This is a genomic window from Kribbella sp. NPDC004875 (genome assembly GCF_042873375.1).
Classification (GTDB): Bacteria; Actinomycetota; Actinomycetes; order Propionibacteriales; family Kribbellaceae; genus Kribbella.
Genome location: NZ_JBIALI010000005.1, coordinates 711,558 through 767,656, shown reverse-complemented (window position 1 = coordinate 767,656; position 56,099 = coordinate 711,558). Strand labels below are relative to the sequence as shown.

Genomic DNA, 56,099 nt, shown 5'->3' with positions numbered 1-56,099 from the left:
GACCCGGGGCGACCACCGGAGCGGCCTCCGGCGCCGCGGTCCCCTCGACCGGTTCCCCGGAGATCCGGAACGGGCGGAAGGCGCGGGTCGACAGCCGGCCAAGCCCCTCCTCCAGATCGATCGTCGAATCCGCGTCGTAGTAGTCCCCGCGCCCTTCGCGGGCGATGCACTGCAGGTCCGTCCGCGCTTTGCCCTGCACCCGGAACCCGACGACATCGATCTTCAGGTCGATGCCCTGCTTGGCGATCTCCTTGGCCACCACGCACGGATCCGGCGAACACGTGGCCTCTCCGTCCGACACCAGCACGATCGTTCGCTGGCCACTGGGACCGAGGTCCTTCGCGGCCTGCTGCAACGCGTACCCGATCGGGGTCTCACCGAAGGGCTTGTACTTCGAGATCGCCGACAGCAGCTGCGGCCGGTTACCGGTGCCGATCGGGACGGTCAGCTGGGTGTCGGTGCAGGCGCCCGGCTGGCTGCGCTTGAACACGGTCGCGCCGTAGACCCGCAGACCGACCTGCGCGTTCTCCGGGAGCTTGCCCACCACCTGGGTGAGCGCCGTCCGGGCCGCGACGATCTTGGTCTTGCCGTCGCCGGCCGGTTCCTTCATCGAGCCGGACGAGTCCAGCACCATGACCAGCTTCCCGGTGCCTGCCGGGTCGGGGTCGGCCGCCGCGGTCCCGGTCGTGAGTCCGGACAGGACGCCGACCAGTGTGATGGCGAGGAGTGCCCACACCGCGGGGCGGCGGTGGCTGTGCAGAGCCGTCATCGTTCCTCCAGTAAGATTCGCTGCCGCAAACACTCTCAGTTTGCAATCGCAAATGTCAACTCGGCGTCACGCTGAGGCTGGACTGGAATTTCACGTTCGCAACTGCGAAGATGATTTGCATCGGTCGCGAATGATCGATGGTCGGAGGGAGCACCGCGATGGACCAGACAGCACACAACCTGCAACAGCAGATCGAGCTGTACGGCGAGACACTGGGCGACGTCGGCCGCCGCGTCGCGCCGCCACTGGGGCTGACCCAGAGCGCCCTCGCGCAGGTGATCGGCCTGTCGGCACCGATGCTGTCCCAGCTGATGAGCGCGCAACGGGTGAAGATCGGGAACCCGGCCGTGGTGGCCCGGTTACGCGCGGTCTCGCAGCTCGCCGACCTGGCCATCGCCGGCGAGATCGAGCCTGCGGACATCCCGGCCGAGTTGGACCGGATCCGCGCCGTCACGGGCGCGGTCACCGGCGCCATCACGGTCGCGGTCACCGACGCCACCACGACCCGGCTCCGCCGCGCATCGGGCAACCCGGCGGAGCCCGCCACGACATCCCCGGCACCGCCGATGCCGTTCGCCAACCCGATCGGCCTGACCACGGACGCACCCAACGCCGCCTGGCCGACAGGCGTCCACCAGGATCCCGCCGCCCCGCTCCCCGCGCGAGTCGTCGTACGACAGCTCCAGGACCTGCTCCGCGACATCGCCTCTGCCGATGAGATCCAGCGAGCCGCCGCGGCCGCTGCCACCGAGTCCCCGGCCATCGCCGACTTCCTCCTGGCCTACGGCACCGGCAGAACCGCAGATGCCCTGTCCCACTACGAACAGCACCACACCTGATATCGGACCGGGGACTCCTGCTGGTCGTTTCAGGTGCATTGGGCTCCCCAGTCCCTTCGGGTACGGCGGGCGACGCGCTCACGGGTGAGACGCGTCACGCCCGGATGTTGCCTGGGGCATCGAGTGAGCGGTGATATAGCACAAGCCGAGTGGACATTCGGCGCCGTCTCACGGTTTGTCGGCGAAGGAATTCACGGTCGCGGGGTGGTGTTGTTGCCGCGTGCGGGCCGATCGGCCTGCGGGTTTGAGTGTGTGAGGAGAACTGTGGTGCGCGGGTTCGGCGCTGTGCGGCGGGTTGTGGGGATTGTCGGGGCGATCGGCCTGCTGGGGGCGATGGTTGCTTGTGGCAGCGATGACGGGAAGGCCGCGGACGGGCCGGATCTGGGGCTGATCAAGGCGGGCACGCTGCGGATCGGGACGCTGACCGACGCGCCGCCGAACGTGTACGTGAAGGACGGCAAGTTCACCGGATTCGACAACGACCTGATCACCGCGGTCGCGGCGAAGCTGAACCTGAAGCCGGAGTTCGTCGGCACGGACTTCTCGGCGCTGCTCTCGCAGGTGAACGGCGGCCAGTTCGACCTGGGCAGCTCGTCGATCACGGTCACCGAGGCGCGGAAGAAGACGGTTGCATTCAGCAACGGGTACGACTTCGGGTACCTCGGTCTGAACACGACGAAGGACTCGGGCATCACGACGTTCGACCAGCTGTCCGGCAAGCGGGTCGTGGTCGTGCAGGGCACCGTCCAGGACGACTACGCGACCCAGAAGAACCTGAACCCGGTGCGGGTACCGAACTACAACGCCGCGCTCGGTCAGCTGAAGGCCGGTACGGCGGACGCGTGGGTGTCGCCGGCCGAGATCGGCGAGAAGATGGCGAAGGAGCAGGGCGGCGGCACGGTGATCCTGGCCGCGAAGGAGCTGAGTGACGCGCCGATGGCGTTCGCGGTGGCGAAGAGCAACGACAAGCTCCGCGAGGCTGTGAACAAGGCGCTCGACGAGGTCATCGCGGACGGCACCTGGACCAAGCTGGTGGAGCAGTACTACCCGGGTCGCGCCGTACCCGCGAACTTCAAGCCGGGCAGTGGGTCGGCGAAGTTCGCGACGCCCAAAGCCTGATGGACATCTGGTCCACTCTGAGTGACACCTTCCTCGACTGGGGGTCGATGAAGGAAGTCCTGCCCGAGATGCTGAAGGTCGGGCTGGTCAACACTCTGATCCTGGCGGCCGCCTCGGTCGTGCTGGGCACTGTGCTCGGCATGATCGTGGCGGTCCTCGCCCTGTCCGCGAAGCCGTGGCTGCGGTGGCCGGCGAAGATCTACACCGACATCTTCCGCGGTCTGCCCGCGATCCTGACCATCCTGCTGATCGGTCAGGGCCTGTCCCCGATCACCCGGCACTGGTGGGGCCCGAACCCGTACCCGCTCGGCATTCTCGCGCTGTCCCTGATCGCCGCGGCGTACATCGGCGAGATCTTTCGTTCCGGGATCCAGAGTGTGGAGAAAGGGCAGCTCGAGGCCGCCCGCGCGCTCGGGTTCAGCTACACCAGCGGCATGCGGCTGGTGGTGATCCCGCAAGGGGTACGGCGGGTGCTGCCCGCGCTCGTGAACCAGTTCATCGCGCTCGTGAAGGAGTCCAGCCTGGTCTACTTCCTCGGCCTGCTGGCGAGCCAGCGCGAACTGTTCCGGATCGGCCAGGACGCGGCCGCGACGAACGGCAACCTCTCCCCCTTGCTGCTCGCCGGCATCTTCTACCTCGTGATCACCGTCCCGCTGACACACCTCGTGAACCACTTCGACAAGCGGCTCCGCGAAGGACGCCCCGCCGAGACCGACGACGTGGAACTGGAGGAACTCGCGCATGCCAACCGCTGAGACCATGCAAACCGTCGAGGCAGCCAGTCTCGAAGTCGCCGGAGTCGAGCTCGCCTTCGGCACCAACACGGTCCTGCGCGGCGTGGACCTCGCCGTACCGGCCGGGCAGACCGCGTGCGTGATCGGTCCGTCGGGTTCCGGCAAGTCGACGTTGCTGCGTGCGATCAACCGGCTACTCGAACCGGATGCCGGCGACGTGAAGCTCGGTGGCGAGTCGGTACTGCGGGGCGATCCGGACGTACTGCGGCGGCGGATCGGGATGGTGTTCCAGCACTTCAACCTGTTCCCGCACAAGAGCGTGCTCGACAACATCACGCTCCCGCTGCGCAAGATCAAGAAGCTCGACCCCGACGCCGCGCAGACCGCGGCGCGCGCGCAGCTCGAGCTGGTCGGCCTTGCCCACAAGGCTTCGGCGCGGCCCGGGAACCTGTCCGGCGGCCAGCAGCAGCGGGTCGCGATCGCCCGCGCGTTGGCGATGAAGCCCGAGGTGATGCTGTTCGACGAGGCGACGTCGGCGCTCGATCCCGAGCTGGTCAAGGGCGTGCTGGCGCTGATGGCGGACCTCGCGCAGGCCGGGATGACGATGGTCGTGGTGACGCACGAGATGGGGTTCGCGCGGGAGGTCGCGGACCAGGTCGCGTTCATGGATCAGGGAGTGGTGGTCGAGTCCGGCGTACCCGAGCGGATCTTCGGCGCCGCCGAGTCGCCGCGGTTACGTCAATTCCTGTCACAAGTGCTCTAGCGTGGGCCTTGTGAGGATGTGAGCCACCCACCGCCCTGGGGGGAAGATGGACGTTCGCTTGACGCGTGCGGGGAACCGGGCTGTCGGCCTGGCGTTGATGGTGCTGGTGAGCGCGGTGCTCGGAACCGTCGTGGTGACGACCGCGCGGTCACCGGCCAAGCCCGCCGTGCCCTCGCCCGCCGCGGCGGCCCCGGCGGTCGGTGCACCGCACGTGACCGCGGCACCCACCAAGACACCGCTGCCGATGAAGTACGTCGTACTGACCTTCGACGACGGTCCGGATGCCGAGTACACCCCGAAGGTGCTCGACGTACTGGCGAAGTTCGACGCGAAGGCGACGTTCTTCGAGGTCGGGAAGAACGTCGTGAAGCATCCCGAGCTGACCAAGCGGATCCACGAGGCCGGCCACAGCGTGCAGAACCACACCTGGGACCACGCAGACCTGCGCAAGCTCGGTGCGGCCGCGTTCCAGAAGGAGGTCACGTCGACGGACCAGGCGATCCGGGCCCAGACCGGCAGTACGCCGACCTGCCTGCGCCCGCCGTACGGCGGGGTGAGCGCGACCGTCCGGCAACGCGCGAAGGCGATGGGCAAGGACCTGGTGGTCTGGACCGTCGACTCCCGGGACTGGACCAAGCCCGGTACGGCGGCGGTCGTGCAGCGCGTGCTCAAGAACGTCCACAGCGGATCGGTGATCCTGATGCACGACGGCGGCGGCAACCGCACGCAGACAGTCGCCGCACTGCCCGCGATCCTCAAGGCCCTGAAGGCGCAGGGCTACGGCTTCCGCACCCTCACCTGCTAGATCACCCGCTAGGTCAGTGCGCCGACCAGCGGTACGACGTCGGCGATCGACGCGACGATGCGGGTCGGACGGTACGGGAACCGCTCGACCTCGTGCTCACCGGTGGAGCCGGACAGCACGAGCACGCTCCGCAGACCCGCTTCGAGACCGCTGATGATGTCGGTGTCCATGCGGTCTCCGATCATCACCGTGGTCTCGGAGTGCGCCTCGATGCGGTTCAGCGCGCTGCGCATCATCAGCGGGTTGGGCTTGCCGATGAAGTACGGCGCGACGCCGGTCGCGCGCGTGATCAGCGCCGCCACCGAACCGGTCGCCGGCAGCGGACCCTCCTGCGAGGGGCCGGTCGGGTCCGGGTTGGTCGCGATGAACCGCGCCCCGTCGGTGATCAGCCGGATCGCCTTGGTGATCGCCTCGAACGAGTACGTCCGGGTCTCGCCGAGGACGACGTAGTCCGGGTCGCGCTCGGTCAGCACGTAGCCGATCTCGTGCAGCGCCGTGGTCAGGCCCGCCTCGCCGATCACGTACGCCGACCCGCCCGGCCGCTGATCGTCCAGGAACTGCGCGGTGGCGAGCGCGCTGGTCCAGATCGACTGCTCCGGGATGTCGATGCCCGCGGCCAGCAGCCGGGCCCGGAGATCGCGCGGGGTGAAGATCGAGTTGTTGGTCAGGACCAGGAACTTCTTGCCCGATACCTGTAGTGCGGCGATGAACTCGTCGGCTCCGGGGATGGCGCGCTCCTCGTGCACCAGGACGCCGTCCATGTCCGTCAACCAGCTTTCCACCGGTTTGTGCTCGGTCACCGGCTCATCGTAGTCGGACCGCCGGAACTGCCGGTGGGCGGCGCAGGAGTTACCGGCTCCCGGCCTGTTCGGCGAGAGCGCGGAGCTTCTCGACCATCGCGTTCGGGTCGTCGGCGGCGTACACGGCCGAACCGGCCACGAACACGTCGGCGCCGGCCTCGGCGCACCGCTCGATCGTCTCGGCCGACACCCCGCCGTCGATCTCGATCCACAGGTCCAGACCGTGCTTGTCGAGCAACTCCCGGGTACGCCGGATCTTCGGGACGCACACGTCGAGGAACTTCTGCCCGCCGAAACCCGGCTCGACGGTCATGATCAGGACCATGTCGAGCTCGGACAGCATGTCCTCGTAGGGCTCGATCGGGGTCGCGGGCTTGAGCGCCATCGCGGCCCGGGCGCCCTTGGCCCGGATCTCCCGGGCGGTCCGGATCGGTGCCTTGCAGGCCTCGACATGGAACGTGATGCTCGACGCGCCGGCCTCGACGTACCCCGGCGCCCAGCGGTCCGGATCCTCGATCATCAGGTGACAGTCGAGCGGCGTGTCGGTCGCCTTCGCCAGCGACTCGACCACCGGCATCCCGAGGGTCAGGTTCGGCACGAAGTGGTTGTCCATCACGTCGACGTGCAGCCAGTCAGCGTTCGACACGGCCGTCGCCTCGTCGGCCAGCCGCGCGAAGTCGGCGGACAGGATGCTCGGCGCGATCTGTTTCCCCATGGCGCCAATCTATCGAGCCAGCACCCAACCGCCGTCAGGTGGTCAGCTCGGCAGCGAGCACGTCGCGCAGCGGGGTCGCGCGGCGGCCGAGCAGCGTCGGCAGTGCGGGGTCGACGACCGCGAACTCGCCACGCCGGGCGGCCGCGAAGATCCCCAGCGTCAGGTCGGCGACAAACTCCGGCATCCCAGCCGAGAGGGCCATCCGCTTCCACTCCTCGTCCGGCACCGTGACCCGGGTGATCTTCCGGCCGGTCACCTCTGTGGCGATCGCGGCGACGTCGGCGTAATCGAGCGATTCCGGACCGGTCAGCGCCGGCGTGATCCCGTCCAGCCGACCCGGCTCGGTCAGCGCGACGACCGCCGCGTCCACCAGATCCTGGTGCGCCGTCCAAGAGAACGGCCCGTCCGCAGGCAGGACCAGCTCCCCCGACTCCAGTGCGGCGCGCAGCATGAACACCGTCGTACTCGCGTAGAACCCGTTCCGCAGCGCCGTGAACGGTACGCCGGAATTCACCAGGTCCTGCTCCGTCGCAGCGTGACCGCGGGTGGCGATGAAGAGCGAGTCGAGATTCGCCGCCTGGTGGCTGGTGTAGAGGATGCGCTCGGCGCCGGCGGTCTTGGCCGCGTCGATCGCGACCTGATGCGGCGCCGGGTCGGCCGGGCCGGAGACGATCAGCACCTGGCGCGCGCCCTCGAAGGCGTTCGCGAGCGAGTCGGGGTCGTCGAAGTCTCCCCGGCGTACCCGAAGGCCGCGTGCGTCCAGGTCGGCGGCCCTCTCGGGGTCGCGGACGCTGACGCCGAGCTGCTCGGCGGGGACACGACTCGCGAGGCCCTCCACGACAGCGCGCCCGAACCGGCCGGTCGCTCCGGTGACGACAATCATCTGCAGCTCCTTGTTATCGGTGAATACAGATTTACGTTATCACTGGAAACAGATCGCGCCAACCGCTACCGTTACCCGCGTGGAGCAGCCTCAGCCGGACGAAGACACCCCCGAGGCCGGCAGCGCGCGGGACCGGATGCGGGGCCACATCGTCGAGGTCGCCGCGGGGCTGCTCGCGGCGGGTGGGCGGGACGCGGTCTCGACGCGATCGGTCGCGGCCGCCGCCGGGACGCAGGCGCCGACGATCTACCGGCTGTTCGGCGACAAGGACGGCCTGCTCGCGGCGGTCCTCGAGTACGGCTTCGCGACGTATCTCGCCGACAAGCCGCCGCTGGATCCGACGTCCGACCCGGTCGCGGATCTGCGGTCGGGATGGGAGCTGCACATCGGGTTCGGCCTGGCGAATCCCGAGCTCTTCCTGTTGATGTACGCAGGGACCACGCCCGGCCACCGACCGGCCGCTGCCGAGGCCGGGTTCGAGATCCTGCGCACCCGGATCCGGAACATCGCGGCCGCCGGACGACTCCAGGTCGACGAGTCCCTCGCCACCGAACTGGTCCACGCCGCCGGCACCGGCGCCGTACTCACCCTGCTCGCGACCCCGGAAGAGCGGCGGGATCCCCGCTTGGCGGAGGCGATGTTCGACGCGGTCGTCGCGGCGATCGCCACGCCCGCCCAGACCCCGAAGACACGAGACGCCGGGCCTACCTCAGCCGCTAATGCGTTGCAGGCGCAGTTGCCCGAGCTGCGGATGTTGACCGACGGTGAGCGTCACGTACTCGGCGAGTGGCTCAACCGCATCACCCACTGAGCGGCTTCCGCGACCGACTCGACAACCTCGGGCCCGCGAGGGAGCTCGGGACGCCGGATCACCACGACCGGCAGCGACAGCTCACTGGCCGCCGCGAGCTTGGCGGCCGTCGCGGGGCCACCGCTGTCCTTCGTCACCAGTACGTCGATCTGATGACGCCGCAACAGCGCGAGCTCGTGTTCCACCGCGAACGGCCCCCGGGCAAGGACAAGAGTGCACCAAGTCGGAAGGGGCTGAGGCGCGTCCACACAGCGAGCCAACGTCCACAACCCGGTGTCAGCGAAATCGGCGAGCCCTTGACGACCGATGGTGAGGAAGACCCGCGACCCGAGCGCCGGAAGCAACTCAGCCGCAGCTGATGCGGTGTCGACCCAACGCCAGTCGTCCCCCACCGACGCATTCCACCCAGCGCGCCGAAGTACCACCAGGGGTACGCCGGTCCGCGCAGCGGCGGCCGCCGCGTTGGCAGTCATCTGCGCAGCGAACGGATGCGTAGCGTCGACGACAGCGTCGACAGGATGGACACGCAGCCAAGCGATCAGACCGTCGACTCCCCCGAAGCCACCGACCCGCACGTCACCGACGGGATGCACCGCGGCCGCGGTCCGACCGGCCAGCGAGGAAAGCACCTCGATGCCCTCGGCGACCAGGAGCTTCGCCAGCTCGCGAGCCTCCCCCGTCCCACCGAGCAACAAGACCCTCATCGACGACGGGCGACCGAATAGAGGTGGCTGTCCCGGAACGCCGTCGCACCGAGCACCTTGCCGACGATGATGACAGCGGTACGGCGGATGTTCGCCGCCCGCACCTGCTCGGCGATGTCGGCGAGTGTGCCGCGGACGATGAGTTCGTTGTCGCGGGACGCGTGCGCCACCACGGCGACCGGGCAGTCGGCACCGTAGTTCGGGACGAGTTCATCCACTACTCGGTCGATCTGCTGCACGGCCAGGTGGAGAACGACGGTCGCCTGTCCGGCGCCGAGCGTCGCGAGGTCTTCGCCAGGTGGCATCGCGCTGGCGCTGCCGCTGATCCGCGTGAGAATGACCGTCTGGCCGACCTCGGGAACGGTCAGCTCGCGACTGAGGGTGGCGGCCGCGGCGGCGTACGCCGGGACTCCGGGAGTCACGTCGTACGGAATCTCGAGGGCGTCGAGGCGGCGCATTTGTTCGGCCATGGCGCTGAAGACCGACGGGTCGCCGGAGTGCAGACGGGCGACGTCGTGACCCGCGGCGTGGGCTGCGCTGAGCTCGGCGATGATCTCGTCGAGGTTGAGGTTGGCCGTGTCGACCTTGCGGGCGCCTGGTGGACAGTGGTCGAGGAGTTCGAGCGGAACGAGCGCACCGGCGTACAGGCAGACCGGCGCGACGGCGATCAGGTCGCGTCCGCGCACGGTGATCAGGTCGGCTGCGCCCGGCCCGGCACCGATGAAGTGCACCGTCACTTGGTCACGCTCCAGATGGTCACAGGCATCGCGGGACGCCACCCGGTCATGGTGCCGACGGCTGACGCACGCTGTACCTCGAGGCGCACCAGGTCGCCGCCAACCGCCTTGTACCACTGGGCGATCAGCACCTCGGTCTCCAAGGTCACGCCGTTCGCGACCAGCCGGCCGCCGGGGCGGAGGGCGCTCCAGCAGGCGTCGAACATGCCCTCGGCGGTCGCTCCCCCACCGATGAAGATCGCATCGGGCCTCTCGAGTCCTGTGAGGACAGCCGGAGCCGAGCCGACGATCGTCGTGACCGGTACGCCGAGGTTCGCGGCGTTGCGGTCCAGGCGCTCGGCCCGGGCGGGATCGCGTTCGACGGCGATGGCCCGGCAGGCCGGGTGATGGCGCGACCACTCGATCGCGATGCTGCCCGCGCCGCCGCCGATGTCCCAGAGGAGTTGCCCAGGCACCGGCGCCAGGCGGGACAACGTGACCGCGCGTACTTCGCGCTTCGTGAGCTGACCGTCATTCTCGTAGGCGTCGTCAGGGAGCCCAGGGACTGTGGACAGAACCGGAGCGCCGGGCGCGCACTGGATGCCGATCACGTTCAGCGGGTCGACGTCGTGGGACCAGTCGGCTGCCGCAGTGCGACGGATGCGTTCGGCGGGTCCGCTGAGCTGCTCCAGGACGGTGAACTCACTGGCCCCGTAGCCGCGCGCAACCAACAACTGAGCGACCTCGGCGGGTGTCTGCGCGCCCCGGCTGAGCACAACGAGCCGCCGTCCGGGCTGGAGGTGCGGATGCAGCCGCTCTACCGGATTGCTCACGAGGCTGAGCACCTGCACCTGGTCCTGCGCCCAACCGAGTCGCGCACAAGCCAGCGACACGCTCGACGGCTGCGGAATGACGCGTACGGCGTCGGCGCCGAGCAGGCGCACGAGCGTCGTGCCGATGCCGTGGAACGTGGGGTCGCCGCTCGCCAGGACGCAGATCCGGCGGTCGTGATGCTCTTTCAGCAACCCTGGCAGGGCCTCCGACAAAGGCGACGGCCAGATGATTCGTGCGGCGCCGGGCGTTGGTGGGACCAGAGCGAGTTGGCGGGCGCTGCCCATCAGGACCTCGGCGGACTGCACCGCCGCCTGGGCCTCGGGCGCCAGCCCGGCCCAGCCGTTCGGACCGACCCCGACAACGACCAGAGGGTCAGCCGGCATTGCCGAGCACCTTGGTGATGGTGATCTCGAGCACGACCCGCTGCGGGTTGGGGCGGGGCTCCTTGTAGCGCTTGGCGTAGCGGCGTTCGGCGTCGCGTACCCGCTCTGGATCGTCGCTGACCAGGGCGCGGCCCTCGATGCTGCTCCAGCGCCGCCCGTCCACCTGCGTGACAGACACAGACGCCTCGCCCAGCCTGCGAATGGCCCGGGCCTTGTACGACGACCCGGAGCAGATCACCCGCACGAGCCCTGCCTCGACGTCCAGGGTGGCACCGACCGGCGTGGCGTGGACGGTCCCGTCGGCACGGACCGTGCTCAGCACGCACAGATGCCGCTCGGTCCAGAACTCGATCAGCTGCTCACTCAACACCCCAGGATCGTAGACAAGCCACCCCGCCCGGTGAGGTGCCGGGCGGGGCGGATGCGCTGGACCCCTCAGACCAGCGCGATCAGGGTCAGCCGATGTCGCGGCGCCGGAACGTCGCGAAGCCGGCGACGGTGAGCGCCGCCGCGATCGCGGTCAGCCAGATGAGCGGAGCGGCGGAGAAGTCACCACCGGGCAGCCGGGGCGTGTGGCCGTACGGGCTGAGGTCGATCATCCACTGCGGCAGGTTGAAGATCTCCCCGAACTGACCGATCAGCAGGAACACGCCGTACAGGACCCAGCCGCCGGTGACGAGCTTCGGGGCCATGCCGAACAAGATGACGACCAGTGCGGTCACGAGCCAGATCGCCGGCAGTTGTACGGCGGCTGCGGCGAGCATGCGCGGTACCTGACGACCCATGTTGCCGAGTGACGCACCGCTCGAGACACCCGAACCCAGTCCGGCGACGAGGATCAGTGCGGCCGTACCTAGTAGTGCCATCAGCACGTGGCTGGCCAGCCACTGCGCCCGTGTGACACCCGTAGCGAGCAGCGGCTCGGCTCGGAGCGCAGTCTCCTCCGAGCGCAACCGCAGCGCGGCCTGGATGCCGAACGCCGACGCGAGCAGACCCACCATGCCCATCTCGGTCGCCAGGAACGCGTCGGTGATGCCCTCGACGCCACCCAGCTTCTGCACCATCTCCTTGGCGCTGTCGCTGCTGACGAACCCGTCCACGTTGCTCGCGATGTTCCCGACCAGCAGACCGAGCAACAGGAACGCGAAACCCCAGCCGTACAAGGAGCCTCGGTGCAACCGCCACGCCAGCGCCAGGGGCGAACGAAGCGATCCCGACGCCCGCGCCGGACCGGGACGCGGTCGCACCAGACCGGCGCCGACGTCACGCCGCCTGATGAGCGCGATCGCGGCCGCGACCAGTACGCCGAGGAACGCCAGCGGCAGCAGCAGTACGACGAACCGGTCCCCCGCGTACGCACGGACCTGCTGCGACCACCCGACTGGCGACAGCCATGACACCCACTGGGTGCTCCCGTCCGCGGATGAGTCACCGATGGCCCGCAGTACGTACGACACGCCCAGCACGACCGCAGTGAGTCCGTTGGCGGCCCGTGCGCTCTCGGTGACCTGTGCAGTCACCGCACCGACGCCTGCGAACGCCAGACCGGCCGCGGCCCACATCAGTCCGAAGGCGAACGAGCCTCTCGTGTCCAGTCCGCTCCCGATCAGGGCCAGCGCGGTCACCAGGCCGAGCACTATGACAGTCCCCGCCGAGACGATCAGTGCGGCCGCCAGAGCGGCGTACCGACCGAGCACTCCGGCGCTCAGCAACTCGAGTCGGCCGTTCTCCTCCTCGGTGCGGGTGTGCCGGACCACGAGGATCCCGGCCAGCAAGCCGACCAGTGCCGCACCGAACGCGGTGAGCTTGAACAGCGAGACCTCCCCGAGCGAGGACTCGTCGAAAATCCGGCCGTACAGCGAGACCAGCGCAGGCGACGCGTTCGACGTCTTCGCCGCCTCGGCCAGCGATTTCGGGTCGGAGTACAGGTCGATGGACGCCTTGGCCGACCCGGCCGCGGAGATCACGAACACGAGGATCCAGATCGGGATCAGGATCCGGTCCCGGCGCAGCGCCAGCCGCACCAGCGTCCCGGTGCCGACGAAGTCAGTCATCGCACAGCCGCCTCTGGTTCTGCCGGTACGTCGTCCTCGTAGTGGCGCAGGAACAGCTCCTCCAGCGTCGGCGGCTGCGCGACCAGGCTCCTGATGCCGCTCGCGGACAGCTGTCGCATCACTGCGTCGAGCTGTGCGGTGTCCACCTCGCACCGCACCCGGTTGCCCTCGACATCGAGATCGTGAACGCCGGGCAGTTGTGCGAGCCCGTTGACCGCACCCGCCAGCTCGGCGTGGATCGACGTACGCGTCAGGTGACGCAGTTCGGACAGCGTGCCGGTCTCGACCACCTTGCCGCGGCGGATGATGCTGACGCGGTCACACAGCGCCTCGACCTCGGAGAGGATGTGGCTGGACAGCAGCACGGTGCGGTCGCGCTGGCGCTCCTCCTCGATGCACTGCCGGAACACCTCCTCCATCAGCGGGTCCAGGCCGGAGGTCGGCTCGTCCAGGATCAGCAGCTCGACGTCCGACGCCAGTGCCGCAACCAGTGCGACCTTCTGCCGGTTGCCCTTGGAGTACGTCCGGCCCTTCTTGGTCGGGTCGAGGTCGAAGCGGCGCAGCAGCTCGTCGCGCTTCTTCTCGTCCAGCCCGCCACGCAGCCGGCCGAGCAGGTCGATCACCTCACCGCCGGTCAGGTTCGGCCACAGGTTCACGTCACCCGGCACGTAGGCCAGCCGCCGGTGCAGCTTGGCCGCGTCGTGCCACGGGTCCCCGCCGAGCAGCGAGACATCGCCGGCGTCACCCCGTAGCAGTCCGAGCAGGACGCGGATGGTGGTGGACTTCCCGGCACCGTTCGGGCCGAGGAAGCCGTGCACCTCACCGGTCGCGACGTCGAGGTCGAGGCCGTCGAGGGCGTGCGTACTTCCGTACGACTTGTGCAGTCCAGAGACCACGATGGCTGATGTCATGATTCATAACGTACACTTCATTCAGAAGATTGTGAATCTTGCTAACACGATTCTCACCTGTCAGGTAACCGGGCGACCCAGAGGAGATGATGGGGCGGTGAGTGCACATCGAGACGACGACGCCGTCAAGCGGTACACCGAGCAGTTCGGCAACCTGCTGGCCGAGACCGGTTGGCCACGGATGGCCGCTCGGGTGTTCGCCGCGATCCTGTCCAGCGTGTCGGGCAGGATGACCGCCGCCGAACTCTCCGATCAGCTGCAGGCCAGCCCCGCCGCCGTGTCCGGCGCGGTGAACTACCTGCTCCAGCTGCGCCTCGCGACCCGCGAACGCGAGCCCGGCAGCCGCCGCGATGTGTACGTCGTCCAGGACGACGCCTGGTACCAGACGATGATGACCGAGGACGTGTCGCTGCGCCGCTGGTCCGAATCACTGTCCAAGGTCCTCGACGCCGCCGGCGAAGGCTCCGACGCCCACCGCCGGATCCGCGTCTCCCTCGGCTTCATCGACTTCATCAGCGAAGAGGTCAAAGGCCTCAGCGAACGCTGGATCAAACGCAAAGCCGAACTGGACGCCGAAATCGACGCAGAACTCAACGCCGACTGACCAAGCCCCGGCCGCGCAGCGACTCCAGCTGCGGCGTACTGCGGCGGCGTACTGCGGCGGCGTACTGCGGGGGCCTTGGACAGGATCGCGTGGGGGGACACAGGTTATTTCGTGTTCAAGGCCACCGCAGGCAGGCGTCGGCCCCGGGTTCTGGCTGTCCACAGATGGAAGATTCGCCCGTCGGCGAGCCTCGCGACGAGTGCATCTTGTCGGTATGAATCCGAAGTTGAGCGTGCTCGCCGGCGCCCGCGGCGGCTGGTTCTGCCGTGCGGACGCGACCGAGTCCGGATACAGCGACAGTGAGCTTCGGCGAAGAATGCGGTCCGGGCAGTGGTCGCGCCTGTCCCGCGACGTGTACGTCGAGGAAACGCCACCGCCTGATGGAGAGGAGCCTTGGGAGAGGGCCAGACGGCTACACCTGATGAAGACCCGCGCGGTGGTCGCGCGGATGGGGCCGGGCGTGATCGTCAGCCACCAGTCCGCTGCCCTGCTGCATGGACTGCCGAGCTGGGGCCTCGATCTCGCGAAGGTGCACGTGACCAAGGCGAGCGGCCGAACCCGATCCGACGCGGTCGCCGCCGTGCATCGCTCGTACTTCGCGCCGGGCGAGATCACCGTGGTGAACGGCATCCCGGTCACCAGTCCCGCCCGCGCGATCGCCGAGACCGCCTGCGCCTCGTCGTACGAGGTCGGCGTCGTACTGGGAGACGCGGCGCTCCACCAGAAGCTCGTCTCGGTGGACGCGCTCATCACCACCGCCGACCGGCACGAGTACTGGCGTGGTTCACCGGCCGCACGTGCCGCGGCGCGATTCGCCGACGGCCTCAGCGAATCGGTCGGCGAGTCACGCCTCCGGGTCCTGATGGCGAACCAAGGTCTACCGCGGCCGGACCTCCAGGTCGAGATCCGTGACCACCACGGCCGATTCGTCGCCCGAGTCGACTTCCTGCTGGGGCCCCGCGGCGTCATCGAGTTCGACGGAGCAGCGAAGTACGGCGCCAACGCGAACGCCATCGTCGCCGAGAAGTGGCGCGAAGACCGCCTCCGCGCCTGCGGATACCAGGTCACCCGCGTGAGCTGGACCGACCTCGACCAACCCCAAACCACCGCGGACCGCATCCTCAACGCGACACCCCCACCCACCCCACGCTGACCCCACCCAAACGAGGGCGCCGCGCCAGGCCGAGGGCGGCGGCGGGGCGAGGGCGAGGGCGGCAGCCGAGCCGGGGGGCAGGGCGGGGCAGGGCGGGGCAGGGCGGGGCGGACCGGGAGCGGCAGGCGGGCCGGGAGCGAGGGCGCGGGCCCGGCCGGGGGGCGAGGGCGGCGGCCCGGTCGGGGGCGAGGGCGGCCGCGGGCGGGGTGAGGCGCGCCGGGGCGGCGGGCGAGGGTGAACCCAACGGGCGGGTGGCTTGAACACGCTATTTCGGGTGGGATGCCACCGGTTCCTGTTCACGGTCCCGGGACCAGGCAGAGGACGACCAGGCAGAGGACGAGGTACTCCGGAGGGGCGGACCGCGGGGCGGCGGGAGCGCGCGGACCGCGCGCGTCGTGGGGCCGCCGCGGCGCGGAAGGTGGTCCAAAGCGGGCCTAGTTGTGACGGGGCTTGGGGGTGAGCCCAAGGACCGGGTGGCTTGAACAGGCTATTTCGGGTGCGGTGGCGCCGGTTCCTGTCCACGGTCCCGGGACCAGGCAAAGGACGAGGTACTCCGGAGGGGCGGACCGCGCGCGTCGTGGGGCCGCCGCGGCGCGGAAGGTGGTCCTTAGGCGAGGCGTAGTTGTGGCGGGGGTTGGGGGTGCGCCCAAGGAGCGGGTGGCTTGAACAGGTTATTTCGGGTGGGATGCCACCGGTTCCTGTTCACGGTCCCGGGACAAGGCAGGGGCCGGCGCTCCGGAGGGCGGAACGCGGGCGGGCCGGGGCTGGGCGCGGGCGGGGGTTGCGCGGGCGGGCGCAGCGCGGGCGGGCGCAGCGCGGGCGGGCGCAGCGCGGGCGGGGCGGGGAGGAGCGGCGTCGGTGCGGGGGTGGCGGCAGTGGAACGGGGTCCCGGGGCGGGGCGTAGTTGTGGCGGGGGTTGGGGGTGAGCCTGGGGGGCGGGGGGTTGAACAGGTTATTTCGGGTGGAGAGGCACCGGGTCCTGGTCACGGGGTTGGGAGTTGGGGGCAGGTGGGGTTAGGGCTCGTGGGTGGTGAAGATGGTGCAGTACAGGGGCGGGGATTCCAGGCCGGGGTAGTAGAGGCGGCCGGCTTCGTCGGTGATTTTGAAGTAGGCGGTGGAGGCGCCTACTTGCGACGGGGACTGCAGGGTCATCGCGACCGTGACGATCTCGCCCGGCTCGGCGTCGGGGACGCGTTCGCGGGCGGGTGAGCGGAGCCAGCCGGGGGTGCCGGCGGCGCCTTGGCGGGTGAGCCAGCGGTCGTGCCAGGAGGCCTCGCCGCTGTTGCGGAGGACCCAGGTCTTCTCGAAGGTCTCCTCCCGGCGTACCTGCGTTCCGTCCGGCACCGTCTCGCCGACCAGCTCGGCGCGGTCGTCGGGGTGGTGGTCGATCGGTACGGATCCGCCGAGCAGGACCGGTTGGACGTGCCGGCGGATGTCGCGTTGCGACATGTCGCGGCCGGCACGGACGGCGGCGTCGAGTTCCATCAGCTGGTTGACCAGCGCCTGGTTCGCGCCGAACGAGTCGTCGTACCACTCGATGAGTTCGCGGCTGGGTTTGGTGTGGCCGCGCTCGACGCGGGACAGGTGGCCCTTGTCCCAGCCCGAGTCGGTGGCGGCGCGGGTCAACGGCACCCCGGCGGCCTCGCGCAGCTCGCGCATGCGAGCTCCGATCACGTACCGAGCCTGGGCTGGGCGCACGGCGCACTCTCCGCTCTCGCCGTCACTTATCTACACAAAATACCAAATATCCGTCATTCGGTTCCGTTGCCCACTGCGACAATCCGGTCACGCTCTGATTGTCTGCACAAAGTAGCTGATTCTCCAAGAGAACAGGCCCTGACCATCGCAGTTCAGAGCGAAAGGCAACCACCATGAGGTCCCTCCTTTCCCGTTCGTTCACGCGTCTGACCGCCACCGCCGCCCTGGGCGTGCTGGCTCTCGGAGGCGCCGCCCTTCCTGCGACCGCCACCACAACCCCCGCCCAGACCCCCGCCCAGACAGCGACTACCGCCTTCAGCCCGCAGTCCCGCGCCGACGACGCGATCGCCTGGTTCGCCAACCGCAACGGCTCCACGGCGTACCAGGGCTACTGCGAGAAGGCCGTCGAGAACGCATACGGCACGACCGGCGTGTACGCGTCCGCCATCGCCAACTGGAACGACGCGGTGAACCGCGGCGCCGCGCACAAGGGTGACCTGAACCCGCCGAAGGGTGCGCTGGTGTTCTGGAACATCAGCGCCTACGGGCACGTCGGCGTCGCCACCGGTGACGGCAACTTCTGGGCCACCAGCGTCAACAGCGCGATCGGCAAGCAGAAGCTGCCGTACTTCAACAACTACCTCGGCTGGGCGCAGCCGAACTTCTGAGGCGCCACAGCGGCGCCCGACCGCCCCGCGGGCGCCGCCCCCAGCCGCCCCCAGCCGCACCGCAGCCGCACCGCAGCTTGTTGCCCACTGCGACAACACGGTCACGGTTTGGTTCCCTGCGAGTACAACTTCACGAAAGGGAACACACCATGCGTACCGCCCTCATGCGCATCACCGCCCGTGTTGCCGTCACCACCCTGCTCGCCGGCGCCGCCGCCCTCGGCACCGGCACTCTCACCGCCGGCGCCGCCACCGGCACCGTCGTCACCGACAGCGCACAAGGTGTCGCCATCCGCTCCGGGAACGCGACCAGCTTCGGCACCGTCGGTACCCAGCCGAACGGCCCCGTCGAAATCGACTGCCAGATCTACGGCGAACCCGTGACCGGGAAATACGGCCGCAGCCTCGTCTGGGACCACATCCCCGGCAAGGGCTTCATCACCGACTCCTACGTCAACACCGGCAGCAGCGGCCTGATCGCCCCGCTCTGCACCAGCAACCCGCGCGCCGACAAGGCCATCGCCTGGTACGCCGCCCGCAACGGATCGACCGCCTTCCAGGGGTACTGCGAGATGGCCGCGGAGAACTCGTACGGAAAGACCGCGATCTGGGCCTCCGCCAAGGCCGACTGGAACGATGCCGTGGCCCGCGGCGTGGCACACCGCGGTGACCTGAATCCGCCGAAAGGCGCACTGGTCTTCTGGGACCTCGCCGCACCGTACGGGCACGTCGGGGTTGCCCGTGGCGACGGGTACTTCTGGGCCACCAGTGTGAACGGGAAGATCGGGCTCGCGAAGCTCCCGTACTTCAACAGCTACCTCGGCTGGGCCTGGCCCAACTTCTGACCTTCCCGAAGACGAGCACCCGGACGCGCGTTCCGCCCCTCACGCGTCCGGGTGCTCGACCCTGTCCAGCCAGTCCGCGACCAGCGAGCGGTACGCCGCGACGCCGCGCCCGGGCAGGAAATGATCCTCCTGGTCCAGTACGGCGAACGTCGCGCGCGGGTAGTCGTCGAGGATCGCCCACGCGTCGGCGTACCCGGCGATCACATCCTGCCGGCCGGTCACGATCAGCGTCGGCCGCTCGAAGCGCACCGACGCGTCTTCACGCAGCCCGTAGCTCGTGACGTTGCCCTGGATCCGGCCGAGGAACGCCAGATCGGCCAGCTCTTCGGCTCTGTCGTAGAACAGGTGCTGGCGATCGCGCTCCGATGACGGGCCGAGGTACTCGTCGGTGGGAAGCGTGCGCCGGGAGCGGTCGATGACGATGCCCGGGGCTCTGAGCAACAACCCGAGGACGCGCGAGGGGTCGCGTTTGACGAGACCGCGGGCGTGCAGGCCGCCGGCCGACGTACCGGCGAGCGCGAAGGGTTCGGCACCGATCAGCGACGTGATCAGGTCGGCGATCGCGGAGACCATGCCGTCCTGGTCGGTGATCGACGGGACGGCGGGAGACTTGCCGGTGCCGGGCGGGTCGACGTAGATCCGTTGCCAGCCCGAACGGTGCTCGAAGATCGGCTCGTGGACGGCGCGGCCCTCACCGCCGTCGCCGCCCCAGCTGGGCAGGAAGAAGATCGGCCGGCCGGTACCGAGGGACTCGTAATACACGCGGCGACCCTAGCCAATGCGGCGGGAGGTCAGCGAGGCCTTCTCTTCGCAGCAGAACCCGGCGGGCGCTCGCCGGACCCGCGCTCGACCAGCGCACACGGAAGCACGATCCGCTGCGGCGGACGGGTATCGGTGCCCGATGCGCGATCGAGCAGCAACCGCGCCGCGCTGCGTCCGAGTTCGGCGATGTCGGAGGCAACGACCGTGACCGGCGTCGGCAGCATGTCGGCCAGCCGGAAGTCGTCGAACCCGACCACCGCGGGCTCCCGGCCGAGCTCACCGAGGGCGCGCAGGACACCTTCGGTCAGGAAGTTGGTGGAGGCGAAGATCGCAGTCGGCGGGTCGGGGCGCAGCATCACCTCGCGGGTCGCCTTCTCGGCGGCTTCCGCGTTGCCCTCGGGCAGCTGGATCACCAGCGACTCGTCGACGTCGAGGCCGGCGCTGCGGTACGCCCGCCGGTACCCGCGCAGCCGCCGGCCCGTCGTGTAGTACGACGGGGCGAGCAGGATCGCGATCCGCTCGTGCCCCTGCGCCAGCAGATGCTCGGTCGCGAGCCGGCCACCGCCCTCGTTGTCGACCATCGCGATGTCCGCGTCGATCCCGGTGGCAGGCCGGTCGAGGAACACCACCGGTACGCCGGCACCCTCGAGGAACGAGTGGTCGCCCTGGTCCGGGACGATCATCAACCCGGCGACCTGGCGGCTCACCAGCTCCTGGATCGCCCGCTTCTCACCCTCGGGATCCTCGTCGACGGAGCCCAGTACGACGGCGTACCCGGACTGCCCGGCGACTTCGAGCGCGGCCTTCGCGATACTCGCGTAGAACGGGTTGGTCAGGTCACCGAGCACCAGGGCGAGGCTGGTCGACTTCTTGCCCGGCCGGAGCGCCCGGGCGACCTCGTTGCGCTGGAACCCGAGCTCGTCGATCGCGGCGCGGACCCGCTGCGCGGTCTCGTCACGGACGCCGTGGCCACCGTTCACCACCCGCGACACCGTGCCCAGCCCGACACCCGCCCGCCGGGCGACATCGATCATCGTCGGCCGGGGGGTCTCAGCCTTGCTTGGAAACGTTTCGGACACGGGGTTGACTTCCTTTTCACGACACGGCATCGTCACCCAACAGTAAAACGTTGGAAACGTTACCGTCCAGGAGGCCGGATGAGTAGTTCTCCTCTAGGCGGATCCACCACCAGAAAGCGCACCCGCGCGCGTGGTGGGATGAGCCGTAATGCCGGCTCCGACGTGAAGGCGGCGTACCTGTTCATCGCGCCCGCGATGATCGGATTCCTCGCCTTCGTGGGTTATCCGCTGATCCGATCGTTCTATCTCGCGCTGACGAAGTACAACGGGTTGACCGACCCGGTCTTCGTTGGCCTGGGCAACTTTCGCCGGCTGTTCACGACCGACCCGGCGTTCTGGCCGGCGCTCCGGGCGACCGGCTACCTGGTGTTGCTGTACGTCCCGTTGTCGTTGATCATCGGTCTCGCGCTGGCGATGTTCTGCAATCAGCGGTTCGCCGGAGTCCGGGTGGTCCGGACGCTGGCGTACCTGCCGGTGGTGCTGCCCGCGGTCGCGACGATCACGTTGTGGAAGTTCATCCTCGACCCGCAGGTCGGGCTGATGAACACGATCCTCGACCGGCTGGGGCTGCCGACCAGTCTGTGGCTGCAGTCCCCGAAGATGGCGATGCCCGCAGTGGTTCTGGTGATGCTGTGGGGCGTCGGCGGCACGATGATCATCTTCCTGGCCGCGCTGCAGTCGGTGCCGACCGAGTTGTACGAGGCCGCCAAGGTCGACGGCGCCGGCCCGTGGTCGGTGTTCTTCCGGATCACGCTGCCGATGATCGGCCCGATCATGCTGCTGCAGGTGATCCTGCAGACCACGGCCGCGCTGCAGACGTTCAACCAGCCGAAGATCCTGACCGGCGGTGGACCCGGGTTCAGTACCAACGTGCTGATGCTCGGGATCTACAACAACGGTTTCCCGACCCTGGGCAAGATCCCGCAGCTCGGGTACGCCTCGGCGCAGGTGTGGGTGCTGTTCATCCTGATCATCGCCGTGATCGCCCTGACCGCGAAGTTCTCCTCACTCTGGACGTACAGTGACAGCACTTCCGACTGAAGCTCCCCCGGTGACGCCCGCATCGACTCCGGCCGTCCCGCCACCGAAGAAGAACCCGCGAGTCGTCGGTACGACGGCGTGGTACGTCGTCGCGCTGTTCATCTGCGCGGTGATGGTCGTCCCGCTGCTGTGGATGATCACGATCGGGCTGAAGAGCCGGACCGCCGTGTTCGACATCCCGCCGAAGCTGCTGCCGCACGAGTGGACGTGGAGCAACTTCGTCAACGGGCCGAAGGCGATCCACTTCCCGAAGCTGTTCCTGAACTCGATGATCATCACCGCGCTCAGCGTGCTCGGCGGGGTGATGACCGCGATGATGGCCGGCTACGCGCTGGCCCGGTTGCGGTTCCCGGGGCGCAAGGTGTGGTTCTACCTGTTCGTCGGCAGCATGCTGCTCCCCGGTGTGGTCGGGCTGATCCCGCTCTTCCAGATGTACAAGAGCATCGGCTGGTACGACACCTGGCTGCCGCTGATCGTGCCTGCCTTCCTCGGCGGGAACCCGTTGTTCATCTTCCTGGCCCGGCAGTACTTCCTGGCCATCCCGTACTCGATCGACGAGGCCGCCAAGATCGACGGCGCCGGGCACCTGCGGATCTTCACCCAGGTGATGCTGCCGCTGACCCGGCCGGCCTGGCTGACGATGGCGATCCTCGCGTTCCAGGCGTCGTGGAACGACTACCTGAACCCGCTGGTCTACCTGTACTCGTCCGGCAAGTGGCCGTTATCGGTGGGTATGGCGGCGTTCGTCTCGCCGTTCGCGGGCAAGACGCCGGACTGGAGCTACTACATGGCCACCAACCTGCTGTACATGCTGCCGCCGCTGATCATCTTCTTCGCCGCGCAGCGCTACTTCATCCAGGGCCTCGGCGCTCTCGGCAGCACGACTCAGAAATAGAAGGAGATTCCTTGTGAAACCGACATTGGGTGTCGCCGCGCTGGCGTGCGCCGGGTTGCTGGCCGCCTCGGCGTGCGGCGGCGGCGCGGACTCCGGCGGCTCGAGCAGCGGTCCGGTCACCGTCACGGTGATGACGTGGGAGTCGGCGGAGACCAACGCCGCGATCAAGAAGGCACTCGCGGACTTCAAGGACGACAACGTCAAAGTCCAGCTGCTCGACACCCCGAGCGGGCAGTACGGCGACAAGCTCGCGTCGCTGACCCAGGCGAAGAAGCTCCCGGACCTGTTCTGGTGCGGTAACGACACCGAGCAGCAGTACACGTCGCAGGGTCTGCTCGTCGACTGGGCCGACAAGATCAAGGAAGGCGACGGCGACTTCAAGGCCGACAAGTTCGTCCCGTCCGCGATCGAGAACTGGAAGACCGCCGACGGCCAGATGGGCGGCCTCCCGTCGCTGATGAACACGTACGGCGTCTGGTACAACGCCGACGCCTTCACCGCGGCCGGCGTACCACTGCCGAAGGCCGGTTGGACCTGGGACGACATGTACTCCGCGGCCGCGAAGCTGGCGAACAAGAACGGCGCGAAGAACGGCCTGGTCGCGGACCAGCTGACGTCGGCCGACGGGCCGTTCACGATGAGCATGTACTCCGTCTCGGCCGGCGGCGCGCCGTTCACCGACAACGTGAACCACCCGACCAAGGCCGAGACCGACGACAAGTACCAGGAGGGTGTGCAGAAGCTGGTCGCGGCGATCAAGAACGGCTCCGTCGCGCCACCCGGGTACGACGCCGCGAACGTGCAGTCGCTGTTCGCGGCCGGCAAGGTGCCGATGACGTTCGGCGGACAGTGGCTGGCCGCCGGGTTCCAGACCGACAAGCCGAAGATCAAGTACGGGTTCGCGCCGTTCCCGCAGGTGCAGACGCCGACCACGCTGTACGACTCGGTCGGGATCTGCACGCCGCAGTACACGAAGGACCAGGACGCGACGTTCAAGGTGCTGTCGTACATCAACACCAAGGTGTGGGACGCCGTACTGCCGGCTTCCCCGGTGGCGCCGCCGGCGTACACCCCGGCGCAGACCAGCTACTTCGACGCGCTCACCAAGGCGCAGCAGCCGACGGTCGTCGACACGGTGAAGGCCGACCTGGGTGCGGAGAAGACGGTCGGAGTCCGCTTCACGACCCAGTGGGCGCAGCAGGTGGGTGACCTGACCACGGCCAACTACCAGCCGATCCTGAGCGGCAAGAAGCCGGTCAGCGAACTCTCGGCCTACACCGACAAGATCAACGGACTGATCAAGCAGGGCGGATAGGCACAACACACCACCGTCCCACCTCTCGCGAGGTGGGACGGTGGTGCGAGCTGCGCGGGGTGACGGCTGCGGTTAGCACCCAAGACCGCGGTGCCACCTCTCGCGAGGTGGGACTGGGTGGGGCGGCTGGTCCTTCAGACCGCCTTCCAGAGTGACAAAGCGAAGCGGGTTTTGCTGTCGGTCCACCAGGCGGCCGGGGTGAAGCCTGCTTTGCCGAGTTCGGCCTCGACGCCGGGGCGGTGGAACTTGGCGGAGATCTCGGTACTGATCTCCTCCCCCTCCTCGAATCCGACCTCGAGGTGGATCTCCGGGATCAGCACCCGCATCGCGCGGGTGGCACGCAGGTGCATCTCGATCCACTCGTTGTCCGCGTCCCAGACCGCGACGTGCTCGAACGCGTCCACGTCGAAATCCGCACCGAGCTGCCGGTTGATGACCCGGAGCACGTTCTTGTCGAACTCGGCGGTGACGCCGGCCGCGTCGTCGTACGCCGCCACCAGCGTCGCGGGATCCTTCACCAGATCGGTGCCGAGCAGCAGCCACTCGCCGGGCTCGAGAACGTCCCGGATCGCGGTGTAGAACGTCTCCCGCTCGGCCGGGATCAGGTTGCCGATCGTGCCGCCGAGGAACGCGACCACCCGCGGCGGATCACCCGGCAACTTGTCCAGGTGTGCGGTGAAGTCCCCGACCACACCGTGTACGTCGAGCTTCGGGTAGTCGGCGTTGATGGCGTCAGCCGCCTCCCGCAGCGCGGACTCCGAGACGTCGAGCGGCACGAACGACGTCAGCGTGCCGTGGTCGCGCAACCCGTCGAGCAGTAGCCGCGTCTTCTCCGACGAACCCGACCCGAGCTCGACCAGCGTGTGCGCGTCGGTGATCGCCGCGATCTCACCGGCCCGCGCCTGCAGGATCTCCCGCTCGGCCCGCGTCGGGTAGTACTCCGGCAGCCGCGTGATCTCCTCGAACAGCTCGCTCCCCCGCGCGTCGTAGAACCACTTCGGCGGCAGCCACTTGGGCGTCGCCGTCAGCCCCGCCCGAACGTCCTCCCGCAACGCCCGTGCCGCATAGTCCGGGGTCAGATGTACGTCGATGAGGGTCACTCTCGTCCTTCCATCGGGGTGATGTGGAGCGTGGTGGCGGTGGCCACGAGCAGGGAACGATCGGGTACTTCGGTCCAGCCGTCGCCCGATGGTTCGGAGGCGACCGTGATGGAGTCGTCGGACCGGCGGACGTGCAGCGAGTGGGTCCAGGTGGTCGCGATCAGTTGCTCGCCGTCGGTCAGCAGGACGTTGAGGCGGGAGCCCGGTGCGGCGGCCTCGACGTCGCGCACCACCGAGCTGACCGCGTCCTGTGCGGAATGGGTGGCGAAACGGGCGGTGATGAGGGCGAACAGCAGCGCGGAGTCGACCGGGGCGTCGAGTTGGAGCAAATCTGCGACCGGAAGCCGTTCGGCCAGTTTCACGGTCGCGTCGGGCCAGCCCGTGATGCGGCCGTTGTGGCTGAAGGCCCAGTTCTCGTGCGTGAACGGCGCGACCGCTGCCTCGGTGTGCGGCATCCGGTCGGTCCCGTTGCGCACCGCGGCGACCACGGCACCGGACCGGATCGAGCCCGCCAGCCCCGGCAGATTGTCATCGGTCCAGATCGGGATGTCGCGCCGGTATCGCACGACGCGACCGTCGACGTACCAGGCCAGGCCGTAGGCGTCGGCGTTGACCGAACCCCCGCCGCGCATGTCGGCGGGCGCCCAGCTCTGCTCGTACAGGGAATGGTCCGGCTCGAGCACCAAGGAGGCGAGCGTGACCGGCGGACCGAGGTACGCCAGGTGGCGGCACATCAGGCGTGCAGCTCCTCAGGACGCGGGTCGCGGGCGCACCGGAAGCCGGCGAAGATCTGCCGGCGGATCGGGTAGTCCCAGTTCCGGAAGGTGCCGCGGGCAACGACCTCGTCGGTGCCGAACGAACCTCCGCGGAGGATCTTGTAGTCCGGACCGAAGAACACCAGCGAGTACTCGTCGTACGGCCACGCACGGAACCCCGGGTACGGCGTGAAGTCGCTCGACGTCCACTCCCAGAGGTCACCGATCAACTGCTCCACGCCCAGCGGCGACGCACCCGCCGGGTACGCCCCTACCGGCGCGGGTCGCAGGTGTCGCTGGCCGAGGTTCGCGTGCTGCGGACCCGGCGACTCGTCACCCCACGGGAACCGCCGCGTCCGCCCCGACGCGGGGTCGAACCGCGCCGCGAACTCCCACTCGGCCTCGGTGGGCAGCCGCTTGCCCGCCCACTTCGCATACGCCTCGGCCTCGTAGAAGCAGACGTGCATCACCGGCTCGTCCATCGGCAGCCGCTCCTGGTGGCCGAACCGCAACCGCCACCACTCCCCGTCGGCCTGCGCCCAGAACCGCGGCGCGACCAGCGACGCCTTGCGGACATGCGCCCATCCGGCCTCGGACCACCACCGCGGATCGTCGTACCCACCGGCGAGCACGAACCGCAGGTAGTCCCCGTTCGTCACCGGCACCGTGTCGATCACGTACGGCGCGACGTGGACGGCGTGCGCCGGTCGCTCGTTGTCCAGCGCCCACGGCTCGATCGACGTACCCATCTCGAACACGCCGCCCGGCACGAACACCTCGGCCGTCGGCAACACGCGACCTGGAGGCGGCGCCGGCGCGTCCAGCACGGGCGCGCCGGCCCGGAGCTGATGGGTGGCGAGCATCGTCTCGTCGTGCTGCTGCTCGTGCTGCGCGATCATGCCGAACGCGAACGCGTCGTCCACCAGCTCACGCCCGGCGTCGAACTTCACGTGATCGAGTACGTCGAGGACCTTGTCCCGCACCTCGGTGACGTACGCGCGGGTTTCGACCGGACCGAGCAACGGGAGCGAAGGCCGGTCCGCGCGCGCGTGCTGGAACGCGTCGTAGAGCTCGTCGATGTCCTGGCGCACCGGGTCGCGCCCGCCGACGTCGCGGACCAGCCAGAGCTCCTCCTGGTTGCCGACGTGCGCGTAGTCCCAGACCAGTGGCGACATCAGCTTCGAGTGCTGCTTGACCAGGTCGTCGGTGTCGACCGCGTCGGTCAGTTGCACGGTCCGTGCCCGGGACCGCTCGAGCTGCTCCGCGACATACGCACGCAAGCCCTCCGGTGACAGTTCGGAGAGTTGGTGATTCATGAGGCTCGCCTTCCTTGGGTGTTGTCGACGATGCGCTGCAGCCGGGTCGCGGCCGCTGCGACAAGTTCGGGATCCGCACCGGTCCGGTCCAGCACCTCGGTCCCGAGGGCCACCACGTCGCGGGCGGCGCGCAGTACCAAGGTGTCCTCGAGCCCTTCGCGGGCCGCGGGGAACCAGCGACCGGCGGCCGGCTCGGCCGCCGCCAGCACCCGGTCGAGCGGGCTGGACATCAGTGCGGTGAGCAGCAGGGTCGGGGCGATCCACCCGTCGCCGGACTGCGCGTCGAGGTAGCGCACCTCGAGGTACCCGCGCGGTCGCACCGGCGGGAAGAGCGTGGACAGGTGGTATTCCAGGTCGTCGTACGTCGGCCTGTCGCCGGGCAGCTGTCCGTCCGCCCAGGCGCCGAAGGTCAGTCCTACCGGCGCGTCCCAGGTGTCGCCGCGACGCAGGCACAGCACCGGCGCCTCCATCGCCATCCGGGCCCAGGCCGCGGCCGGGTCGCCGTCGAGCGGCGGCGGCTCGGTGAACGGGGCGCAGGTCCCGAACGTCGCCTCGGTCCGCGCCGACGCCCAACCGGTGTCCGAACCGGCCCGGCGGCGGGAGTTGGCGAACAGGCCGACCAGAGTGGGGCCGAGATCGTGCAGGGCCCGCCAGCGCAGTGCGGTCTGATCGGATTCGCCGGCGTCGAGGCAGATCTGCAGGCCGGCGGTGCTGCACATCATCCGCGGTCCGTGCGGCCCGAGGCGCCGGAACGCGTGTTCCATCGCCGCGTAGCGCGGAACGGTGAGGATGCGGCGGGGTGTGCGGAAGGGGTCCAGGCCGTAGGCCCCGGGGACCAGGTCCGCGTCCAGAAGAAGAGAGGTGAGCTCGGCGGCATCGGCTGCTGTGTCGTCGATCAACTGCGGGACCGACTCCGAGGCCGGGAGGGAGATCTCGACCTGGCCACCCGGCTCAACGGTGACCAGGGCGCCCCGGCCCAGTGGCAGCTGTGGACTGCCTCTCACCAGGGTCGCCGGGGCGTGCACGCCCAGGGCTTTGCGCAGTCGGCCGGCGTCGAGGGGCCGGTGCGGATCCTCCGCGTGATGCACGGTCCATTCGAGTTCGACGCCGTACAGCCGGGGTGGACCGTGCTTGAAACAGACCATCGCGACGTAACCCTCCGCCTCGGCCCGGGAGCCGATCGGAGTCGTCGCCGGAGAAGCACCTGGCGAGGTCACGTCAGCGAACCTAGCTCCGGGTCGGGGACTGGACAACCGACCAGAGAATTACCGGTCGGTGACGCCTGGGCAGCGAGTCGACTCATGATCGCCATGTTCCCCGGCGCCACCGACAGAATCCGGCCGGATCAGGACAGGTACCGCTGGTTCCGCTCAGAGCGAACTACTGGGCGGACTAGTGGGCGAACTAGTGTCCGTACGCCTCGATCTCGTCCAGGAACATCCCGGTGTTCCGGTCGTTCGTCCGCGCCTTGTCGAAGGTCACCCGCACCCACCGCGCGGACGCCGGCGCGAAGCCGACGTCGTACCAGATGTTCGACGCGCCGTTCACCGAGCCGAGTCGCGCCCGCTGGGTGAAGTTCGTCCCGTCCGTGCTGGTCGAGACCGTGAGCTGATCCGGTCGGTAGTCCGGGTACTCCTCGTAGGCGTGCACGCGGACCTTGCCGACCGCCTGGGCCCGTCCGAGGTCGATGGTCACCACCGGGTGCACGCTGTCACCGACGTTCAGCAGCTCGTACCCGAAGCTCTTCCCGTCACCCCAGTCGTCGCCGAGCACACCATCGGTGGCCTCGGTCTTCGTGGCGTCCGGGAACCGGCTCGACGGCTCGGTCCGTTCGTACGCCTTCCCGCCCGCGAGGTTCTGCTGCGCCAGCTGACTCCCCGCCACCTCGAAGTCGAGCAACTGGTACGGCGTCGCGCCGCCGCTGGAGCTGGTGGCCTCGACCCGGATGTACCTCGCCTTCGCGTTCAGCCCGACGAAGTCGTCCGCACCGTCACCGGTCCCCTGACCCGCCTCGGCCCACTTCGTGCCGTCGTACGAGATCAGCACGCGGTACTTGTTCGCGTACGTGCTCCCCCAGCGCAGCCTTATGCCGTCCACCTGTGCCTGCCGGCCCAGGTCGACTTGCACCCAATTGGTGCCCGTACCGCTCGCCGGCTGCCACGCCGTGGAGCTGTTGTGGTCGACGGCCTTCGCAGCGTCACCACTGGATGCCGAAGCAGCGCGCACCAGATCCTTCGGAGCGACGGGGAGTCCAGCAGCAGCGTCCAGTGCGATCGCGCGGATCCGCTGCATGTAGTTCACGTCCGGCGAGTACTTGTCGCTCCGCTGCACCAGACTGGTCGCCAGGTCGTGTGCGAGACCCGGATTGGTCTTGCCGAGGTGGTTGAGGACCTCCCAGTCCTCCATACCGTCCCGCAGCGACTCGTACCGCGGCGATGCCTCGACGGTGTTGTGCACAGCGTCCGGTCTGACGATGTAGCCGTCGCCCTTCACATCCTGGTTGTCCATCTTGTACTGCCAGTTGCCGTACGCCCAGTGCAGGTACCCCGTCGCGCCGCGCCCGTAGGCGAGCCACATGGTCTGCCGCTGACTCCACTCCGGCTGGTCGATGAACCTGTTCAGGTGGTTGCCGACCGGGATGTTGCAGTTGTAGAACCACAGCGGCTTGCCCTTGGCCCGCTCCGCGTCGAACGGCGCCGGGTTCAGGGTGTACGTGAACAGGTTCGGGATCACGATGTCCTCGGACTGCGCCACGCGCGCGGCCAGGTCGTTCACCACCGCGTCGCCGATCTTCACGTCCGGCCAGTACTGCCGCAGCTTGTTCGCGACGCCGAACCAGCCCGGGTCACCGCCGGCGCCCGGCTCGTCGCCGACGTGCATCCAGAACATGCTCAGCCAGCCCTTGTCGGCCAGGTGCTGCCGCAGTGCCGGATAGAACTGCTTGTACCAGTTCTCCGCCTCCGGGGTGTCCCACCAGACGTAGTCCGGCACCTGCTTGCCGGTCTCCTTCGGCGTCACCTCGACCAGATAGCGCGGGTACTGGCTGTTGTGGTCCCGGTTCTGCGGACCGGCGCCGGTGAAGCCCTCGAGACGGTTCACCACACCCTTGTCCAGGAACCGCTGCACCACCTCGTCGAAGCGGCTGAAGCTGAACGTGTAGTTGCCGTCCGCATCGACCTTGCTGCCGCCGTCGGTGAGCAGGTTCAGCAACGGCAGCTGCAGGTTGTTCTGCCGGTACTTCTTCATGGTGTCGGCCCAGTTGTCGATCAGCTGCCACCAGCCCGGTGAGTACCGGTCGTGCCCGTAGAACAGCTTCACGGTGTCGCCGTCCCCCGGGTCGTACGACGTCAGTCCGAGGAAGTTGGTCCACATCACGTTGGTGAACTCGCTCTTGTTCGCCGGCGGGATCACCACGTTGCGCGCGTTCACCGTGATCGGGACGCTCAGGTTCCCGTTCGTCGTACGAACCGTGGCGCGGCCGCGGTAGACGCCGCCCTTCGCGGTCGCGGGAACATGCACCCGGACCCACAGCGACTGGGTCTGGTTCGCCGGTACGTCGACACTCGGCTGGTTCAGCAACCGGTCCGGGAAGTCACCCGGCGCGGTCCGCGTGGTCGGGTACACCGGCTGGTTGCCGCCGAACACCGAGTTGTGGTTCAGGTACTCGTACCCGACCGGGTTGTAGCTCAGCTCGCTCGCCGGGATCGCGTCCCGCGAACCGGTCAGCGGGCTGAAGTCGATCTTGTTCACGGTGAACGCGGCCGGTCCGCGGAGCACGATCTGCGCCGCTTCGTAGTCGTTCTTGGCCGTGTCGAGCCGGATGTCGTCGCGGGCGTCCGCCGACCGCCCGCTGTCCTTGAAGACCGAGCTGTACGACGTCTCGGTCCACATACCCGGTGTCGCGCCGGCTGCTCGCGCCACAGGCGCCAGTCCGGCCGTCGTCACCATCAGTCCACTCGCCACCACTACTCGTGTCCAGCGCATGCCGACCAGCCTTCGCGGCTCGGCAGAACCCGGCAATCCCGTCGGCGCAGCCCGGATAGACCAATCAGCGGAAACGCGGGCAGGTGGTGCAGGCCGTCACGTTCGGCAGCACGTAGAAGTAGCAGCACGACGTCCGCAGCTTCTGTTCCAGGGAGACCCCGAACGCCGCAGCGGCCTGTTCGGCGTACGGCGCTTGTTCGGGCAACCGGATCGCCGCTCGTACTTCGTCGTCGACGGCACCGAACCGCTGCAAGGACCCGAGCTTCACGCCGGGCTGGTAAGTGTCCAGAAACGCTGTGGTGTGGGCCTTCAGCTGTTGTGCCGCAACCTCCATCGGCACGACCGCATCGGACAGCAACGCGACGTCGGTCGGGTAATGCGCCGTCGGGTGCCGCTTGAACGCCAACGCCGACGGTGAAACGTCCGGCGACATCCCAGTCACCGCAGTGGTGACAGCCGCGACCAGTGTGGGGACCTGGACGTACCACATGAGCGTGAACATGGCCGCGACCTGCACAGGTGCCTCGATGTCGTAGTCCCGCGCATAGTCCGCAGCCGCGGCAGAGCGCCACGCCAGCGTCGGGTCGCCACCGGCCTGCTGTTCCGCGAGCAGGTCCGCGCAGGACACCCAGTCCGGGTCCGGCACCGCAGACGCCGTACGCACGGACATCCAGCTGACCGAGTCGGCCAGCACGTCCGCCAGACGGCTCGCGGTGTACGTCACCCGGCCAGCCTACGGTCAGGTACGACGACCGGCGCCCCGCCAACCTCCACCACGGTTGCCTTCAGGCCGAACACGCCGGCCAGCAGGTCAGCCGTGAGTACGTCGGCCGGACGGCCCGCTGCTGCGATCTTCCCGTCCCCCATGACCACCAGATGATCGGCGTACTGCGCCGCCAGGGTCAGATCATGCAGCACTGCCACAACCGTCCTCCCGGTGACCGCCGCCGCGTGGACCACGTTCATCACATCCACTGCATGCGCCAGGTCGAGGTACGTCGTCGGCTCGTCCAGCAGCAGATGTTGGGTCCCCTGGGCCAGCACCATCGCGATCCACACCCGCTGGCGCTGACCGCCGGACAGCTGGTCAACAGGTCGCTCACGAAGCCCGGTCAGCTCGACGGCTCGCAGTGCCTCCTCGATCGCCGCGTCGTCGGCAGATGTCAGCCGCCCGAACAGACCGCGATGCGGATGGCGTCCCCGCGACACCAGTTCCGCCGCGGTGATCCCTTCCGGTGTCACCGGCCCTTGCGGCAGCACACCGAGCTTCCGGGCCAGCTCACGGGCCGGCAGCTGGTGGATGTCCTTGCCGTCCAGCAGCACTTGCCCACTGCGCGGCGTCAGCAGCCTGCTCATCCCCCGCAGCAGCGTGGACTTGCCGGACCCGTTGGGACCGACGATCGCTGTCAGCTGACCGGACGGCACCTCCAGCGTCAGCCCTTCGACGACAGGTACATCGGCGTCGTAAGCGAGGGTCAGGTTCTCGATATGCACTAGCGTCCCTTCTGCTGACGACCGATGAGGTGAAGCAGGTACGGCGCTCCGCAGGCGGCCGTGACGACGCCGACGGGCAACTCGTACGGACCGACGTGCGCCCAGTGCAACCCGTTCCGAGCCAGCAGATCAGCCAGTACGACGAACAGCGCGCCGAGCATCGCAGTCGTCAGCAACGGCGGCCGCTCCATCCGAGTCAACCGCTGCGCGACCTGTGGGGCCACCAACGCGACGAACGCGATCGGACCGGCGCCCGCGGTCGCCATGGCGGCCAGGACGGTCGCGATCACCAGCAGAGCCAGCCGGATCCGCGCAACGCGAACACCAAGCGACGACGCCAGGTCGTCGCCGAGTACCAGGGCAGACAGATCCCGATTGAACATCAGTGCTACTGGCAACAACAGCACGACAGCTGTCAGCACCGGGATTGCGTCGCTCCAGGCCCGGGCGTTCAGCGAACCGGCCAGCCAGGCGGCTGCTCGACCGGCATCGTTCACGTCGCCGACCACCAACAGCCAGGCCACCAGCGAGTTCGCCGCGGCCGCGATCCCGACGCCGATCAGTACCACCTTGCCCGCGTCGACCACGCCACGTCGGACCGACAGCGCCCCGACAATCAGCGTCGCGATCAACCCACCGAGCACCGCGGCCAACGGGATCCCGGCCTTCGCCGCGAGGCCGGAGATATTGCCGCCGCCGCTGCCCGCGAGCACGATCACCGCGACGGCGCCCGCGGATGCACCGGAGTTCACGCCGACGATGTCCGGACTGGCGAGCGGATTGCGCGAGAGCGTCTGCAGCAGCGCACCGGACACCGCGAACGCGATGCCGACCAGCAGACCGGTCGCGACGCGCGGCAGCCGCAACTCGAGAACGACCAGGCGGGTGCCGCGCCGGCCACCACCGAGCAGTACTTCGACCACGTCCGCGATCGGGAGTTTCGTCGTACCGACGCTCAGGGAGACGATCGCGACGACCAGCGCGAGGGCCGCGCAAACGATGCTGAGGACAACGGTCCGTGATCTCACAGCGCCACCGCCCGGCGGCGTACGACGAGCACGAACAGCGGAGCTCCGACGATCCCGAGGACCACGCCGGCCTGGACCTCGCCGGCACCGCCGACCAGTCGCCCGACGAGATCCGCGAGCACCAACGTGGTGGCGCCGATGACACCGGCAGCCGGGATCAGCCAGGTGTTGCGGGCCCCGAAGATGCGCCGCGCGACGTGACCGGACAGCAGACCGAGGAACCCGATCGGGCCACACGCGGCGACACCGGCCGCGGTCAGCAGGCCGATCGCTGCCAGGCCGACCAGGCGCGCACGCCGGATCGAGAGACCGAGCCCGGCCGCCACGTCGTCGCCGAGGGCAAGCATGTCGAGATCGCGCGCGTTGACCGCGGCCAGCACCAGCCCGACCACCGCGAACGGCAGCACCTGGCCGGCCACATCGAGCCCACGACCCGCGACCGAACCCACTGCCCAGAAGCGATAGCTGTCCAACGTGTCCGCATCCAGCAACACGATCGACGACGTCAACGCACCGAGCAACGCGGCCACCGCGGCGCCCGTCAACGCCAACCCGACCGGCGTCGCCCCACTCCCCCGCGAGGCAAGCTGCTGTACGGCGAACGTCGCGATCAACGCGCCGACGAGCGCGACCCAGACCGTCGAGGCAACCGACTCGACCACACCGAGCTGCAACCCGAGGACCACCGCGAACGCCGCGCCGGAGCTCACCCCGAAGATGCCGGGCTCGGCCAGCGCGTTCCGGGTGTGACCCTGCATCAACGTGCCGGCGATCCCGAGGCACAGACCGATGAGCAGGGCAACGACCGTTCGCGGGAATCGCAGGCTGCGGATGATCACGTCCGGATCGGACCCGGTGTTCGCGGCCAACGCGTGCCACAACGCGCCCGGTCCGAGCCAGCGCGAACCGAACGCGAGGCCGGCCGCGAACGCCAGCACCGCGACGACGACGAGAGCGAGCAGCCAGGTGGTGCGGCGTACCGCACGACGCGCAGTGCGCGGTGCGGCCGGGGCGGTGGAGGACATATGGTTAGGTTTGCCTTACTTGGTGAGGTCGTGAGTCACCCTAACCTGTGCCTGGAGACACCTGTGCGCTTGCCCCGCATCACCGCCCTGCTCGCTGCCGCCGCGCTCGCCTTGACCGCCTGTGGATCGTCGGATTCCGGCGACGGCGAGGACGCCGCGGCCGACTCGACCGCCGGGTTCCCGCGCACCGTCGAGCACGCGATGGGCAAGACCGAGATCAAGACCAAACCGAAGCGCGTGGTCGCGCTCGACGCCAGCTTCGTGGACGCGACGCTGATCCTGGACACCCCGGTCGTCGGCTACACCGACTACCGCAGCATCAACGGAAAACTGCCGGAGTACCTCGGGGACGATGCGACCAAGTACGGCTCCGAGGCGCAGACCGTCGGCACGCTCGCCGAGCCGAACCTGGAGAAGATCGCCGAGCTGAACCCGGACCTGATCGTCACCGCGAAGGTGCGGCACGAGAAGCTCTACGACCAGCTGTCCGCGATCGCGCCGACGATCATGTCCGAGACCACCGGGGCGACCTGGAAGGACAACATCCGGATGGAGGCGAAGGCGCTCGGCGCGGAGGATCTCGCCGAGAAGGAGATCACGGCGTACGAGAAGGCGGCCCAGACCGTCGGCGGCGCGATCAACGCCAAGGCGGGCAACCCGTCGATCTCGGTGGTCCGGTTCGTCGACGGCCCGACGCGGCTCTACCAGAACGCGAGCTTCTCCGGGATCGTGCTGAAGGACGCCGGCCTGAAGCGGCCGAAGTCCCAGGATGTGAACGGCTTCGCGCTGGAGATCAGCCCGGAGCGCATCAAGGACGCCGACGGCGACGCGATCTTCGTCACCGAGTACGCCGACGAGAAGGGACTGAGTGCGAAGACGGCCGCCCAGTTCAAGGCCAACCCGCTGTGGAAGCCGCTGGCCGCGAAGGTGCACGACGTCCCGGACCTGACCTGGATGACCGCGGTCGGCCTTCAGGGCGCGTGGGCGATCCTCACCGACCTTGCCAAGACCTTCGGCGTCCCGGCACCCGTCAAAGGGGCTTAGTTAGGGTGCCGGTATGACGGCGCTCACCCGATGGCATGTCGGTCCGTGGACGACGCGCGGTACGCGCCCCGGCGAGGAGTTCGCGCCGGGGCGGAAGCGGACGCCTGACGAGCTGAACTTCGACATCGTCGGGCTGTCGCGGATCGCCGGGCGGCGGCAGTCGCTGCCCGAGGAGATGCTGATGCGACGCTGCCAGGCCGCGTTGCGTCCGACCGATCCGCGCCTCTGCGGCGTACAGACCCTGGACCCCGAACTGGCCGCTGAGCTCGGCGAGACGGCCGACCGAGCGTTCGACTGGCTCACCGCACGAGCACCTGCGGGCTACCACTTCGTGCGGACCGACGCGGTCGAACTGGTCCCGGCGCTCGACCTCGACGCTGACGTCGTGGCCGTCGAGACGGTGCTCGAACTCGCCGGCCCGAAGATGCCCGCAGGTCGCCTGGCGGCGGCCCACGTACGACGATCCGCCGCCGGTGACTGGTACGCCGGAGACGCGGTCTGCAATTGGTCAGGTCCGCACGCAGACGCCGACGCGGCAGTTGCCGCGGTCCACCAGGCCCGCGCCGAACTGATCGAGCAGCTGCGGACAGCGGGCCGACAAGACCTCGCCGCCACAGCAGACCGCTGGCCGGTCGTGCCGGTGGAAATCGTCCTGGCAGATTCCGCGCAGTAGGCGGGGAATCGGTGGCTCAGGCCGGGCGCGTGGACGTGACCGCCACGTGCTTCTGGAGGAAGCTGAGCTCTGCCTCGACGACCTGGGCGTGCGCTCCAGGAACGGCGCGTAGTGGTTGCCGGGGACCTGGAGGACGGTGGCCTTCGGAGTGGTGGCGGCCGCCTTCAACGTGGGTGCCGCCAACGCTGACTGATCGTCCTCGCAGACGACGTACAGGATCGGGCAGCGCGCGCCGGCGGCGTACTTGTTCGGCCGGTAGAACACCGCCGGGAGGACCGACCGGGCGGCGATCGCCTGCTGCCAGTCCGGGTACCGGTTGTCCGGGTTGAGAGTCGCGTCGCTCAGCTGGGCGTCCGGCGTGTTGAGCAACGCGACTGTCCCAGGCGGCCCCGCGAGATCCACCAACCGCGGCGGCCGGCCGAACACCCCGCCGACCGTGTCGAGGAGCGCCCGCCCGAACAACCGGACCGCCGACCACGGCGTCTGGTAACGCGACGCGTTGCGAGCAACCACCGGCCCGTCGACATTCGCGGACTGCGCGATCGCGGCCGCCAGCCCGAGATTTTCCGCGGCCAGTTGTACGACGTACCCGCCGGCCAGCGAGAACGCCCAGATCGCGACCCGCTCCACCCCCGGAAGCGACTTGGCGTAGGCGATCGCCGCCCGCCAGTCGGCGAGCTGATCCGCGACCCGGGCGACCTGCCGGGGCGCACCGCCGCTCTCGCCGAGATGCCGATGGTCGAACGCCAGCACACTGAACCCCGCCGCGGCGAACTGCTCCGCGAACCGGTCCGTCCCCGGCTCCTTCGTGACTCCGAAGCCGCCGGTCATCACCACGCACCCGCCGTTGGTCCCCGGGTAGTGCCAGGCGGCGCACGCGACGCCCGCACTCGGGAAGCTCACACTCTCGCGCATCCCCAAAGTGAACCACGTGGTTCGCAAACTGTCCAGGTCGTGTCTGGCAATTCCGCGCCGTAGCGAGCAGATGCTCGGCGCGGTAGGCGGGGAATTGCCAGACACCACCTAGGGCTGCTCCTCACGCTCCAGCGCCCGGATCAGCGCCTGGAACCCGGCGTCGATCCCGTCCGCGTCGCCACTCGTGCGCCACTCGATCAGGAATCCCCGCAGCGTCGCGAGGATCAGTTCCGCCACCTCACGCTTGCGCCCGTCCGGCCAGTCCGTGGGACAGAGCGACAGCAGCGCGGGCAGGTACTGGCGCGACGCCGACCGCGCGAGGTCGGCGTACCGGCCGGCGTCGTACATCGCGAGGCCGATCGCCTGGTCGAGGACCCACGACTCGGCTCCGATCAGCGTCGGCCACATGGACCGCACCCGGTCCGCCAACGAGCGCTCCGCCGGCCCACCGGTCGCCGCCTCGAGCGCCCGCGTGATGCGCCGCTCGCGCAACTGCAGGACGGCCTGCGTGAGCAGGTCCTCGGTTCCCTCGAAGTGGTACAGCAGCACCTTGTGCGTCGTACCGGCCGCTTTCGCCGCGCGCCGCAGCGAGAAGTCGACGAGCCCGTTGGTCCCGAGTTCGTCCGCGACCTTGTCCAGCAGGTCCTTCCGCCGCGCCTCACCGCGCGGTGACTTCGCCGACCGTCGATACCCCGTGCGTTCCTCAGTCACCCGGCCAGTATCAGCGACGCCATCCACAGAACCGCGGATGATCGTTGCGGCCGCGCTTGTTCATGCCGCCCTGGAGCAGGTGGAATCTAAGTGAAACTGGCGGCGAAATAACCCACGCCGTACGGCGCTGCGTCGTAGAGCAGCTCGCCCGTCAGGCCGGCGTTGTGTAATGCACCGGCCAGGACCTGCCAGGGGGCGCGACCGGCCGCTTGGAGAACGGTCGCGAGATCCGGATCCAGGGCGGCGAGCACCTCGAGATCCGTTGTCCGCAAGGCGTTGGCGACCGTCGCGTCGAAGATCTCCGCACGTGGATGCAGGTGCACCGGCGCGTGGTCACTGCGCCGGGCCGAGCCGTCACCCATCACCAGCAGACCCACCCGATCGTCGCCCGCGGCAATCTCCCTGCCGATCTCCAGGCACCTCGCCGGGGCCTCGTCCGCAGCGACTGCGAGGTACATCCGTGGCACACCGGCGGCTTTCGACTGGTCGAGCAGCCAACCGCCGACCGTCAACGACAGCGGCAAGACGGGCGCACCGGCCCCGATCCGCACCTCGGGCGCACCGTACGGGCCGAAGGAGCCTGCGGTGCCGGCGCCGTACGTTGCCGCTGTGGGCGCCGAGCCGACGACGATCACGCTGGCGGTGTCCGCCAGCGCGTCGACGGCCGACAGACAGGCGGCGCGCAGTGGATCGAGTTCGGGCGCGGCGCCGAAGGCGAGCTCGGGCACGATGATCGGCGGGTGCGGACAGACGGCCGCTGCGACGACGGGCACTAGCGCGGCTCCCGACCGTGCCGCAGGAACAGGAAGCCGTCCTCCGTGGAGAGGACGTGCAAGAGCGACAGCGGGCGCGCGTCGGTGGCAGCCAGGCCGTCGGTGATCCGGCGCGCTCCCGGTCCGGCGAGCAGCGGCGAGACCGTCAGACACAGCTCGTCGACCAGGTCGGCGTCGGTGAGTGACCCCAGCAGGTGTGGGCCGCCCTCACAGAGGATCTGCGTCAGCCCGCGCTCGCGCAGCGCGTCCACGGCCGCGGTCAGGTCGACGGCGTCGTCGCCGCACACCAGCACGTCCGCGACCTTCGCCAAGGCTTCGCGCTGCCCCTCGGGAGACGCGGCACACGTGATGACGATCGGCCGGGTCGGAGCCTCGGTGAAGACCGGGCTGTCGGCCGCCAGCTCGAGGCGTGCACTCACGACGGCGAGGGTGGGGTTCTCGGGTAGCTCGTGATCCGTACGCCAGGCCCGTCGCTTGGCCCCGAGCCGCAGACCGCCGTACCCCTCCGCGCGCAGGGTGCCGGCGCCGACCAGGACGACGTCGGCGAGCATCCGGAGCCGGCCGAGCATGAACTGGTCGTCCTTGCTGGACAGACCGCCGGACAGACCTTCGAGCGTCACCGCGCCATCGAGGCTGGTGACGAAGTTGACCCGCAGCCGGGTCACGGAGCGGTCGGCGACGGTGTACGCGGCGATCAGCTCGTCCTCGGTGAGCTCGGCCCCGGCTGCACGGTCGTAAATCACACCAGACTCCTTCGGGTGTAAGCGGGGGTCGCCGTCTTCCGCAGTACGGCGACCAGGTCGAGCGCCTGCCGGACACCGGCCACGTCGTGGACCCGGAACACCCGGGCACCGAGCCAGGCCGCGACGCTCACCGCGGCCAGCGTCGCCGGGCCACGGCGGCCGGAGGGCAGGTCCAGGGTCTCGCCGAGGAAGTCCTTGTTCGACATCGCCATCAGCACCGGCCAGCCGGTCGCCGCGAGCTCGTCGGCCCGGCGGGTCACCTCGAGCGAGTGCAGGGTGTTCTTCCCGAAGTCGTGGGTCGGATCGATGACGATGCCGTCCGGGCGGACACCGGCGGCGATCGCCCGCTCCGCCAGCGCGGTGGTCGTCCGGATCACGTCCGCGACCACGTCGTCGTACGCCATCCGATGCGGATCAGTGCGCGGTTTGAGGCCGCCGACGTGGCTGCAGACCAGGCCCGCGCCGACCTCGGCGGCCGCGCCGGCGAGCTCCGGATCGTGACCGGACCAGGTGTCGTTGATCAGGTTCGCCCCGGCCGCGCCGACCCGCCGGGCGACGCCGCTACGGTACGTGTCCACGCTGATCAGCAGCTCCGGGTGCCGTTCCCGGACCGTCGCGACGAAATCGACCGTCCGGCGCAGTTCCTCCGCCTCGTCGACGGGCTCGCCGTACCCGGCCTTGACGCCGCCGATGTCGACCAGGTCCGCACCGTCGGCGACCGCCTGGTCGATCGCGGTGAGCGCCGCCTCGGTCGCGTACGTCGCGCCGCCGTCGAAGAACGAGTCCGGGGTCCGGTTCACGATCGCCATCACGGCGAACTCACCCACCCCGAACGACCGGCCGCCCAGCCGGAGTACCCCGTCGCGCCCGTCCATCTCACAGACTCTACGGGGCCGGACCCGCACCACTCACCAACCCCCGCCGACGGCGAGGGCGGGGCCGCCACTGAGCGGGAAGCGGGCGGAAGATGTGCACCGTGGGCCGGGTTGGTGAGTGGTGCGGGTCCGGGGAGATCTGTCGCTCAAGCCACATATCCTATAGGATTCCTCCGTCAGTCCGCCCACGCAGCAGATCGGGTCCTTGATGCCACGATTCACCGAGTTCGAGACGTACGACGTCCGTTTCCCCACGTCCCTGGACCTTGACGGCTCCGACGCGATGAACACCGACCCGGACTACTCCGCGGCGTACGTCATCGTGCGGACCGACGCCGGCGACGGGCTGGAAGGGCACGGGTTCGCGTTCACCATCGGCCGCGGCAACGACATCCAGACGACCGCGATCGAGGCGCTCCGCGACCACGTACTCGGCCTGGACCTGGACGCGACGCTGAACGACCTCGGTGGCTTCTGGAAGTCGCTCGTACACGATTCGCAGCTGCGCTGGCTGGGCCCGGAGAAGGGCGTCATGCACATGGCGATCGGCGCGGTCGTCAACGCCGTGTGGGACCTCGCCGCCAAGCGGGCCGGCGTACCGCTGTGGAAGCTGCTGTCGGACCTGACGCCGGAGCAGATCGTCGACCTGGTCGACTTCCGGTACCTGACCGACGCGCTGACGCCCGAGGAGGCGCTCGAGATCCTCCGGTCGGCGAAGGCCGGTCGTGCGGAGCGGGAGGCGGTACTGCGGGAGCGCGGGTACCCGGCGTACACGACGACGCCCGGCTGGCTCGGGTACGACGACGCGAAGCTGGTGCGACTGTGCCACGAGGCGGTCGCCGAGGGGTTCACCCAGATCAAGCTGAAGGTCGGCGCCGACCTGGACGACGACATCCGCCGGATGCGGCTCGCCCGGGAGGCGGTCGGGCCGGACATCCGGATCGCGGTCGACGCCAACCAGCGCTGGGACGTCGCCGACGCGGTCCGCTGGGTCGAGGCGCTGGCGCCGTACGACGTCTGGTGGGTCGAGGAACCGACGAGCCCCGACGACATCCTCGGGCACGCGGCCATCGCCAAGGCGATCGCGCCGATCCGGGTCGCGACCGGTGAGCACGTGCAGAACCGGGTGGTGTTCAAGCAGTTGCTGCAGGCCGGGGCGCTGTCCGTGCTCCAACTCGACTCCGCGCGGGTCGCCGGCGTGAACGAGAACATCGCGATCCTGCTGCTGGCCGCGAAGTTCGGCGTACCGGTGTGCCCGCACGCGGGTGGGGTAGGACTGTGTGAGCTGGTCCAGCACCTGTCGATGTTCGACTACGTCGCGGTCAGCGGAGCAATGGACGACCGGGTGATCGAGTACGTCGACCACCTGCACGAGCACTTCCTGGACCCGGTGGTGATCCGGGACGGGCACTACGTGGCGCCGGTGCGGCCGGGGTTCGGCGCCGAGATGGACGCACGCACCCTGACCGACTTCCGGTACCCGGCCGGCAAGATCTGGACCGATCTGACCAAGGAGAACAAGTGACCGATTTCGACGGCCTGCGCGCAGTAGTCACCGGTGGCGCTTCGGGCATCGGCCTCGCCGCCGCCACGCTGCTCGCGGCCCGCGGCGCCCGGGTGGTCGTCTTCGACCTGAAGCCGGACGTCGACGAACCGCTGACCGGGATCGCGGCCGACGTCACCGACGACGGCTCGGTCCGCGACGCTGTCTCCGCCGCGGCGTTGCAACTCGGCGGGATCGACATCGTGGTGAACAACGCCGGGATCGGCGCCCAGGGCACGGTCGCGGCGAACGACGACGACGAGTGGCACCGGGTCCTGGACGTGAACGTGGTCGGGATCGCCCGGGTGACCCGCGCCGCACTGCCGTACCTGCGCAAGTCGGAGAACGCCGCGATCGTCAACACCTGCTCGATCGCCGCCACCGCCGGCTTGCCGAACCGGGCGCTCTACTCCGCGAGCAAGGGCGCCGTCCTGGCCCTGACGATGGCGATGGCCGCCGACCACGTCCGCGAGGGGATCCGGGTGAACTGCGTGAACCCGGGCACCGCGGACACCCCGTGGGTCGGCCGGCTGCTGGACGTCGCGGCGAACCCGGAGGCCGAGCGGGCCGCCCTCGAGGCCCGGCAGCCGATGGGTCGGCTGGTATCGGCCGACGAGGTCGCCAACGCGATCGCGTACCTGGCGAGCCCGCTCTCGGGGTCGACCACGGGGACGGCGCTGGCCGTGGACGGCGGAATGCAGAACCTGCGGCTCCCGGCGGCCGGGAAATGACCGCCGGGATCAAGCTCTTCCCGGACGGCCAACGGGTCGGGCTCGGCGGCGCGCCGCTCGGCAACCTGCTCGGCGAGGTCAGCGACGCCGAGGCGACCGCGGCCGTGAACGCCGCCTGGGACGAGGGCTGGCGGTACTTCGACACTGCGCCGCACTACGGCCTCGGTCTCGCCGAGGAGCGGCTCGGCGTCGCGCTGAAGGACAAACCGCGCTCCGACTACGTGCTGTCGAGCAAGGTCGGCCGGATCATCTACAACGCCCCGGATGCCGCGTCGGACGACGAAGGCTTCGACATCAGTACGACGCGACGCCGGCGCTGGGACTTCTCCCGGGACGGCGTCCTGCGGAGCATCGAGGACTCGCTGCGCCGGATCGGGACAGACCGGCTGGACGTCGTGTTCGTGCACGACCCGGACGACCACTACGACGAGGCCGTCGCGACCGCGTTCCCGACGCTCATCGAGCTCCGGGACCAGGGCGTGATCCGGGCGATCGGATCGGGGATGAACCAGTCGGCGATGCTGACCCGGTTCGTCCGTGAGATCGACATCGACGTGATCATGCTGGCCGGTCGGTACACGCTGATCGATCCGGACGGGCTGGACGACGTACTGCCGGCTTGTGTGGACAACGACGTACAGGTGGTTGCGGTCGGCGTTTTCAACTCCGGTCTGATGTCGCAGCCGCGTCCGGCGTCCGGCGCCACGTTCAACTACGAGCCTGCCGCGCAGTCGCTCGTGGACAAGGCGAACAAGCTGGCCGACATCTGCGAACAGCACGGCACCACGCTGCCTGCTGCTGCACTCGCCTTCCCGCTGGCACACCCCGCGGTCGCCGGCATCGCCGTCGGCTGCCGGACGCCCGAAGAGGTGCACACCAACGCGACGCTGGCTCGCACCGAGGTGCCGGCCGCGCTGTGGTCGGATCTGAAGGCGGCGGGGCTGCTGCGGCAGGACGCGCCTACTCCGTAGGGGTAGTGCGGGACGCCAGGTGCAGAGCGAGGCGTTCGTCCGGGTTGGTGAGGTCCACTCCGAGCAGGTGCTGGATCTTCGCGATGCGGGCGGCCGCGGTGTTGCGGTGGATGCCTAGTACTGCCGCGGTTTCGGCGAGGGACGACTCGGTGTCCAGGTAGACGGCCAGTGTGGTGACCAGGTCACCGGGCTGGTCCTTGAGCGGGGCGAGGAGAGCCTGGGCGGCAGGCTGGAACGTGTCGGTCCGGGTCCAGGCCAGGAGCAGCTGTGCCAGGCCCAAGCGGTCCACGTGCAGGAAGCGACCGGTCTCGGCACGACTACGGGCCAGACCGGCCGCGTCACCTGCCTCAGCGAGGGTGGTGGCGATTCCGCTGGGACCGGGCTGCACCCTGCCGACTCCGACGTACGCGTCCACCGTCGGTACCAGGCGGCGCTGCACCCGGCGGATAGCGGCGGCCTGCTCCTGTACCTCGGTCGCCGTCGGCTCGCGGACCGCGGTGATCCACGCGGACCATCCTTCGCCTTGCTCGACCACTACGGCGTGCAGGCCCTCCGCGTCGAACGCCTCCACCACATCGGCCCAGCGGCCGGCGACATCCACCTGGCCGTCGGCACCGATCCGGATCCCCGTGTGCCAGCCGTCGAGCTGCCAGCCCAGATCGACTGCCCGCCGCCGCGTCGCCTCCGACGGCTCGCCATGCAGCAGCTCACCGAGGAGCGACGTACGTTGGCGTGCGTCGCGCTCCAGTTCCAAGCGGCGTAGTACCAGCCGCTCCCCCACGGCCGGCGCGACCACACTGAGCACCTCGGGTACGGCGTCAACCTCAGCAGGCACCACGCCCGGCAACCGCGCCACCAGCCAGCACACTGGCCCGACACTGACCACCGCCACTGCGATCAGCACCGCACCACTCGGCAGATCGACCCGGTACGGCGCGGCCCACGCCACCGGCACCCGTGGCAGTGCAGCGACCAACTCAGACCGTTCACTCGACTCCAACGGCTCACCGGCGAGCGTCCCACCGTCAGCCCCCGCCAACGTGATCGGCCGACTCAGTACGCCGGATGTCGTCCGTAGTACCGACGTCAGATCAGCGTCCGCTCGTCGTAACGCGGACACTGCTCGCAGTACCAGATCGGATCGCACTACTTCCGGCTCGCTGGTCACGCGCCGCAGATGCTCGTGTGCTGCCAGCGGATCCGGACAGCCCAGGACGGGCAGCTGCAACCGCTCTGCCAGGAGTTGCGCTCCACGGCCCAACGGCTCCACTCCGGCCAGCAACAAGGCCCCGGCTCGTGCTGCGGCGGCCCGGCTGATGAGTGCGTCGATCCGCCAGTCGCTGTGGTCATTCGCGAGCAGTACGACGAGCACGTGCCCGTCCAGGCGCTCCGGATGCTCAGCCACCTCCAGCACGACCCGGGACCCGGTCAGCCGCGGGCCGGGATCTGTGGGCCCGCCCAGCACCACCACGTCCCGCCAGCCCGGTGAAGTGAGCATCGCCGCGAGCGAAGGCCCAGTCATCACGCCCCCAGCGAACGAGCGGTCATGAGGCCTCCTCGAGCAGCAGTGGTTCGCAGGCGAGGCCGAACGCTCGCGGGCCGACATGCGTCAGGCGGTCCGGGCGGCGCCACCAGTTTGGTCCGGGAAGTGCGAGAACCAGCACCTCGTCACCGGTACGCACCTCGTCCACGGCGATCGGCTGCAGCGTTCGGCGATCGAGGACGCACAGCAAGTCCGGCGTACTGACGACCGGAGTGCCGTCGACGAGCGCCAGGAGGTACTCGTTCTCGGTCTCGATCCGGATCACCGCACGGCTCCCGGAGTCGACCACGCAGAGGCTCCCCCGACCGAACGCAGCGCCGCCGTCAGTTATCAGGTGCCGCGCGACCTCGTCGACCCGACCGCTCGCCAGCAATCGACCACCAAGGTCGGCGGCGATGACAGCCGGCGTCGCGCCAGGATCCAGCGCGGCGTACGCGCGACCGAGCGTCAGTGCCCGCGTCAAACTTCCCTGCACCGCGTCAGCCGCCGCAGCTTCCACAGCGGTAGGCGCCAGCGCCAGCACAGCCCATCCACCCGTCTGAGCGACGAAGCTGCGGACGGCGCGTTCCAGCCCGGCCGCGTCGACGTTGTCGACCACGATCACCTGACCACTCGGCTCACTGAGCGCACACGGCGTCAGCGCACGCCCGGCCACCGCCCACGAGAACTGGTCCAGCCGCGGCAGCGCGCGACCCATCAGGTCGGCGTCCACCACCGGGAGGTCCAGGTCCAGCGCAGCGATCAGCGGAGTCAGTCCGTTCAGCCCACCGGCCTCCAGCGACATCAGTCCGGTCACTTCCGCACCGGTCCACCGGCTGACCGCCCGGACCGCCGTGTCGAACTCGCCGCCACTAGGCAGCTTCTCCATCAACACGCTGGTCGCGCCGACCACGCCGATGGGGCTGACAGACACACCCGGTACGTCGGCAGCGTCCCGCAGTACCAGCTCGCCCGCGCCGAGGCGACGGCGCAGCATCCGGCCGAACGCACCGGTGTCACCGCCACCGCCGGAACCGAGCAGCGTGACGCCGACGACCAGCGCCTCCAGATCCTGCTCCCGCACGACCGTGCTCATGAGCCGATCCTGCCACCGACCTGCCCCTGCGGACCTGCAGCACTCAGCAAACGCGCCAAATCGGCCCGGCCGGCCGCGGCTCAGGCGTGCCGCAGCCGCGACACCCAAGGTTGATGAGTGCTGGACGTCCGGGGTGGAACCCCGGCCCACCGCAGAGGGGTCAGCACGGTGGGCCGAGGGTCAGGGGGTGGCGACCAGGTTGTCGCCGCGCAGCTCCACCGGGCTGAACTCCACATCGAGCCCGAAACAGGACGGGCCGAAGACCGCGAGCGCCTCGGGCGTCCGCATCAGGTCCGGAGTGGAGATGCCGACCACGCTCACCCGCTGGCCGTAACGCAGTCCTTCGGTGGTGATCGGTTCGGCGGTGTCCGCCTCGAGGACACAGATCAGGTCCGGGACCGTGCAGACGATCTGGCCGTCGACGGTCGCGAGCAGGTTCTCGTTCTGGAACCGCAGCTCCAGCTCCGACGCGCCGTCGTACGTCGTGAACCGGGCCCGGCCGCGCGCGAACCCCTCGACGGTCCGGCGCTCGACATCGATCACCTTGCCGCGGAACAGCACCCGCAACTGGTTGTACAGCGTCGGCGCCAGCGCGGCCCGTACCGCCTCGATCGGGTCCTCGTGCGCCGCCCGCGCCTCGCGCACGGCCCGCCCGAGGGACAACCCGAGCGAGAGGGTCCGCGGTACGGCGGTCCGCTTCACGTCTGCGCCCGTCATCGAGTACTCCGCGATGTGCGCGACCCCGCCGAGCCGGATCGTGATGCCGCGCGCGAGCCACTCCATCTGCTTGTTGTCCGTACCGGTGTCGATGACCACGGTCTCGTCGTGCTCGCCCGCGATCGCCATCGGCGACCCGGGGACGCCGTACACCGAGAACGTCTCCATCTGCAGCTCGGGGAACGCCCGTCCCATGCCGTCGGCGTCGACGACCGGCAGACCGGTCCGGGCCGCGACGAGGAGCGGGATCATCGAGTTGATCCCACCGCACTCGATCGGCATCGTCGCGTCGGCCTTCCGCCCGAGATGCTTCTCGAGCGCCCGCAGCGCGCCGACCGGTTCGCTGCCGCGCGGGATCTTCTCCACGATCACCGTCGGCGCACCCATCTGCGCGGTCGGGATCACGAACGCGTCGTCGTCCAGCTCGGCCGGGTCGAGGACAGTGATCGGCCCGTGCTCCCGGATCGCCTGCTCGACCAGGAGCCGCCCGATCAGCGGATCCCCGCCACCACCGGTCCCGAGAATCGCGGCCCCGCGGGCGAGGTCCTTCAGGTGCTCGATGCCCAGTTGCCAACTCATACCGTCTCCAAGGCGCGGATCGGGTCCAGGTCGTAGCCGAAGTACCGCGGACCGACCAGTTCGATGCCGGCCGGCGAGTGCCAGCGTTCGTCGGAGGGTGCGGCGAGCACGCTGACCCGGTGGCCGTAGCGCAGCGCCTCGGTGGTGATCGGCTCACCGGACTCGGTGTCGAGCACGATGATCAGGTCCGGTGTGGTCGCCACCGCCGTACCGTCCAGCTCGGCGACCAGGTGCTCGTTCTGGAACCGCAGCACCAGCACCCGGCCGTGCGACGCGTCCAGCCCGTCGACCGCCGCGTCACCCCGGGCGAAGCCGGTCGTCGTACGGCGTTGCACGTCGACGACCTTGCCCACGTGCAGCAACCGTCCACCGAGCTCGTCGACCACGGCGGCGACCGGGTCGGCGTGCAGGCGCTGCGCCTGCTCGATCGCGCGGCCGATCGTGACGCACTTGCTGAGCGTCCCGGCGACGAACGATCCACGGACCTCGGCGCCGGTCATCGAGTACAGCGAGACGATCGCTGAGCAACCCATGTCGACGGTCGCCGACCGGGCGAGCCGCTCGGCCCACTCGTTCGTGACCGTGTCGAACACGCCGCGGTTGCCCTTCTCGTCGACGATCGACATCGGCGTCGCCTCGATCCCGGCGAGCGTCGGCAGCACCATCTGCAGCTCGGGGAACGCGCGGCCCATCCCGTCGCCGTCGACCAGCGGGAGGCCGAGCTGCGCGGCAGCGATCACCGGGACGGTCGAGTTCACCCCACCGGCCTCGATACAGGCCAGATGCGTCGGTGTCTTCCCGACGTACTTCGCCAGCGTCTGCACCGCGACGGAGATCTGGTCCGCCGACGGGAGCTTCTCGATCATCACGGTCGGCGCACCCATCATCGCCACCGGGAGCACGCAGGCGTCGTCCGGAAGGTCGCCGACGGCAACGATCTCCACCGGCCCGTGCTCCCGCAACGCCTGCTCCGCCAGCAACCGACCGATGTGCGGATCCCCGCCACCACCGGTCCCCAGCACCGCGGCCCCACGGGCCAGCGCACCCAGGTCCTCTGCCCGCAGCTTCATCGCAACCACTCCACCCCGGACGCCCGGCCCATCACCATCGCAGGATCCGCCGCGTGCCACGCGGGGCCGCGGTTGTGCCGGCCGATGGTGATGGCCTGCAGGTCCGCGCTCATCGGGTCTCTCCCAGCCGCAGGTCGCCGACCGCCTTGCAGCGGATACGGGTGGCGTTTCCCGGCAGGTACGGGATCGGGACCTCGTCGAAGTCCACGATCCGCACCGCCGCGGGATCGGCTCCGGCCGCGACCGCCCGGTCGACGGCCTCCTGCCGCGCCTCGTCCACGACCGCATCCCGGCGACCCGGGTCGATCGCGTACACGCGGTCCACCTCACCGCCGACCTGTGCGATCGCCGCGCCGATCGCGTTCGCGACCGCGAAGTTCTCCGGCCGGTGTACGGCGAGGCTCCCGGGCAAATCGTCCGGCAACAGGATCGACCCGCCACCGACCGCCACCACGGGCAGCGGGTCGGGAGACGTCCGCATCCGCTCGACCGCGTCCGCGATGTCCGCGGCGACGCGGGCCAGCGCGGCCTTCACCAGCGTCGGGTCCAGATCCGCGACAGCCTCCGCCGAGCCGACCTCGGCACGCCCGGCTGCGACCGCGATATCGGTCGCCGTCAGCGTCTTGCCTCCGAAGACCAGCGCTTCCTCGGTCAGCCGGTAGCCCACCGATCGCGGACCGACCGTCACCAGGTCGTTGTCCGAGGCCACCAAGCTGCCGCCGCCGATCCCGATGCTCAGGACGTCTGGCATCCGGAAGTTCGTCCGGACACCGGCCACGTCGACCTCGGTGGTCGCCTCCCGCGGGAAGCCGTGCGTGAGGACGCCGACGTCGCTCGTCGTGCCGCCGACGTCGACCACCGCGCAGGTGTCCAGACCGGACAGCAGCGCCGCGCCGCGCATCGAGTTGGTCGGGCCGGACGCGAACGTCGCGACCGGGTACCGGCGGGCGAAGTCGACGTCCATCAGGGTGCCGTCGTTCTGGCTGAGGTAGAGCGGTGCGGAGATTCCGTGCCCCTCGACGGCGCTGGCCAATCCATCGACGATCGAAGCGGCCAACTCGCGGAGAGCGGCGTTGATGATCGTCGCGTTCTCCCGCTCCAGCAGGCCGATCCGGCCGATCTCGTGCGACAGCGAGATCGCCACGTCGTCGCCGAGCTCGGACCGTAGGATCTCGGCCGCGCGGAGCTCGAACTCGTTGCTCACCGGCGAGAACACCGACGAGATCGCCACCGAGCGGACGCCGTGCGCGACCATGTCGGCCGCGTGCCGGCGCAACTCGTCCTCGTCCAGCTCGGCGATGTGCCGGCCGTCGAACTCGTGCCCGCCGTGCGCCAGGTAGCTGCGGCCGCTGACCGCGTCGACCAGCCGCTCCGGCCAGTCCACCAGCGGCGGCAGCGACGCGGTCGCCGGCAGCCCGAGCCGCAGCGCCGCGGTCGGCGCCAGCCGCCGGGCCTCGATCAGCGCGTTGATGAAGTGCGTGGTGCCGATCATCACGGCCTGGACCTGCGCCGGGTCGAAGGATCGCTCCGCCTGCAACCGGTCCAGGGTGTCGATGATGCCGGCGGTCACGTCCGCACTGGTCGCCGACTTGTTGGCCGCCAGCACGGTGGTGCCGTCCAGCAGCACGGCGTCGGTGTTGGTGCCACCGACATCGATCCCGATACGCATTCAGTTCCTCCCGTTTCGTTCACTTGCAGCCAATCACTGCGGTGACCAACCGTCCTTCGCCGACTTTGTGCACCGAGTCCGCGTCTGATCGCCGATGCGGCGCGGACCCGGTGCACAAAGTGCACACCTGACGGGGTCGCCTGCCGCAGGGCGGGCTAGCTCGTGGCGGGTACGGCGTTTGTGGCGGCTGGTGCGGTGTCCATCGTGCGGCTGGTGCCGAGGCCGCGAATCAGGCCGAGCTTGCCTGCGACGACGTACGCACCGAAGCCGACGACGAGCGAGTTGATGCTCGGCAGTCCCCAGCCGACGTACTTGCCGATCAGCGCGGCGCCGATCCAGATCACGATCGTGGCCGGTACCCACGTCGGCGCGGTCGCGGGCAGCGTGCCCTCGGCGCGGGTCGCCTCCAGCTCGGGGCGCCAGCGCTTCACCACGAAGTACTCCGCGACCATGATCCCGGCGATCGGCGGGAACGCGACACCGAGCACGATCAGGAAATCGGTGAACTTGTCCAGGATCCCGACCGCCGCGAGCACGCTGCCGAGGACGCCGACCGCCAGCGTGACGACCGCCCGGTTCACGGGCCGGCCGAAGACGGTGCCGATGAAGTTCACGATGCCGAGACCGGAGCTGTACAGGTTCCAGTCGTTGATCTTGATCGTGCCGAGGATGATCACCAGGGTGCCGACCCAGCCGACCGACGAGGTGACGATCGTGATCACGTTGGCCGAACCAACGGCGTGCGCGAGCAGGACGCCGACCAGGCCGATCACGTACTCGCCGAGGGTGATGCCGAGCACGGTCTGCTTGACCACGTCACCGACGCTGCGGTTGAAGCGGGTCATGTCCGGCGTGATCACCGCACCGACGATGAAGCCGCCGGCGACCAGCGTCGTACCCTCGAGCAGGCTCAGGTGCGGGCCGGCCGGGGCCGCGTTGACCAGCGAGCCGAGGCTGTGGTCGGACAGCTCACTGATGATCGACCAGCCGACCAGGAGCAGGAAGGCCGGGACGGTCACGTACGCGACCCAGGCCATCGAGTGGAAGCCGCGGAGTACGACGAGCGTCACCGCGAGACCGAAGACGAGCGACCAGCCCCAGGTCGGCAGGATGCCGCTCAGCTGGCTCAGACCGGCCGCGGACACCGCGGACTGGATCCCGAACCATCCGATCAGGCTGATCCCGATCGCGAGTCCGATCAGTGACGAGCCGGCCTGGCCGAAACCGGTCCAGCGCGCGATCACCGACGTCTGCAGACCCTCGCGGGCACCGATGACGCCGATCAGGATCGCCACCAGCTCGAGGATCACCGCGCCGAGCGTGAGCGCCCAGAACGCGCCCCAGAAGCTCATCCCGAACCCGAGCGTCGCGCCGAGCAGGAACTGGCTGAGCGCCGAGATCTGCCCGAACCGCTGGGTCGCGACCGACCACCACGAGTACCGCGCCTGTTCCGGGACCCGGGCGAGCGCGTAGTCGTCAGCACCAACAGATGAACCGGCCATGGGGACCTCCAGCCCTGGGATTTCATCGAAAGTACGACGCATGTCCCCGGGGCCTCACCGTCCAGTGTGCACACTCACCGACCGCCGACTGTGCAACCTGCCCTACGCTTGGTCGTGATGGCTGGTCGCAGGCACGAGCACGGGGCGCGGCTCCTGCGCATACTCGGCGTACTGATCGTGGTCGCCGGGGTGTTCGTCATGCACGGCCTCACGTCCCATCACGATGCCGCAATGGCCGTGCCCGGGGCGCCGATGGTGATGGAGCACACCGACCGGGCCGTCCTGCACGTCGACCCGGCCGGCGAGATGCCCGGGATGGGCGGAGCATGCCTGGCGGTCCTCACCGGACTGGTCCTGTTGCTCGCGTTGTCGCTGGGGCTGCGGAGCCTGCTCGTCTGGCGGGCGGTGTGGGTGCCGGCCGCGGGCGCGCAGTTGCCGGTGAGTGAGCGGTCACCGCCGTGGCGGGAGCCGTCGTTGTCGTCGTTGGGTGTACTGCGGATATAGGCCGGCGTGCGCCGACTTCGCCGTACCCAATTCTCGACACACCCAAGGAATGTGATGACGCACGTCTACCGTACGACCGCGGTCTCGGCCGCTCTGCTCGCTGCCGTCTTCGGCATCGCCGGTTGTGGGGACTCCGACGCCGGAGCCGGCCCCAGTACGCCGGTTGCCACGTCGGCGGCTGCTTTCAACGACGCGGATGTGGCGTTCGCGACGCAGATGATCCCGCACCACCAGCAGGCCGTGGAGATGGCCGACCTGGCGTTGCGGAAGGCAACGACCGCCGCGGTGAAGAGGCTGGCGACCGCGATCAAGGCGGCCCAGGACCCGGAGATCAAGCAGCTGTCCGGGTGGCTGACGGCGTGGGGCAAGCCGGTGCCGACGCCCGGCGCGCACAGCGGACACAACATGTCCGGGATGATGACCGCCGAGGAGATGAACGACCTGGACAAGGCATCCGGCACGATGTTCGACCGGATGTGGGTCGACATGATGATCAGGCACCACCAGGGTGCGGTCACGATGGCCAAGACCGAGCAGACCGCCGGTCAGGACGCCCCGTCGATCGCGCTCGCGAAGAAGATCCAGACGGCCCAGACCACCGAGATCGGCACCATGCAACGCCTCTTGGGCCGCCTCCCGGCCGCCTGAGAACAGCGGTCGGTCAGGCCGGGGTCCAGCTGATCCGAAGACCGTCCCGGCGGCCGATCTGTTCCACTCGGTCGGCGACGCGGGCGCTCTGCTGTTCGAGAGCGCCCGCGTCGTCCGCCTCGACCCGCAGGATCAGCTGCTCCGACGTCGCCCGAACCGACCAGGTCGCCGTACCGAGGTCGACGACCAACTTCTCCGCCGACGTGGACACCACCCGCAAACCACCCGGTCCGTGCGACAGATGGCTGGTGAGCTGCGCGAGGTACCGGTCCGCACGCGGCGTCTCGAGGTGCGCTTCGACAGCAGGCATCACGATCTCCTTTTTCGATACATAGTGTCTCGATCATAGGCAGATCGTCCAGCTAGAATCCCGACATGCCGAAGCTGTGGAACGACACCATCGCCACGCACAGGAGCGCGGTGCGGGAGGCGGTTCTCGACGCGACCGCCGAGGTGGTGACCGAGCGCGGGCTGACCGGCGTGACGATGGCCGAGGTCGCGCAGCGCGCGGGAGTCGGGCGGGCGACGCTCTACAAGTACTTCGCCGACGTCGACTCCCTCCTCACCGCGTGGCACGAGCGTCAGGTCGCGGACCATCTGGAGCAGCTGTCCAAGACCTGGGAGCGGACCCACCGCATCGACGACGTACTGGAGGTCTATGCCTTCATCTGTCACGAACACCCGCCGTCCGAGCCGGCCGGCTCGCTGCATCGGTCCGAGCAGGTGATGCGAGCTCGTCAGCACCTGGTGGACTTCATCGCCGACCGGCTCGGCGACGTGCGGGACGACGTGCCGCCGAAGGAGCTGGCGGCGTACTGCGTCAACGCGTTGCACGCCGCAAGCGCCGTACCGTCGAAAGCGGCGGTACGGCGCCTTGTGGCGGTGACGCTGACCGGATTACGCGGTCAGGCGGCTCGGTGACAGGTCGAGCCGGCGCAACAGTTGCGCGTTGAGCGCCACCACGATCGTGGAGATCGACATCAGCAGCGCACCGACGGCCGGTGACACGACGACCCCGGCGAAGGCGAGCACACCCGCGGCCAGCGGGACGGTGATGACGTTGTACCCGGTCGCCCAGATCAGGTTCTGCCACATCTTCCGGTAGCTCGCCCGGGACAGTTCGATGACCGACAGCACCGCTCGCGGGTCGTCCGCGGCGAGCACCACACCGGCGGACTCGATCGCGACGTCGGTGCCGGCGCCGATCGCGATCCCGACCTCGGCCCGGGCCAGCGCCGGCGCGTCGTTCACCCCGTCACCGACCATCGCGACCTTCAGCCCGCGAGCCTGCAACTCGGCAACCTTCGCGTCCTTGTCCTGCGGCAGCACCTCGGCGAACACCTCGTCGATCCCGAGCTCACGAGCCACCGCCTCGGCCACCTGGTGCGCGTCACCGGTGATCATCGCGACCTTCACGCCGCGCTTGTGCAACGCCGCGACGGCCTGCCGCGACTCCTCCCGCACCTCGTCCTCCAACGCCACGGCACCCAGCACCGCACCATCCCGAACCACGTGCAGCACCGCGGCCCCACGTGCCTTCCAGTCCGCGATCACCGCCTCCAACTCAGCTGGCTCGCCCAGCCCGTTCTCCCGCAGGTACGCCGGTCCGCCGACGGCAACCTCCGCGCCATCGACCACCGCCTGGACGCCGCGCCCGGTCAGCGACCTGAACTCCGTCGCGACCAGTCCACGCCCACCGACAGGAACCCGCTCCGACGCCGCCCGCACGATCGCCTTCGCCAACGGATGCTCGCTGTCCGCCTCGACCGCGGCCGCCAGCCCCAACAGCTCGTCCTCCGGCAATGCACCGACCGTGGCGACTCCGGTCACCGCCGGCTCACCCTTCGTCAGCGTGCCGGTCTTGTCGAACAGCACCGCGTCGATCGTCCGCATCCGCTCCAGCGCCAGCCGGTTCTTCACCAGTACGCCGGCCTTCGCCGCGCGCTCCGTGGAGATCGCGATCACCAGCGGGATGGCCAGCCCGAGGGCATGCGGGCAGGCGATCACCAGCACCGTCACCGCCCGCGTGACGGCGTCGTCGAGCTCACCCAGCAATGCCCAGACCAGGAATGTGATGATGCCCGCGATCGACGCGAAGTAGAACAGGAACGCGGCCGCCCGGTCCGCCAGCGCCTGCGCACGCGACGACGACGCCTGTGCCTCGGCCACCAACCGCTGGATGCCCGCCAGCGCGGTGTCGTCGCCGACCGCTGTGATCTCGACCCGCAGAGCATTGTCGGTGGCAACAGTTCCGGCCACCACGCCATCCCCGACCGCCCTGGACACCGGCCGCGACTCCCCGGTGATCATCGACTCGTCGACCTCGGCCTGCCCGTCGACCACGGTGCCGTCCGCCGGCACGCGCCCACCGGACCGCACCAGCACGACGTCACCCGCCTGCAGCTCATGCAGCGACACCTCGACAACGCCGTCGTCGGTCACCTTCTCGGCGGAATCCGGGAGCAGCGCAGCCAGCGCGTCCAGCGCGCCGGACGCGGCACCGAGCGCCCGCATCTCCAGCCAGTGCCCGAGCAGCATGATCACGATCAGCAGCGCGAGCTCCCACCAGAAGTCCAGGTCGAACCCGCCGAGCTTCAGCGTCGTCACCCACGAGGCGACGAACGCCACGGTGATCGCCATCGAGATCAGCAGCATCATCCCGGGCCGGCGCGACTTCAGTTCCGCCCAGCCACCGGTCAGGAACGGGCGCCCGCCGTACAGGAAGATCACCGTCCCGAGCACCGGCGCGATCAGCCCCGAGCCGGGGAACTCCGGCGGCAGGTAGCCGAGCAGGTCCGCGAACATCTCACTGAAGAACACCACCGGCACCGCCAGCCCCAGGCTGATCCAGAACCGGTCCTTGAACTGCGCCGCGTGATCACCATGCCCACCGTGCCCGCCGTGACCTTCGTGACCCTCGTGCCCACCGTGTTCGTGGTGCTCGTGCTCGCTCATACCCGAGAACATACCCCTAGGGGGTATCAGAAATCAAGACACCGGACCCAACGACGCACGCACCAACCCCCGCGAGGAGCTCCCGCGAGGGGGCGCCGGGAGGAGGCCGCACCGCGGCCGCGAGGGGTTATCCCCTCGCCTCGGGGGTTCTCCGTTGGTGCACCAGCGGAGAACCCAGCACCCGAGGGGTTATCCCCTCGCACGTCGGCTGTGAGGGGTGCTGGCCCGAGGGGTTATCCCCTCGCACGTCGGCTGT

Annotated in this window: 55 protein-coding genes and 1 pseudogene (1 of these 56 only partly in view); 21 read left to right on the top strand and 35 right to left on the bottom strand. The window is 69.3% G+C overall.

The features are described from left to right. Positions 1 to 769 carry the 5' end (the start) of a VWA domain-containing protein gene (locus tag ACFYRH_RS30170; RefSeq protein WP_387782407.1) on the bottom strand. It extends 1,298 nt beyond the left edge of the window, so 769 of the gene's 2,067 nt are visible here — the first part of the coding sequence; the start codon lies at positions 767 to 769; the stop codon falls past the left edge of the window. Positions 770 to 927: 158 nt separating this feature from the next. On the opposite strand from ACFYRH_RS30170, the gene ACFYRH_RS30165 reads away from it, so the two are divergent. The 5 genes from ACFYRH_RS30165 to ACFYRH_RS30145 all read left to right on the top strand — a co-directional run bounded on the left by ACFYRH_RS30165 (position 928) and on the right by ACFYRH_RS30145 (position 5,029). Next, complete coding sequence (locus ACFYRH_RS30165) at positions 928 to 1,608, top strand: DNA-binding protein (RefSeq protein ID WP_387782405.1); 681 nt, start codon at positions 928 to 930, stop codon at positions 1,606 to 1,608. Positions 1,609 to 1,860: 252 nt separating this feature from the next. Next, the gene (locus ACFYRH_RS30160; RefSeq protein ID WP_387782403.1) at positions 1,861 to 2,727 is read left to right on the top strand and encodes a substrate-binding periplasmic protein; all 867 of its coding nucleotides are present in this window, start codon (positions 1,861 to 1,863) and stop codon (positions 2,725 to 2,727) included. A gap of 47 nt (positions 2,728 to 2,774) precedes the next feature. Next, complete coding sequence (locus ACFYRH_RS30155; protein ID WP_387782401.1) at positions 2,775 to 3,482, top strand: amino acid ABC transporter permease; 708 nt, start codon at positions 2,775 to 2,777, stop codon at positions 3,480 to 3,482. Further along, positions 3,469 to 4,224, top strand: a complete 756-nt coding sequence (locus ACFYRH_RS30150) for an amino acid ABC transporter ATP-binding protein (RefSeq protein ID WP_387782399.1) — start codon at positions 3,469 to 3,471, stop codon at positions 4,222 to 4,224. The genes ACFYRH_RS30155 and ACFYRH_RS30150 overlap by 14 nt, the downstream gene beginning before the upstream one ends. Before the next feature lie 46 nt (positions 4,225 to 4,270). Beyond that, positions 4,271 to 5,029, top strand: a complete 759-nt coding sequence (locus ACFYRH_RS30145; RefSeq protein WP_387782397.1) for a polysaccharide deacetylase family protein — start codon at positions 4,271 to 4,273, stop codon at positions 5,027 to 5,029. A gap of 8 nt (positions 5,030 to 5,037) precedes the next feature. Here the strand turns inward: ACFYRH_RS30145 and ACFYRH_RS30140 are convergent, their stop codons facing one another. The 3 genes from ACFYRH_RS30140 to ACFYRH_RS30130 all read right to left on the bottom strand — a co-directional run bounded on the left by ACFYRH_RS30140 (position 5,038) and on the right by ACFYRH_RS30130 (position 7,427). Beyond that, the gene (locus ACFYRH_RS30140) at positions 5,038 to 5,790 is read right to left on the bottom strand and encodes an HAD-IIA family hydrolase (RefSeq protein ID WP_387782554.1); all 753 of its coding nucleotides are present in this window, start codon (positions 5,788 to 5,790) and stop codon (positions 5,038 to 5,040) included. A gap of 88 nt (positions 5,791 to 5,878) precedes the next feature. After that, positions 5,879 to 6,544 carry a ribulose-phosphate 3-epimerase gene (gene rpe / locus ACFYRH_RS30135; protein WP_387782395.1) on the bottom strand — a complete coding sequence of 222 codons (666 nt, stop codon included), beginning with the start codon at positions 6,542 to 6,544 and terminating at the stop codon, positions 5,879 to 5,881. Between the two features lie 34 nt (positions 6,545 to 6,578). Then, positions 6,579 to 7,427: an SDR family oxidoreductase gene (locus tag ACFYRH_RS30130; protein ID WP_387782393.1), complete on the bottom strand. Its 849-nt coding sequence runs from the start codon at positions 7,425 to 7,427 to the stop codon at positions 6,579 to 6,581. A gap of 79 nt (positions 7,428 to 7,506) precedes the next feature. On the opposite strand from ACFYRH_RS30130, the gene ACFYRH_RS30125 reads away from it, so the two are divergent. Further along, on the top strand, positions 7,507 to 8,238 hold the full coding sequence (locus ACFYRH_RS30125; protein WP_387782391.1) for a TetR/AcrR family transcriptional regulator: 732 nt from the start codon (positions 7,507 to 7,509) through the stop codon (positions 8,236 to 8,238). On the opposite strand, the gene ACFYRH_RS30120 is transcribed toward ACFYRH_RS30125, so the two are convergent. The 6 genes from ACFYRH_RS30120 to ACFYRH_RS30095 all read right to left on the bottom strand — a co-directional run bounded on the left by ACFYRH_RS30120 (position 8,199) and on the right by ACFYRH_RS30095 (position 13,840). Next, positions 8,199 to 8,942: a cobalt-precorrin-6A reductase gene (locus ACFYRH_RS30120; protein ID WP_387782389.1), complete on the bottom strand. Its 744-nt coding sequence runs from the start codon at positions 8,940 to 8,942 to the stop codon at positions 8,199 to 8,201. The two genes, ACFYRH_RS30125 and ACFYRH_RS30120, sit on opposite strands and share 40 nt — an antisense overlap. Then, positions 8,939 to 9,679 carry a precorrin-4 C(11)-methyltransferase gene (gene cobM, locus ACFYRH_RS30115; RefSeq protein ID WP_387782387.1) on the bottom strand — a complete coding sequence of 247 codons (741 nt, stop codon included), beginning with the start codon at positions 9,677 to 9,679 and terminating at the stop codon, positions 8,939 to 8,941. Before cobM ends, ACFYRH_RS30120 begins: the two co-directional genes overlap by 4 nt. Next, entirely contained in the window at positions 9,676 to 10,875 is a 1,200-nt protein-coding gene (cbiE, locus tag ACFYRH_RS30110; protein WP_387782385.1) for a precorrin-6y C5,15-methyltransferase (decarboxylating) subunit CbiE, read from the bottom strand. Before cbiE ends, cobM begins: the two co-directional genes overlap by 4 nt. Further along, positions 10,865 to 11,245, bottom strand: a complete 381-nt coding sequence (locus ACFYRH_RS30105; protein WP_387782383.1) for a pyridoxamine 5'-phosphate oxidase family protein — start codon at positions 11,243 to 11,245, stop codon at positions 10,865 to 10,867. The genes cbiE and ACFYRH_RS30105 overlap by 11 nt, the downstream gene beginning before the upstream one ends. A gap of 85 nt (positions 11,246 to 11,330) precedes the next feature. Beyond that, on the bottom strand, positions 11,331 to 12,929 hold the full coding sequence (locus ACFYRH_RS30100) for an ABC transporter permease (protein ID WP_387782381.1): 1,599 nt from the start codon (positions 12,927 to 12,929) through the stop codon (positions 11,331 to 11,333). Further along, positions 12,926 to 13,840: an ATP-binding cassette domain-containing protein gene (locus ACFYRH_RS30095; RefSeq protein ID WP_387782379.1), complete on the bottom strand. Its 915-nt coding sequence runs from the start codon at positions 13,838 to 13,840 to the stop codon at positions 12,926 to 12,928. Before ACFYRH_RS30095 ends, ACFYRH_RS30100 begins: the two co-directional genes overlap by 4 nt. A 97-nt stretch (positions 13,841 to 13,937) precedes the next feature. Here ACFYRH_RS30095 and ACFYRH_RS30090 point away from each other — a divergent pair, with 97 nt between their 5' ends. Both ACFYRH_RS30090 and ACFYRH_RS30085 read left to right on the top strand, forming a co-directional pair. Next, positions 13,938 to 14,444 carry a GbsR/MarR family transcriptional regulator gene (locus ACFYRH_RS30090; protein WP_387782377.1) on the top strand — a complete coding sequence of 169 codons (507 nt, stop codon included), beginning with the start codon at positions 13,938 to 13,940 and terminating at the stop codon, positions 14,442 to 14,444. A 214-nt stretch (positions 14,445 to 14,658) separates the two neighbouring features. Then, complete coding sequence (locus ACFYRH_RS30085; RefSeq protein ID WP_387782375.1) at positions 14,659 to 15,597, top strand: type IV toxin-antitoxin system AbiEi family antitoxin domain-containing protein; 939 nt, start codon at positions 14,659 to 14,661, stop codon at positions 15,595 to 15,597. A 1,014-nt stretch (positions 15,598 to 16,611) separates the two neighbouring features. On the opposite strand, the gene ACFYRH_RS30080 is transcribed toward ACFYRH_RS30085, so the two are convergent. Beyond that, on the bottom strand, positions 16,612 to 17,271 hold the full coding sequence (locus tag ACFYRH_RS30080) for an NBR1-Ig-like domain-containing protein (RefSeq protein ID WP_387782373.1): 660 nt from the start codon (positions 17,269 to 17,271) through the stop codon (positions 16,612 to 16,614). A gap of 197 nt (positions 17,272 to 17,468) precedes the next feature. Here ACFYRH_RS30080 and ACFYRH_RS30075 point away from each other — a divergent pair, with 197 nt between their 5' ends. Then, positions 17,469 to 17,963 (top strand): CHAP domain-containing protein, encoded by a 495-nt coding sequence (locus ACFYRH_RS30075; protein WP_387782371.1) that lies wholly within the window; start codon positions 17,469 to 17,471, stop codon positions 17,961 to 17,963. 149 nt (positions 17,964 to 18,112) lie between these two features. Then, the gene (locus tag ACFYRH_RS30070) at positions 18,113 to 18,808 is read left to right on the top strand and encodes a CHAP domain-containing protein (protein WP_387782369.1); all 696 of its coding nucleotides are present in this window, start codon (positions 18,113 to 18,115) and stop codon (positions 18,806 to 18,808) included. Positions 18,809 to 18,847: 39 nt separating this feature from the next. Here the strand turns inward: ACFYRH_RS30070 and ACFYRH_RS30065 are convergent, their stop codons facing one another. Beyond that, complete coding sequence (locus tag ACFYRH_RS30065) at positions 18,848 to 19,570, bottom strand: alpha/beta fold hydrolase (RefSeq protein WP_387782367.1); 723 nt, start codon at positions 19,568 to 19,570, stop codon at positions 18,848 to 18,850. 29 nt (positions 19,571 to 19,599) lie between these two features. Next, positions 19,600 to 20,649, bottom strand: coding sequence for a LacI family DNA-binding transcriptional regulator (locus ACFYRH_RS30060; protein WP_387782365.1), 1,050 nt, complete (start codon positions 20,647 to 20,649; stop codon positions 19,600 to 19,602). A gap of 138 nt (positions 20,650 to 20,787) precedes the next feature. Here ACFYRH_RS30060 and ACFYRH_RS30055 point away from each other — a divergent pair, with 138 nt between their 5' ends. Genes ACFYRH_RS30055 through ACFYRH_RS30045 form a run of 3 tightly spaced genes read left to right on the top strand, consistent with a single transcriptional unit; the run spans position 20,788 to position 23,900 of the window. Beyond that, positions 20,788 to 21,690 carry a carbohydrate ABC transporter permease gene (locus ACFYRH_RS30055; RefSeq protein WP_387782363.1) on the top strand — a complete coding sequence of 301 codons (903 nt, stop codon included), beginning with the start codon at positions 20,788 to 20,790 and terminating at the stop codon, positions 21,688 to 21,690. Positions 21,691 to 21,700: 10 nt separating this feature from the next. Continuing rightward, positions 21,701 to 22,585, top strand: a complete 885-nt coding sequence (locus ACFYRH_RS30050; RefSeq protein WP_387782361.1) for a carbohydrate ABC transporter permease — start codon at positions 21,701 to 21,703, stop codon at positions 22,583 to 22,585. A 13-nt stretch (positions 22,586 to 22,598) separates the two neighbouring features. Beyond that, positions 22,599 to 23,900 carry an ABC transporter substrate-binding protein gene (locus ACFYRH_RS30045; protein WP_387782359.1) on the top strand — a complete coding sequence of 434 codons (1,302 nt, stop codon included), beginning with the start codon at positions 22,599 to 22,601 and terminating at the stop codon, positions 23,898 to 23,900. Between the two features lie 134 nt (positions 23,901 to 24,034). Here the strand turns inward: ACFYRH_RS30045 and egtD are convergent, their stop codons facing one another. The 9 genes from egtD to ACFYRH_RS30000 form a co-directional block, all read right to left on the bottom strand. Continuing rightward, entirely contained in the window at positions 24,035 to 25,000 is a 966-nt protein-coding gene (gene egtD / locus ACFYRH_RS30040; RefSeq protein WP_387782357.1) for an L-histidine N(alpha)-methyltransferase, read from the bottom strand. Further along, positions 24,997 to 25,734: an ergothioneine biosynthesis protein EgtC gene (egtC, locus tag ACFYRH_RS30035; RefSeq protein WP_387782355.1), complete on the bottom strand. Its 738-nt coding sequence runs from the start codon at positions 25,732 to 25,734 to the stop codon at positions 24,997 to 24,999. Before egtC ends, egtD begins: the two co-directional genes overlap by 4 nt. After that, a complete protein-coding gene (egtB, locus tag ACFYRH_RS30030; RefSeq protein WP_387782353.1) occupies positions 25,734 to 27,071 on the bottom strand; it encodes an ergothioneine biosynthesis protein EgtB in 1,338 nt (445 codons plus the stop codon). Before egtB ends, egtC begins: the two co-directional genes overlap by 1 nt. Beyond that, on the bottom strand, positions 27,068 to 28,288 hold the full coding sequence (locus ACFYRH_RS30025; protein ID WP_387782351.1) for a glutamate-cysteine ligase family protein: 1,221 nt from the start codon (positions 28,286 to 28,288) through the stop codon (positions 27,068 to 27,070). The genes egtB and ACFYRH_RS30025 overlap by 4 nt, the downstream gene beginning before the upstream one ends. A 187-nt stretch (positions 28,289 to 28,475) precedes the next feature. Further along, complete coding sequence (locus ACFYRH_RS30020; protein ID WP_387782349.1) at positions 28,476 to 31,055, bottom strand: glycoside hydrolase domain-containing protein; 2,580 nt, start codon at positions 31,053 to 31,055, stop codon at positions 28,476 to 28,478. Positions 31,056 to 31,119: 64 nt separating this feature from the next. Beyond that, positions 31,120 to 31,779, bottom strand: coding sequence for a (2Fe-2S)-binding protein (locus tag ACFYRH_RS30015; protein WP_387782347.1), 660 nt, complete (start codon positions 31,777 to 31,779; stop codon positions 31,120 to 31,122). Further along, positions 31,776 to 32,549, bottom strand: a complete 774-nt coding sequence (locus tag ACFYRH_RS30010; protein ID WP_387782345.1) for an ABC transporter ATP-binding protein — start codon at positions 32,547 to 32,549, stop codon at positions 31,776 to 31,778. Before ACFYRH_RS30010 ends, ACFYRH_RS30015 begins: the two co-directional genes overlap by 4 nt. Continuing rightward, positions 32,549 to 33,577: a FecCD family ABC transporter permease gene (locus ACFYRH_RS30005; protein ID WP_387782343.1), complete on the bottom strand. Its 1,029-nt coding sequence runs from the start codon at positions 33,575 to 33,577 to the stop codon at positions 32,549 to 32,551. The genes ACFYRH_RS30010 and ACFYRH_RS30005 overlap by 1 nt, the downstream gene beginning before the upstream one ends. Further along, entirely contained in the window at positions 33,574 to 34,602 is a 1,029-nt protein-coding gene (locus ACFYRH_RS30000) for a FecCD family ABC transporter permease (protein WP_387782341.1), read from the bottom strand. Before ACFYRH_RS30000 ends, ACFYRH_RS30005 begins: the two co-directional genes overlap by 4 nt. Before the next feature lie 63 nt (positions 34,603 to 34,665). Here ACFYRH_RS30000 and ACFYRH_RS29995 point away from each other — a divergent pair, with 63 nt between their 5' ends. Together ACFYRH_RS29995 and ACFYRH_RS29990 are read left to right on the top strand one after the other, a co-directional pair. Then, positions 34,666 to 35,646, top strand: coding sequence for an ABC transporter substrate-binding protein (locus tag ACFYRH_RS29995; RefSeq protein WP_387782339.1), 981 nt, complete (start codon positions 34,666 to 34,668; stop codon positions 35,644 to 35,646). A 13-nt stretch (positions 35,647 to 35,659) separates the two neighbouring features. Further along, a complete protein-coding gene (locus tag ACFYRH_RS29990; RefSeq protein ID WP_387782338.1) occupies positions 35,660 to 36,319 on the top strand; it encodes a hypothetical protein in 660 nt (219 codons plus the stop codon). 102 nt (positions 36,320 to 36,421) lie between these two features. On the opposite strand, the pseudogene ACFYRH_RS29985 reads toward ACFYRH_RS29990, so the two are convergent. The 5 genes and pseudogenes from ACFYRH_RS29985 to folP all read right to left on the bottom strand — a co-directional run. Continuing rightward, positions 36,422 to 37,150 (bottom strand): annotated as a pseudogene (locus tag ACFYRH_RS29985) (alpha/beta hydrolase); the annotation flags it as partial. Positions 37,151 to 37,342: 192 nt separating this feature from the next. Further along, on the bottom strand, positions 37,343 to 37,945 hold the full coding sequence (locus ACFYRH_RS29980) for a hypothetical protein (RefSeq protein ID WP_387782336.1): 603 nt from the start codon (positions 37,943 to 37,945) through the stop codon (positions 37,343 to 37,345). An 86-nt stretch (positions 37,946 to 38,031) separates the two neighbouring features. Then, complete coding sequence (locus ACFYRH_RS29975) at positions 38,032 to 38,718, bottom strand: class III extradiol dioxygenase subunit B-like domain-containing protein (protein WP_387782334.1); 687 nt, start codon at positions 38,716 to 38,718, stop codon at positions 38,032 to 38,034. Continuing rightward, positions 38,718 to 39,461: a pyrimidine reductase family protein gene (locus ACFYRH_RS29970; protein ID WP_387782332.1), complete on the bottom strand. Its 744-nt coding sequence runs from the start codon at positions 39,459 to 39,461 to the stop codon at positions 38,718 to 38,720. The genes ACFYRH_RS29975 and ACFYRH_RS29970 overlap by 1 nt, the downstream gene beginning before the upstream one ends. Further along, positions 39,458 to 40,336 (bottom strand): dihydropteroate synthase, encoded by an 879-nt coding sequence (gene folP / locus ACFYRH_RS29965; RefSeq protein WP_387782330.1) that lies wholly within the window; start codon positions 40,334 to 40,336, stop codon positions 39,458 to 39,460. Before folP ends, ACFYRH_RS29970 begins: the two co-directional genes overlap by 4 nt. Positions 40,337 to 40,544: 208 nt before the next feature. Here folP and ACFYRH_RS29960 point away from each other — a divergent pair, with 208 nt between their 5' ends. The 3 genes from ACFYRH_RS29960 to ACFYRH_RS29950 are packed head-to-tail and all read left to right on the top strand — an operon-like array spanning position 40,545 to position 43,581. Continuing rightward, positions 40,545 to 41,861 carry an L-fuconate dehydratase gene (locus ACFYRH_RS29960; RefSeq protein WP_387782328.1) on the top strand — a complete coding sequence of 439 codons (1,317 nt, stop codon included), beginning with the start codon at positions 40,545 to 40,547 and terminating at the stop codon, positions 41,859 to 41,861. After that, entirely contained in the window at positions 41,858 to 42,610 is a 753-nt protein-coding gene (locus ACFYRH_RS29955) for an SDR family NAD(P)-dependent oxidoreductase (RefSeq protein ID WP_387782326.1), read from the top strand. The genes ACFYRH_RS29960 and ACFYRH_RS29955 overlap by 4 nt, the downstream gene beginning before the upstream one ends. Further along, on the top strand, positions 42,607 to 43,581 hold the full coding sequence (locus ACFYRH_RS29950) for an aldo/keto reductase (protein WP_387782324.1): 975 nt from the start codon (positions 42,607 to 42,609) through the stop codon (positions 43,579 to 43,581). The genes ACFYRH_RS29955 and ACFYRH_RS29950 overlap by 4 nt, the downstream gene beginning before the upstream one ends. Here ACFYRH_RS29950 and ACFYRH_RS29945 read toward each other — a convergent pair. The 6 genes from ACFYRH_RS29945 to ACFYRH_RS29920 all read right to left on the bottom strand — a co-directional run bounded on the left by ACFYRH_RS29945 (position 43,571) and on the right by ACFYRH_RS29920 (position 51,736). Next, positions 43,571 to 45,079, bottom strand: coding sequence for a PucR family transcriptional regulator (locus tag ACFYRH_RS29945; RefSeq protein WP_387782322.1), 1,509 nt, complete (start codon positions 45,077 to 45,079; stop codon positions 43,571 to 43,573). The genes ACFYRH_RS29950 and ACFYRH_RS29945 overlap by 11 nt on opposite strands. 46 nt (positions 45,080 to 45,125) lie before the next feature. Beyond that, positions 45,126 to 46,199 carry a DUF917 domain-containing protein gene (locus ACFYRH_RS29940; protein ID WP_387782320.1) on the bottom strand — a complete coding sequence of 358 codons (1,074 nt, stop codon included), beginning with the start codon at positions 46,197 to 46,199 and terminating at the stop codon, positions 45,126 to 45,128. A gap of 180 nt (positions 46,200 to 46,379) precedes the next feature. Further along, positions 46,380 to 47,495, bottom strand: a complete 1,116-nt coding sequence (locus ACFYRH_RS29935) for a DUF917 domain-containing protein (protein WP_387782318.1) — start codon at positions 47,493 to 47,495, stop codon at positions 46,380 to 46,382. Next, a complete protein-coding gene (locus ACFYRH_RS29930) occupies positions 47,492 to 48,565 on the bottom strand; it encodes a DUF917 domain-containing protein (RefSeq protein ID WP_387782316.1) in 1,074 nt (357 codons plus the stop codon). The genes ACFYRH_RS29935 and ACFYRH_RS29930 overlap by 4 nt, the downstream gene beginning before the upstream one ends. A 109-nt stretch (positions 48,566 to 48,674) precedes the next feature. Then, entirely contained in the window at positions 48,675 to 50,234 is a 1,560-nt protein-coding gene (locus tag ACFYRH_RS29925) for a hydantoinase/oxoprolinase N-terminal domain-containing protein (protein WP_387782314.1), read from the bottom strand. 155 nt (positions 50,235 to 50,389) lie between these two features. Continuing rightward, complete coding sequence (locus ACFYRH_RS29920; protein ID WP_387782312.1) at positions 50,390 to 51,736, bottom strand: purine-cytosine permease family protein; 1,347 nt, start codon at positions 51,734 to 51,736, stop codon at positions 50,390 to 50,392. A gap of 117 nt (positions 51,737 to 51,853) precedes the next feature. Between ACFYRH_RS29920 and ACFYRH_RS29915 the strand changes: the two genes are divergently transcribed. Further along, on the top strand, positions 51,854 to 52,240 hold the full coding sequence (locus ACFYRH_RS29915; protein WP_387782310.1) for a DUF6153 family protein: 387 nt from the start codon (positions 51,854 to 51,856) through the stop codon (positions 52,238 to 52,240). A gap of 54 nt (positions 52,241 to 52,294) precedes the next feature. Next, complete coding sequence (locus ACFYRH_RS29910) at positions 52,295 to 52,888, top strand: DUF305 domain-containing protein (RefSeq protein WP_387782308.1); 594 nt, start codon at positions 52,295 to 52,297, stop codon at positions 52,886 to 52,888. 13 nt (positions 52,889 to 52,901) lie between these two features. Here ACFYRH_RS29910 and ACFYRH_RS29905 read toward each other — a convergent pair whose 3' ends face one another. Further along, entirely contained in the window at positions 52,902 to 53,198 is a 297-nt protein-coding gene (locus tag ACFYRH_RS29905; RefSeq protein ID WP_387782306.1) for a DUF2218 domain-containing protein, read from the bottom strand. Positions 53,199 to 53,263: 65 nt separating this feature from the next. Between ACFYRH_RS29905 and ACFYRH_RS29900 the strand changes: the two genes are divergently transcribed. After that, positions 53,264 to 53,809: a TetR/AcrR family transcriptional regulator gene (locus tag ACFYRH_RS29900; RefSeq protein WP_387782304.1), complete on the top strand. Its 546-nt coding sequence runs from the start codon at positions 53,264 to 53,266 to the stop codon at positions 53,807 to 53,809. Here ACFYRH_RS29900 and ACFYRH_RS29895 read toward each other — a convergent pair. After that, the gene (locus tag ACFYRH_RS29895) at positions 53,786 to 55,843 is read right to left on the bottom strand and encodes a copper-translocating P-type ATPase (RefSeq protein ID WP_387782302.1); all 2,058 of its coding nucleotides are present in this window, start codon (positions 55,841 to 55,843) and stop codon (positions 53,786 to 53,788) included. The two genes, ACFYRH_RS29900 and ACFYRH_RS29895, sit on opposite strands and share 24 nt — an antisense overlap. Between the last annotated feature and the right edge of the window lie 256 nt (positions 55,844 to 56,099).

Bases quoted from the DNA above. Each gene is read 5' to 3' on its own strand.
- ACFYRH_RS30165 (WP_387782405.1), top strand. From the start codon at position 928: ATGGACCAGACAGCACACAACCTGCAACAGCAGATCGAGCTGTACGGC.
- ACFYRH_RS30155 (WP_387782401.1), top strand. From the start codon at position 2,775: ATGAAGGAAGTCCTGCCCGAGATGCTGAAGGTCGGGCTGGTCAACACT.
- ACFYRH_RS30150 (WP_387782399.1), top strand. From the start codon at position 3,469: ATGCCAACCGCTGAGACCATGCAAACCGTCGAGGCAGCCAGTCTCGAA.
- ACFYRH_RS30145 (WP_387782397.1), top strand. From the start codon at position 4,271: ATGGACGTTCGCTTGACGCGTGCGGGGAACCGGGCTGTCGGCCTGGCG.
- ACFYRH_RS30140 (WP_387782554.1), bottom strand. From the start codon at position 5,790: ATGGACGGCGTCCTGGTGCACGAGGAGCGCGCCATCCCCGGAGCCGAC.
- rpe (WP_387782395.1), bottom strand. From the start codon at position 6,544: ATGGGGAAACAGATCGCGCCGAGCATCCTGTCCGCCGACTTCGCGCGG.
- ACFYRH_RS30130 (WP_387782393.1), bottom strand. From the start codon at position 7,427: ATGATTGTCGTCACCGGAGCGACCGGCCGGTTCGGGCGCGCTGTCGTG.
- ACFYRH_RS30120 (WP_387782389.1), bottom strand. From the start codon at position 8,942: ATGAGGGTCTTGTTGCTCGGTGGGACGGGGGAGGCTCGCGAGCTGGCG.
- cbiE (WP_387782385.1), bottom strand. From the start codon at position 10,875: ATGCCGGCTGACCCTCTGGTCGTTGTCGGGGTCGGTCCGAACGGCTGG.
- ACFYRH_RS30100 (WP_387782381.1), bottom strand. From the start codon at position 12,929: ATGACTGACTTCGTCGGCACCGGGACGCTGGTGCGGCTGGCGCTGCGC.
- ACFYRH_RS30095 (WP_387782379.1), bottom strand. From the start codon at position 13,840: ATGACATCAGCCATCGTGGTCTCTGGACTGCACAAGTCGTACGGAAGT.
- ACFYRH_RS30085 (WP_387782375.1), top strand. From the start codon at position 14,659: ATGAATCCGAAGTTGAGCGTGCTCGCCGGCGCCCGCGGCGGCTGGTTC.
- ACFYRH_RS30075 (WP_387782371.1), top strand. From the start codon at position 17,469: ATGAGGTCCCTCCTTTCCCGTTCGTTCACGCGTCTGACCGCCACCGCC.
- ACFYRH_RS30070 (WP_387782369.1), top strand. From the start codon at position 18,113: ATGCGTACCGCCCTCATGCGCATCACCGCCCGTGTTGCCGTCACCACC.
- ACFYRH_RS30055 (WP_387782363.1), top strand. From the start codon at position 20,788: ATGAGCCGTAATGCCGGCTCCGACGTGAAGGCGGCGTACCTGTTCATC.
- egtC (WP_387782355.1), bottom strand. From the start codon at position 25,734: ATGTGCCGCCACCTGGCGTACCTCGGTCCGCCGGTCACGCTCGCCTCC.
- egtB (WP_387782353.1), bottom strand. From the start codon at position 27,071: ATGAATCACCAACTCTCCGAACTGTCACCGGAGGGCTTGCGTGCGTAT.
- ACFYRH_RS30020 (WP_387782349.1), bottom strand. From the start codon at position 31,055: ATGCGCTGGACACGAGTAGTGGTGGCGAGTGGACTGATGGTGACGACG.
- ACFYRH_RS30000 (WP_387782341.1), bottom strand. From the start codon at position 34,602: ATGTCCTCCACCGCCCCGGCCGCACCGCGCACTGCGCGTCGTGCGGTA.
- ACFYRH_RS29990 (WP_387782338.1), top strand. From the start codon at position 35,660: ATGACGGCGCTCACCCGATGGCATGTCGGTCCGTGGACGACGCGCGGT.
- folP (WP_387782330.1), bottom strand. From the start codon at position 40,336: ATGGACGGGCGCGACGGGGTACTCCGGCTGGGCGGCCGGTCGTTCGGG.
- ACFYRH_RS29960 (WP_387782328.1), top strand. From the start codon at position 40,545: ATGCCACGATTCACCGAGTTCGAGACGTACGACGTCCGTTTCCCCACG.
- ACFYRH_RS29950 (WP_387782324.1), top strand. From the start codon at position 42,607: ATGACCGCCGGGATCAAGCTCTTCCCGGACGGCCAACGGGTCGGGCTC.
- ACFYRH_RS29945 (WP_387782322.1), bottom strand. From the start codon at position 45,079: ATGCTCACTTCACCGGGCTGGCGGGACGTGGTGGTGCTGGGCGGGCCC.
- ACFYRH_RS29940 (WP_387782320.1), bottom strand. From the start codon at position 46,199: ATGAGCACGGTCGTGCGGGAGCAGGATCTGGAGGCGCTGGTCGTCGGC.
- ACFYRH_RS29935 (WP_387782318.1), bottom strand. From the start codon at position 47,495: ATGAGTTGGCAACTGGGCATCGAGCACCTGAAGGACCTCGCCCGCGGG.
- ACFYRH_RS29930 (WP_387782316.1), bottom strand. From the start codon at position 48,565: ATGAAGCTGCGGGCAGAGGACCTGGGTGCGCTGGCCCGTGGGGCCGCG.
- ACFYRH_RS29925 (WP_387782314.1), bottom strand. From the start codon at position 50,234: ATGCGTATCGGGATCGATGTCGGTGGCACCAACACCGACGCCGTGCTG.
- ACFYRH_RS29920 (WP_387782312.1), bottom strand. From the start codon at position 51,736: ATGGCCGGTTCATCTGTTGGTGCTGACGACTACGCGCTCGCCCGGGTC.
- ACFYRH_RS29915 (WP_387782310.1), top strand. From the start codon at position 51,854: ATGGCTGGTCGCAGGCACGAGCACGGGGCGCGGCTCCTGCGCATACTC.
- ACFYRH_RS29910 (WP_387782308.1), top strand. From the start codon at position 52,295: ATGACGCACGTCTACCGTACGACCGCGGTCTCGGCCGCTCTGCTCGCT.
- ACFYRH_RS29905 (WP_387782306.1), bottom strand. From the start codon at position 53,198: ATGCCTGCTGTCGAAGCGCACCTCGAGACGCCGCGTGCGGACCGGTAC.
- ACFYRH_RS29900 (WP_387782304.1), top strand. From the start codon at position 53,264: ATGCCGAAGCTGTGGAACGACACCATCGCCACGCACAGGAGCGCGGTG.
- ACFYRH_RS29895 (WP_387782302.1), bottom strand. From the start codon at position 55,843: ATGAGCGAGCACGAGCACCACGAACACGGTGGGCACGAGGGTCACGAA.